Genomic DNA, 45,810 nt, shown 5'->3' with positions numbered 1-45,810 from the left:
TCGATCTGGCTCTGGATGTCAGCTTCTTTAGCTGCATCGCCCGCTTCGCGTGCTTTGTCCAGTTCACGGAACAGGCCACCCAGTTCACGTGCATCAGCCTGACGCAGGAAGGTGTACAGCTCAGCTACCAGAGAAGCTACAGAGGTTTTCTCGTGCATGGACTGATCTGGCAGAGGGCCGAAGTCAGAGCGCAGTGCAGCAACCATCCAGCCGGACAGGTACAGGTAACGACGTTCAGTAGAACCGAAGTGTTTTTTGATAGAGATCAGCTTCTGCTGACCTACAAAACCGTGCCAGCAGCCCAGAGACTGGGTGTACTTGGTTTTGTCTTTGTCGAACTCAGCCATGTCACGACGCATGATGCCAGCAGTGTACTTAGCGATGTCCAGGCCAGTTTTGAATTTATTCTGAGCACGCATGCGGGCAGCAGATTCTGGGTTGATGGCATCCCAAGGGCTACCGGCATTCGCTTTCAGAGAGGAGATGCTGTCGATATCTTTGTTTAATGTAGACATGGTTAATCCTTCATTATTAGGGGGCAGCCTATGTTGTGGCCGCTCAATTCGGGAACGAGATCAATACTAGAGTGCTCTGCGGCATAAATGAAATAAATGGCGGTTATCTTGGGTATCATTTTTGTGAATATGATATATTCGTTTAATGTTTCCAAACAGTTACGTGGCTGTGGCAGTCTGTGTGCGAGAGGGTGATTTATGAATCTGGAACGGATTGATCTTAATCTGCTGGTGTATCTGGATGTCTTATTAAGGGAGCGCAATGTCACACGATCAGCCAGTGTGCTCGGTATTACGCAGCCGGCTATGAGCAATGGACTGCGCCGATTGCGGGAGACCTTTGATGACCCGTTACTGGTACGCAGCAGCGAAGGTATGATGCCTACCGAGCGTGCACTGGAACTTCAGCCGCTCATTCGGCAGGTGTTGGCGACGATTGAGCAGGCGGTTGAGCCCAATACGGAATTTGATGCGGCGTCCAGTGATCGGGTTTTCAGGATCATGACCAGTGATTACGGGGAATCAACATTGTTACCCCGTTTATTGGAGCGTTTGCGCGATGAAGCACCGGAAGTGGTGCTGGATATCCTGACACCCAGTGACATGAGCTTTCTGGAGGTTGAGCGTGGTCAGGTCGATCTCGTTATAAACCGTTTTGACTCCATGCCGCAGTCGTTTCATCAGGTGACGTTATGGCGTGACAGTTTTTCCTGCCTGTTGAGTTCCGAAAACCCAATTGTGGATCGATTTTCGCTGGATGCTTATTTGCAGGCGAATCATGTTTGGGTGAGTAAAACAGGTATGGGGGCTGGGATGGGGCTAACGCCCAAGGATACCAAGCGTCTTGGTTGGGTGGATGAAGCGCTGCAGCGAATTGGTCGTCAGCGGCACATTACGGTCTTTACCCGGCACTATCAATCGGCCGCACTGCTGGCGCAGCAGAAATCGCTGGTGGTGACGATTCCGACAAAAGCGGCGGTCGCGCAGGAAGGGAATCCCAATCTGGTGATTAAGGAACCGCCTTTTGAAATAGCACCGTTCGAACTCAAGATGGCATGGAGCCCGCTTCTGCAGCACAACAGCGCGCATAAGTGGATACGCCGTTTAATCGTGGAGGTCGCGAAATCGGTGGAAGAGGAGGCTGCCGGAAACGCATAAGTTGCGTTCCGGCACAGGGCGGAGCCGGGTTACTCGCAGTACACTGAACCTTGATTCAGTAACTGAACCAAGAGTTTTAGTGCCTCTTCAGACCAGTCGCCCTGATTGATTACAATGTTCGGGTTCTGGCATAAAGAAGTAGCAAGTGTGCAGGTGGAGCCTTTGCACAGGAAGCTCTCGCCATCTACAAACAGCCGAACCTGGTTTTCAGGGAGCTGAAAGAAAGAGAAGCGGCTGCCTTCATTGCGGCTCAGTAACAGGTCTCCATCTGCGAGTGTTTCCTGTAACTGTTCCAGAGCGATCTCATCTTCTGGGGCTTGATCCAGATCCGGATATTTTGGATCAGTCACAAATTCTCCCAGCCATTTCGATAACTGCGCGTCATCATTCAGGTACTGGTTAAAGATGTCACGTACCTGCTGTAGCGATTCAGCTTCTATCTGCCCAGGATTATCCTGCAGCTTTAAGTCTGGATCGGTATAGCGAGATTCCGATGTGAGTTTTTCACCCACGAAATCAGTGAAGCTACGCAAAATTTCTGCGTGGGAGGGTGCTCGGAAGCCAACTGAATAAGTCATACAGTCGTCGCTTTCGCTGACGCCGTTGTGGCCAACCTGAGGTGGGATGTACAGCATGTCACCCGGTTCCAGTACCCAGGTATTTTCTGCTTCCCAGTCTGGGATGATCATCACGGGCATGTCGGGACGACGTGGAGAGTTCTGATCAAAGAACCCACCCACTTCCCAGCGACGTTTACCCTGTGTCTGAATCAGGAATACGTCGTAGTTATCGTAGTGAGGCCCGACCCCGCCTCCTTGGCTGGCGAAGCTCACCATCAGATCGTCATAACGCCAGTTGGGAATAAAGCGGAACTGTTCAACGATCTCATTGGCTTCAGGTACCCAGTGGTCAACGGCCTGAACCAGTAAGGTCCAGTTGTCTTCAGGCAATGCGGCAAAGGTGTCTTCGTTGAAGGGACCGTGTTTCAGTTCCCATTGGCCTTCTTCTGGACCTTGAATGACCAAACGTGCTTCGACGTCTTCTTCGCACGCCAGTCCAGCCAGTTCGTCTGCACCGACAGGTGCTTCCAGGTCAGGAAAGGCGTTGCGAATTAGTAGCGGTTTTTTCTGCCAGTATTCTTGCAGAAAGGTTTCGACTGAGATGTCGCCAAAAGGGGAGGGCTGCTCTGTCATTAGCCAATAAACCCAGCAAGACGTTCTACGGATTCTTCTAACTCACCCATAACCTTACGCATATCGCGCGCAGAAAGTGCTGCCATGCGGTTGTTACCTGCCAGGCGTACGCATTTCTGGATGCTGGCCATGCATTCGTTAATGCCAGCTGCATCATATTCCAGGCGGCGTGACTGATCGTGTGCGGCCTGAATGCCTCCACGCAGGGAGTCCATATGTTCGCGCAGCTGGTCGGTTTGTTCTAATAATGTGGCGAGATCTTGATGCATAGCGATTTCCAAAAAAGAATTGTGTGAGTCGGTTACGACTTCTCGTTATCAAGTGATTCCTCGACCGAGGTCAGGATACCACGCAGCATATTCAATTCCGTTTTCTCAGGGCGTGACCGGTTAAAATAACGGTGCAGCTTCTCCAGTACCTTTCCCTGATGTTGAGGAATAATGAACTTCGTGCGATTCAGGACCCGTTCGAGGTGGTCATAGAATAACCCCATCTCTTTGTGCAGAGGATATTCCTGCTGCGGATACTGCGTGTCATCGCGATTGGATTCCATCCATAATTCGTAGCACATGACCTGAACCGCCTGTGAAATATTCATCACCGGGTATTCGGGGTTGGATGGAATAAACACATGGTAGTTGCACTGTTGCAGTTCGCTGTTGTGCAGTCCCATGGTTTCGCGACCGAAAACGATGGCCACCTTGCCTTGCTGTGATTCGGTTGTGGCCTTGGCGGCGCAGGCACGAGCGTCCAGTTGTGGCAAGTTAAACGTACGATTGCGGGCGCTGGTGCCAATGACAAGCTGGCAGTCGCTGATCGCTTCTTCCAGCGAGCTAACGATCGTTGCGTTGTCGAGCAGGTCTTTGGCGCCTGCTGCGCGTGAGACTGCTTCGTCGTTCGGGTAATCGTTGGGTTCCACCAGCCAGAGGTCTGTCAGGCCCATGTTTTTCATCGCGCGCGCTGCAGCGCCCACGTTACCGGGGTGGAATGTGTTGATGAGTACAATACGGATGTTATCGAGCATAGTTAGATCAGGCTTCACTCAAGCGTGTTACAAAACGGCGCAGATCATAGACAAATCGCTCGCGATGCCAAAGCTGAGGCGAGTGATCTGAATTTTCATAGATATGCAGCTCGGAGTCATTGATCTGGGTCGCAACCCAGTTCGCTAGTGTCTGAGAATAAAACTGGCTTTCGTCGCCGTAGATCAGCAGCGCAGGCACATTGATGGCGGAGACAATGTCACGATAATCTTGTGCAGTCAGAGATTGCCAGCATGCTGTTAGCATCGGCCCCGGCAGTTTCTGCAAGTATTCACGCATCTGCTGGAAGCCACGGGAGTTGCGTTCGAAGTTTTCCCGAGAGCGCACGTTGTTGCCAAAAGCGACCAATTCTAAAACGCCTTCGGCGAAGTTTTCAGATAGACGTTGAATTAGCTGCTGGTTTTTATCAGCGGGGAAGTTGCTATAAATGCCATGCTCCCAGCTATCATCAGTGACGAGCTTAGGGGACTGGTCGACAATGCACACACCGCCCAGACGCTCGGTGCCAAACTGGCGAATATATTCCCAAGTTGTCAGCGCTCCCATTGAGTGCCCGACCAATACCACATCCTGCAGATCGTATTTATCGATGAGCAGTTGTAGGTCTTGAGCCATGGTGCTGATATGGGTGTCGCAGTCTTCTCCGTACTGGTGGTCGCCGTGGCCGCGGGCATCCCAGCAAAACACCTGAAACTCGTCAGCGAGTTCGGATGCAAAAGGGAGCCATTCGCGCGCGTTGGCCGTCCAGCCGTGCAAGAAAATCAGTGGTCGGCCGTGACCGATGCTGATGTAGCGAATTGAGGTGCCGTCCGATGCAGTCAGTTTTTCCATGTGCAGTGTCTTTTAAAAATCAGAATTAGAGTCAGAAAAAACGGGGCACCAGGCCCCGTTTTTTAGATCAGTAAAGCGCTTAGATCGCTTTTGCTTGATCGATTGCGTTGCCGATGTAGTTCTGCGGAGTCAGTGCTTTCAGGCTGTCTTTTGCTTCCTGAGGCATGTCCAGCGTATCGATAAACGCCTGAATGGTTTCTTTGTTCATTTCCTGGCCGCGGGTCAGAGCTTTCAGCTTTTCGTATGGCTCTTCGATACCGTGGCGACGCATTACCGTCTGGATTGGCTCAGCCAGAACTTCCCAGGAACCTTCCAGATCAGCATCCAGAACAACCGGGTTGATCTGCAGCTTGCTAATACCTTTCAGCGTGGACTGGTAAGCGATCATGCTGTAGCCGAAACCTACACCCATGTTACGCAGAACAGTGGAGTCAGTCAGGTCACGCTGCCAGCGAGAGATTGGCAACTTAGCCGCCAGGTGCTGCATGATTGCGTTTGCAATGCCCAGGTTGCCTTCGGAGTTTTCGAAGTCAATCGGGTTAACTTTATGCGGCATTGTAGAGGAGCCAACTTCACCTGCGATGGTTTTCTGCTTGAAGTAACCCTGGCAGATGTAACCCCATACGTCGCGATCAAAGTCGATCAGGATCGTGTTGAAGCGGCAAACCGCATCAAACAGCTCAGCGATGTAATCGTGTGGTTCGATCTGAGTTGTGTATGGGTTAAAGGTCAGGCCCAGGCTTTCAACAAATTCCTGTGCGTTTACAACCCAGTCAACGTCTGCGTATGCAGAGATGTGTGCGTTGTAGTTACCTACAGCGCCGTTGATTTTACCCAGAATTTCATTGTTCTGAAGCTGTTTGATCTGACGCTGCAAACGGTATGAAACGTTTGCCATCTCTTTACCAACAGTGGTTGGTGATGCAGTCTGACCGTGGGTGCGGGACAGCATTGGCTCAGCCGCGTGCTCACGACCCAGAGCAGCAATCTCATCGTTAACCTGTTGCATCATAGGCAGGACAACGTCCATACCTTCTTTCAGCATCAGTGCGTGAGACAGGTTGTTGATGTCTTCAGATGTGCATGCAAAGTGAACGAATTCGCTGATCGCCGCCAGTTCAGCATTGTCTGCGATACGCTCTTTGATCAGGTATTCAACCGCTTTAACGTCGTGGTTGGTTGTACGCTCGATCTCTTTAACGCGTTCAGCTTCGGTTTGACCAAAGTTGTCGACCAGAGCATTCAGCACAGCGTTAGCTTCATCGCTCAGTGCTGGCACTTCGGTGATCTGCGGGTGTGCAGCCAGTTTCTGCAGCCAGCGGACTTCAACAGTCACGCGTGCTTTGATCAGGCCAAATTCACTGAATACAGGGCGCAGGTCAGCAGTTTTGCTACCGTAGCGGCCGTCAACCGGGGATACAGCTGTAAGGGCGGAAAGCTCCATGGAATAGATCTCTTCGTTCACTAGTAAAATCAAGGGCGGCATTATACCGAAAAAACCGCTCGCGCTATAGAGAGCTGGCGAATAAGTCCCAGACTTTCTTTTAGGCCAATTGGTCAGCACGATATGCGGGAGAGTCTGGTAGCCTTAAAACGTACAGCTTTTGCTACCAGACTATTGGAAGTTTGTTCCAGCCCATCTGCGTAGGTGGGAGGAACAAGTTCGCGGGTTGTTTAAGGGTGTGGCTGGATCTTCTTCAATGAAGGCCGCATACGGGACTTAAAGAAGAACAGATGCCAGCGTTTGCCGCCGACCTGTCGCCACAACATGGCAGATCGAATGCCTGCAAGTAGCAGTCCGCGGATTTTTGCCGCGTTTTCTGCGTTTTGCAGATGGCGGGGATCGCCTCCAACCTGGATGCGGAAGCTAAAGGTGCTGATAGTTTCCTGATAGAGGCTTGCGAGGTTGGCGATGACGCTAGGATGGCAAAACGTCGATGGTGTTAGCATCGGGTCTTCATTTTCCGGGCTGAAGTAGCGCGCTTGTTCGCGAATCTGATCCAATCGGGAGCCCACGGACTGCATCATCTCTTTGTCGCTGCAAAGCTTGCGCTCCAGATGCATCATGCTTAAAGCATAACGGACAATGTCTTTGTTGTGTTCTGAACGCTTCTTTTCAACCAGATCCTGCAAGTTTCGTAGGCCTAGCTGAAGATTGAATGGCAGCTCTTGCGCGCCACCGTAAATCTCTTCTGTTGAGCTGGGGTTAGTCACGAAGGTGCTATACAGCGATGTTTCGAGGCTGTTTTGAGGGACCATTCCACGGGTCGCAATCTGCTCTACAAGTGCGGCAGCCTGAAAAAGGCCGGCCAGAGCGATAGCTTGTTCATCGTGCTTGCGCGACATCAGGCCAGTTCCTCCGAATGATTATTTTTTCCCATATTCTCTATAACACCGCCGCCGAGGCAAATATCACCATCGTAGAATACGACAGATTGTCCCGGTGTAATGGCCCGTTGAGGCTCGTCGAACGAAACATAGTATTCGCCTTTTTCGTTCAGAGACAGTGTGCAGCCCTGATCATCCTGACGATAACGGATTTTTGCTCTGAGTGTCATTGGCAGCTGAGGTACTTCGCCACTGATCCAGAAAATATCAGAGGCCGTCAGCCAGTCAGTGTAGAGCAGATCGTGCTGCTTACCTTGTACAGCGATCAGGACATTTCGAGTTAGATCCTTTTCAGCAACGAACCAAGGTGCTTCAGGGTAATTTTTTAGCCCTCCGATATGCAGGCCCTGGCGTTGACCTATCGTGTAGTACATCAGCCCGGAGTGATCGCCAATCACCTCGCCGTCAGGTGTTTCTATCTTGCCTGGCTGGGCGGGTAAGTATTGCTGCAAAAAATCCTTAAAGCGACGTTCACCGATAAAGCAGATTCCGGTGCTGTCCTTCTTATTGTGGGTGATGAGGTCATGCTCTTCCGCCAAACGGCGTACTTCAGGTTTCTCTAATTCACCAACAGGGAATAGGGTTTGTTTAAGCTCTTCGGTGCCTACCTGATGCAGGAAATAGCTCTGATCCTTGTTTGCATCAAGACCTTTTAACAGAGCTGCTTTACCGTTAACTTCACCACGGCGCGTGTAATGGCCAGTAGCAATCAGCTCTGCCCCCAGGGCTTTTGCGTATTCCAGGAATGCTTTGAACTTGATCTCACGATTGCACAAGATATCTGGGTTGGGCGTACGGCCAGCCTTATATTCTTCCAGAAAGTGCTCAAATACATTGTCCCAGTACTCTGCGGCAAAATTTGCTTTGTGCAGGTGGATGCCTAACCTATCACATACCGCCTGTGCATCGGCCAGATCATCTTTCGCCGTACAGTATTCTGTGCCGTCATCTTCATCCCAGTTTTTCATAAACAGGCCTTCGACCTGATAGCCTTGCTGCATCAATAGCAGGGCAGAGACTGAGGAATCAACGCCGCCGGACATGCCGACGATTACTTTGGTGTTTGCGGTGTCTGTCATTGAGAGAGCGTTCTGCTTGTTAATCCAGATGTTCAAATACAAAATCTAACGGGTAGTTCTTGCCCGACAGATAATCATCAATACAACGCAGTACCGTTGGGCTGCGCAGGCGGTCTTTGTTCGCTTCGAGTTCTTCGCGCGTCATCCATAGTGTGCGGATGATGCCGTCGTCCAGAGGGCTGTCCGGGTAATGCTGTACTGCGTCAGCGGCGAAGCAAAGGCGGTGATACGTGATTTTACTGTTCGGGGACTTGTAAGCATACATCCCAACCACGTACTTTAATTCTACTTTCCAGGCTGACTCTTCCATTGTCTCGCGCAGAGCTGCCTCGGCAAACAGCTCGTTTTCTTCCAGATGACCGGCGGGTTGGTTAAGAACGACTTGCCCGCTGGATACCTCTTCGATCATCAGAAAACGGCCGTCACGCTCTACAACAGTGGCAACAGTTGCGTGGGGCGTCCAACACATAGCGTTTCCTTTGGCATCTTACAAAAGCGCAAACGATAACATTAATGTTATTATTTTTCTTGTATGCGCGGTAATAAGTCCTTCAGCGTTCACGTAATTTATCAGAGGTATACGGATGTCCGGTACATATATAAAGGTTCAGACCGACGATTTTAATATTGGCCAGTTATCAGAGCAGGTACGGGCTGATGATGCGACCAGCGGTGCGATTGTGACCTTTACCGGGATAGTAAGGGAGATGGAGGTTGTTGATGACCATCTCAAGGCGCTTTATCTGGAGCATTATCCGGGAATGACAGAGAAAGCTTTGCTGTCGATTGCTGATCAGGCGCGCGAGCGCTGGGAGTTGGGCAATATTGTTATCGTTCACCGTGTGGGCGAGCTGGCGCTGAACGAGAACATTGTGTTTGTCGGTGTTGGCAGTGCTCATCGCGACAATGCATTTCTCGCATCACGTTTCATCATGGATTACCTGAAACGCGATGCGCCATTCTGGAAAAAAGAGATCACCGGTGAAGGTGAGCAATGGGTCGAGCAGAAAAAGACAGATCTGGATGCGGCGGAAGACTGGTAAACATCCGCTAATTCTTACCGTGTGGAGCGCCTGCGTGGATTGGATCTTCCGGCAGGCTTTCCAGTGCGGGGGCGTGTATTTTTTTTTGGCGCAGGTAAGTTTATTTGCTCGCTGCGATAGGTGCCCAGTTCAATTCCATTCAGCGTCCAATTGCCAATGGCGTAACGAATTAGCCTCAGTGTTGGAAATCCCACTGCAGCAGTCATGCGGCGTACCTGCCGATTGCGCCCCTCTGTAATCTTTATCTCTACCCAACTGGTTGGCTGATTTCGACGTTCCCTGATCGGTGGGTGTCGTGGCCAGATGTCAGGTTCTTTTATGCATTGGGCTTTGGCAGGGCGTGTCATCCCGTCTTTGAGTTCCACACCTAGGCGAAGCTTCAGTAGTGCATCTTCATCTATCTCACCTTCAACCTGCACCCAGTAGGTCTTTTCCATCTTGAATTTTGGATGGGCAAGTTGGTGTTGAACATTGCCGTCATCAGTCAGCAAAAGTAAGCCTTCAGAGTCGTAATCAAGACGCCCTGCAGCGTATACGCCTTTCTCTTTCACGTAGTTTGCGAGGGTGTCGCGACCTTCGCTGTCCGTGAATTGGGAAAGTACATGAAAAGGCTTGTTAAAAAGAAGAACGTTAGACATCTATGCTTCTTATATAAGGGAAAGGGTCGGGCGCCAACGGCGCGTTCTGGCTGTGCTATATATTACACGCTGCACGGGATAATTCTAAGAACGCAATTGAGTCTGCGTGAGGTGTTGCGGGCGTAGGCTACTACAGGTAATGGAGATAGTTATGGGATACCAGAATATTCAGGTTCCGGAAGGACAGAAGATCACGGTGAATGACGATTTCTCGCTTAACGTACCTAGCAATCCAATCATTCCCTACATCGAAGGTGATGGTATAGGGATGGATGTCTCACCGGTTATGATCAATGTGGTGGATGCTGCCGTTAAAAAAGCGTATGGCGGGCAGCGCGTTATATCCTGGATGGAAGTTTATGCCGGCGAGAAGGCCACGGAAGTATATGATCAGGACACTTGGTTGCCGGAGGAGACGCTGGCCGCATTTAAAGACTTCAAGGTTGGTATCAAAGGGCCGCTGACAACTCCTGTAGGTGGTGGTATTCGTTCGCTAAATGTAGCGCTACGTCAGGAGCTGGATCTCTATGTGTGTCAACGTCCGGTGCGGTGGTTTGAAGGTGTTCCCAGTCCGGTTGTGAAGCCGGGTGATGTGGATATGGTGATCTATCGCGAGAACTCCGAAGATATCTATGCCGGTGTGGAGTGGAAGGCAGGAACACCAGAAGCAGATAAGGTGATTCGCTTTCTTAAGGAAGAGATGGGCGTCACCAAGATACGCTTTGACCAGATGTGTGGCATCGGTGTGAAGCCTGTATCGGAGCAGGGTACTAAGCGCTTGGTGCGACAGGCATTGCAGTATTGTGTCGATAACGATCGGGAATCTCTGACGTTGGTACACAAAGGAAACATCATGAAATTTACTGAGGGCGCCTTCAAGGAATGGGGGTATGAGCTGGCACGAGACGAATTTGGTGCGCAGATAGTTGGTTCAGGTCCGTGGATGTCGTTTAAGAATCCAAATACAGGGCGCGACATTGTTGTAAAAGATGTTATTGCAGATGCGATGTTGCAGCAGATCTTGCTACGACCAGAAGAATACGATGTTGTCGCAACGCTTAATCTCAACGGCGATTACCTGTCCGATGCGTTGGCTGCTGAGGTGGGTGGAATTGGTATTGCGCCCGGTGCTAACTTGTCTGATGGCGTGGCCATTTTCGAGGCAACGCACGGTACTGCGCCTAAGTATGCCGGGCAGGATAAGGTGAATCCGGGGTCGGTGATTTTATCGGCAGAGATGATGCTGCGACATCTGGGTTGGCTTGAGGCCGCTGATCTTATTATTAAGGGTATGGACGGCGCGATTGCCGCAAAAACTGTGACCTATGATTTTGAGCGTTTAATGGATGATGCCACATTGCTTTCAAGCTCAGAATTTGGCGATGCAATTATCGCTAATATGTGATGCCTATGGCGCTGAGCAGGTTGCTTGCTCCAGAAACTAAAAAACCAGCCGCTGGGCTGGTTTTTCTGCTTCGATCTATTATCGCTTGAATCTAAGTTGGCTATGAATCTAATCTAAACATTGATGAATCTGCCCCGATTACACTCCACCCATCGATGAATACAGCTTTATAATAGTTATATGTGCAGCTAACACTTCTTGCCTTAGGTCGATATCGGTTTGATATTTACAGCGTGAAGACCTTTAGGGCCTGGAGCTGTGTCGAACTCGACTGTTTGACCAGCCTTGAGGCTTTTGTAGCCGTCGCTTTGAATGGCTGAGTAGTGAGCAAAGAGATCCTCGTTATGCTCCTCGGAGAGGATAAAACCATAACCTTTGGCGTTATTGAACCACTTTACTTTCCCTGTCTGCATGGAAAGACTCCTAATATCCTGATCCAGTGAAGATGAAGAATGCTAATGCAACCCTCAACTGCAGCCCTCGGTGCTGTTAGTATATAGATTAAGGGGACTGCAAATTCCTTTACGTCTTCGCAGGGACACCAGATACTCATCACTCCTGCTGCGGACAATTATAGCATGCAGAACTCGGTCGTGTGGATAGGCGTGCAATAAATGTTCAATAGTTAATTGATTTACCCTAAAAGACAGATTTTCATGGAAACTAAAAAGACACTGAAAACCATTCGTCTTGCGAATGAGCCTTCCGAAGGCGAAGACTATCCCGAACACGGGTTGGTGACAGAAGAAGCGAAGCCCGAGCTTAAGCGGCCTTCGATGTACCGTGTGGTGCTGATGAATGACGACTATACGCCGATGGACTTTGTGATCGAGGTGCTGATGGCGATCTTTAACATGAATGAAGAAAAGGCAACGCAGGTGATGTTAGCGGTGCATACACAAGGAAAAGGTGTCTGTGGCGTCTATACTCGTGATGTAGCCGAAACTAAAGCTGCGATGGTGAATCAATATGCAAGGGACAATAAACATCCTTTGCTGTGTGAAATTGAAAGTGTATAGGGGGCCGCTATGCTGAACCGAGAGCTAGAAGACACGCTCAGTGCAGCCTTTAAAGCCGCTAAAGAGAAGCGTCACGAGTTTATGACGGTCGAGCACTTGTTGCTCGCGTTACTTGATAACCATGCAGCAACGGATGTGCTGAACGCATGTGGTGCGGATCTGGATAAGCTTCGCCAAACATTGGTCGATTTTATCGACGAAACAACGCCCCTGTTACCTGACGATATTCCGAACATCGAAACGCAGCCAACGCTTGGTTTTCAGCGTGTGTTGCAACGAGCGGTGTTCCATGTGCAGTCATCCGGCAAAAGTGAAGTTACGGGTGCCAACGTGCTGGTTGCGATCTTCAGTGAGCAGGAGAGTCAGGCCGTTTTCGTTCTGCAGCAGCAGGGTGTAGAGCGTATTGATGCGGTGAACTTTATATCGCATGGTATTTCTCGTGTATCTGATCATCAGCACGATGTCGGTGAGACACCGGTTGAGGGTGAGGCCAAGGAAGATTCTGATAAAAGTCCATTGGCGAAGTACGCGGTTAATCTCAATGTAGAGGCCTCTCAAGGACGTATTGATCCGTTGGTTGGTCGTGATTCTGAAGTTGAGCGCGTCGTGCAGATTTTGTCGCGCCGCAGGAAAAATAATCCGTTGCTGGTCGGTGAGGCGGGTGTGGGTAAAACCGCTATCGCTGAAGGTTTGGCAAAACGGATTGTAGAACAGCAGGTACCGGAAATTATCGAAGATTCAGTGGTGTATTCTCTGGATCTGGGCGCATTGTTGGCCGGCACTAAATATCGTGGTGATTTTGAGAAGCGCCTGAAGGCATTGTTGAGTGAAATTCGTCGTCAGGAACATGCCATTCTGTTTATCGATGAGATTCATACCATTATTGGCGCTGGTGCTGCATCGGGCGGTTCAATGGATGCATCCAATCTCCTGAAACCGTTGCTAAGTTCCGGTGCGATCCGGTGCATTGGTTCGACGACGTTCCAGGAATTCCGTGGCATCTTCGAAAAAGATCGTGCGTTGGCGCGTCGATTCCAGAAAGTCGATATTCTTGAGCCAACGGTTGAAGATACGTATCAGATCTTGAAAGGGCTTAGTGGTCGTTTCGAAGAGCATCATGATATCGAATACGATGATGAAGCGTTGCGCGCAGCCTCTGAGCTGGCTGATCGATATATAAACGATAAGCACATGCCTGATAAAGCGATTGATGTCATTGATGAGGCTGGTGCATATCAAAGACTTCTGCCGCCCGAGCTGCGTAAAAAGCAGATCACTGTAGAAGACGTTGAGGCGGTGGTAGCCAAAATCGCACGGATTCCGCCTAAGAGTGTATCCGCGTCCGACAAAGATCTGCTGTCTAAGCTCGATTCAAACCTGAAAATGGTTGTGTTGGGGCAGAATGAGGCAATTGATACGCTGGCTTCAGCGATTAAGTTGTCCCGTGCAGGTCTGAAAGAGCCGAATAAGCCTGTTGGTAGCTTTCTGTTCTCTGGTCCTACTGGTGTTGGTAAGACCGAAGTCACTAATCAGTTGGCCCGTTTGATGGGTATTGAGCTGGTGCGTTTTGACATGTCTGAGTACATGGAGCGTCACACGGTATCCCGATTGATCGGTGCGCCTCCAGGGTATGTTGGTTATGACCAGGGTGGTTTGCTGACGGAAGCGATTACCAAGTCGCCGCATTGTGTTCTGTTGCTGGATGAGATTGAGAAGGCGCATCCGGAAGTCTTCAACTTGTTATTGCAGGTGATGGATAACGGGACGTTGACTGATAACAACGGCCGCAAAGCAGATTTCCGCAATGTTATTATGGTAATGACAACGAATGCGGGTGCTGAGCAGATGGCGCGTAACTCGATTGGTTTTGCTCATCAGGATCACTCTACCGATGGTATGGAAGCGATTCGTAAGCTGTTCACTCCAGAGTTCCGTAACCGTTTGGATGGCATTATTCAGTTCAAGGCACTGGGTACGGATATCATCAAAGGTGTGGTTGATAAGTTCTTAACTGAGCTTCAGGTGCAGCTGGATGAGAAACATGTGGTGTTGCATATGGATGATGCTGCGCGTAGCTGGTTTGCTACCAACGGATACGATGAACAGATGGGTGCGCGTCCGATGAAGCGAATGATTCAGGAAAAGCTGAAGAAACCGCTTGCTGAAATGATTCTATTCGGAGAGCTTGCCGAAGACGGCGGTGATGTTGTGATTACTGTTGATGATGAGGGCAATCTGAGAGTGGAGGTGATGGAGGCAGCCTAATGGCTGCCCCCATAAGTCCGGTCGGGCGATAAATTAACGCGCGCGGTAGACGATACGTCCTTTGCTCAGGTCGTAAGGTGTCAACTCGACCTTTACTTTATCGCCAGTCAGGATGCGGATGTAGTTTTTACGCATCTTACCGGAGATGTGCGCTGTAACAACGTGACCGTTTTCCAACTCAACACGGAACATAGTGTTGGGAAGCGTGTCGATCACGGTGCCGTCCATTTCAATGCTATCTTCTTTAGCCATTCAGTAGCTACCTCTTGAGGCCTTGCAGATCCAAACCCGATTTTTTAAGCGCAGTATTGTGCCTGAAATGTTCAGGCATATCAAAGAGATTAACGAAAAAGGGCGGGGAAAATTGTTTCAGTTAGGTGATGGACACCCAGTGTCCGTCGAGTAGTAATTCAATTGGTCGGAACATGATCTTGTAGTTCATCTTCCGGCACTCTCTTACCCAGTATCCCAGATAGACATATTGCAGGCGGCGGCGCTTTGCTTCGGCGATTTGCCAGAGTATGCAAAACGTACCAAGACTGCGTTTTTCTTCGTCCGGATCGTAGAACGTGTAGATAGGAGAGAGTCCTTGCTCTAGCTCGTCACAAACGGCAATAGCCAATAGCTTGTTATCGCTGTCACGAAACTCGAAAAAGATTGTTCCCTGTGCGCCATCAACCAGAAATGAAGTGAACTGGTCGATGCTTGGGGGGTACATGTCGCCATCTTTGTGGCGCAGATTGATATAGCGGGCGTACAGGTCGTAGTATTCTTGTGTGAATTGTGGGTCTAGTGCGCGAAAGGTCAGGTCTTTGTTCTTAGCCAATACGCGTTTTTGGCTTTTGCTGGCGGCAAACATGTCGGTGGGTATGCGTACAGATATGCAAGCCTGGCATTCTTTGCAGTGGGGGCGGTAGATATGCCCTCCGCTCCGCCTGAATCCTAGATCGGATAATTGACTGTAGGTATCTTTGGTGATGACCGCATGCGGGTCCACAAACAGGGTTTTTGCCTGTCGGTCTTTCAGATAACTACAATCATGTTCAGGCGTTGCGTAAAAATGCAAAGTCTTCAGGTTTGTCATCTGGGAGTCTCCCCGAAACTCAGTCTCTCAGGATTGAACACCCAGTCATGACCGGATGTCTGATCCAGATACTTGTTCAGGTAGCGTTTAAACTCTGCTCTTGGAATCTCTTTTGCTCCAAGACTTTTCAGGTGATTGTTGCTTACCTGACAGTCGATTAAAGCATAGCCCCAGTTTTGCAGTTGTTCGACCATGAGAACGAATGCAATTTTAGATGCGTCCGTCTCGCGGCTAAACATTGACTCTCCGAAGAACATTTTGCCCATCGCCAGACCATACAGTCCACCGACGAGACGCCCATCTATCCGCAGTTCTACTGAGTGGGCAATGCCTTGCCTATGAAGGTCGCAATATGCACCCTTCATCGCACGGGTAATCCAAGTACCATCACCATTAGCGCGAGGCTCGGCGCAAGCGTCGACGACAGCTTCGAAGTCGGTGTCAAAGCTGACATCGTAATCCTGCTTGCGTATCCGTTTGCGTAAGCTGCGAGATACGTGCAGCTGTTCAGGGAATAGGACGCAGCGAGGATCTGGACTCCACCACAGGATAGGCTCACCTTGGTTGTACCAAGGGAAAATGCCCTGACGGTATGCTTCCTTGAGTCGTGCCGGGCTAAGGTCTCCCCCAGCAGCGAGTAGGCCGTTGGGTTCCTTTAGTGCGGTATGTATAGCAGGAAAGCTATTGGATTCGTTGTCTAACCAAGCGATCATAAGACAGCGGAAAAGCGGGCGCGAGCGCCCGCATTTCCTTATTTCTCCAGATCGTCCAGGAAGCGTTCAGCATCCAGAGCAGCCATGCAGCCAAATCCTGCGGAGGTAATTGCCTGACGATAGATGTGGTCGCATACATCGCCAGCCGCGAATACGCCTTTTACAGATGTCTGAGTTGCGTTGCCTTCAGTGCCGCTGTGGATTTTGATGTAGCCGTCTTTCATATCCAGCTGGCCTTCGAAGATGTCGGTATTCGGTTTGTGGCCGATAGCGACAAACACGCCAGACAGCTCCAGATCCTGAGTAGCATCGCCGTTGCTTTCTTTGATGCGCATGCCGGTTACGCCCATCTCGTCACCCAGAACTTCGTCAAGCTGGTGGTTCCAGATGATGTTGATGTTGCCGTTTTCTGCACGTTCGAACAGTTTGTCCTGCAGAATTTTTTCACAGCGCAAAGAATCGCGGCGGTGAATCAGTGTGACTTCAGCTGCGATGTTAGACAGGTAAAGCGCTTCTTCAACCGCGGTGTTACCGCCGCCAATAACCGCAACTTTCTGGCCGCGGTAGAAGAAACCATCACAGGTCGCACACGCGGATACGCCTTTGCCTTTGAATGCTTCTTCAGAATCCAGACCCAGATATTGTGCAGACGCGCCAGTAGAAATGATCAGGGAGTCGCATGTGTACTCACCCATATCGCCTTTCAGGCGGAAAGGGCGGTTGCTCAGATCAGTTTCGTTGATGTGGTCGAACAGAACCTGTGTGTTGAAACGTTCAGCGTGAGCCTGCATGCGTTGCATGAGTTCAGGGCCTTGTACGCCATCAACGTCTCCAGGCCAGTTATCAACGTCAGTTGTGGTAGTCAACTGGCCGCCGGCCTGCATGCCGGTGATAACAATAGGGTTCAGGTTGGCACGGGCAGCGTATACCGCAGCAGTGTAACCGGCTGGACCGGAGCCCAGAATAATCAGACGGTGATGTTGTACTTCGCTCATGGTCATCCAAAATTCATACAGGTAGGGGTATGGCGAAAGGATAGGGGCGAAAAGTAAATTTTCAAGGTTAAGTGCCAAATTTATTTTGCAGTTGCTGCATTGGAGAGAATAGACGCATTGGGTTTGTGTAAATAAATTGATCAGTCCAGGTGATGAATCTGGTTGTTGAATCAATGTGGGTATCCTGAGCTCCGCGTGACATAAGTGGTTCGGAATCTGAGAGCATTGGATGGTTTGTTACGTGAGGTGATCTGACAAAACGTTATGCGTGTTTCATCGTTCGAAAGGGAGTAGTCATGCATCCATGAGCATAAGGCGTCTTATGGCGCTCATCTTCTAGGGTATTGGTCGGTCGGGGTTGGCAAATTATTTGGGGGGAGGCAGTGTGTTACGGGGTGACTGATAAAGCTTTTTGCTGGTTCGTGATCAGCACTGTGTTAATGCGATGACATCCTATCTTGTGTTTATGTACGGGCCGTTTGTGGTTGTTTGGCCGGGTGTTTTCTATCATTGATAGAATTTAGTGGCCGCGGGTTGTCGTATCATGTCGTCTAAGTGAAATTTGGAATTAACGAGTGGGGCAACAATTGGCGAATCGTTACAGGCGGTTTGATGAGTGACATGATTCCCGTAACTCACCCACTTTATGATATGGTTCCGATTGTTTTTGAAAGGTGTTGTAAGAGCTTGAAAGTGGAGAATTTCTGTTGAATTTAACCGACAAGGATCAGCTGCTTGAATTCCCGTCATTGCTGGCGCGCGTATTTAAAGAATCAGGGCTGATCATCATCATCGGTGTGAACCTGTTTTTGTTTCTGGCATTGCTGGGATATGACCCTCGTGATCCTGGTTGGTCCCACTTAGGCTACCAACCAGACGTGCGAAACTATACCGGGCAGGTTGGGGCATGGCTGGCTGACTTTACGTTATCTGGTGTGGGGATCGCTGCATATCTGATTCCGTTACTGATTGTCTTGCCCGCTGTCCGCTTTTTGTTGCGTCGAGACGTTGGGCTGATGGATTCCGTCCCCTATTTTATTCTGCGCTCTATTGGCGGCTTGCTTGTGCTGGCGGGAGCCGCAGCGCTGGCGTCGACCCATTTTGATAACCAAACGATGCAGCTACCGTTTTCAGCAGGAGGCTTGCTGGGAGAGGCCTTGTCTGATCAGTTTGTCAGCTTGTTTAGTGTCGTGGGCAGCTCTGTATTGTTGTTCACCTTGCTGTTGTTTGGAAGCACCCTGTTTATCGAGGCATCCTGGGGAAGTTTGCTGGAACTCATTGGCAAAGGTGTTGTAACCGGTGTAGAAAAGATTAAAGAACGCTCTGCTGCTGCGCTGCCACAACGTCATGACGACTCGGAATACGAGGAGGACCAGCACAGGGACGATGTGTCCGATGAATCTTTGCGTTCAGTCGCAACCTTAAGGCCCGAACCGACAATTGATACGGATACATTGCGCAGCACTCAACACGCTGATAGCCATGATAATCCTAGTCATAGTGGGGCGGCGTTATATCCAGAACACAATGAATTCAACGACCCCTTATTAGGCCAGTCCCGATCACCGAGTTTGGTACCTGATTCTGTTGCTGAACCCGCCGTATTACGTCCGGAACCTCAGCGTGAGCCTGCGACAGATGTACGTCAGGAGCCGCAATTCAATGAACCAATGACGAAAACATACAGTACTGACGACGAGGTTCCATTTGAACCCTCTCCAGCGCCAGGTGCCGAGTTTGTTGAAGCATCTAAACATTGCGATCACGAACCGACATCCTCCGACTATGAAGAGGCCCCGGAGGCGAGTTATAACAGCGTGCCGGAGAATAGTTCAGATTCTGGTCTGTTAAATCCTGTGTCGCCTGATGAGCCTAAAGGGCTGCGTATCGTACCTCTGTCAGAAACGCATAAGCCGATGCAGGACAAAGACCTTGGACTTGAGCCTGAGCAGGGGAGTAAACGTCCGACTCGACCTAAAATGCGAATTCCGTCGCTGGATAATCTGGATCCCCCTGTACTAAATCAGTCAGCGGGTTACTCACCCGAACAGCTGGAGATGATGTCCCGTTTGCTTGAGTCCAAGCTGAAAGACTTCAACGTTATCGCTGAAGTGGTTGAAGTGAACCCTGGTCCCGTGATCACCCGCTTTGAAATCCAGCCTGCACCCGGTGTGAAAGCCAGCAAGATTACAAACTTGGCAAAAGACCTTGCGCGCTCGATGGCCGTCAGCAGTGTACGTGTTGTAGAAGTTATTGCTGGTAAATCAGTCATTGGTGTTGAGATACCGAACGAAGAGCGTCAGACAGTGAGTCTGAGTGAGGTGTTGAACTCCAAGCCATACCTTGAGGCCCCGTCGAAACTGACACTGGGTCTGGGTAACGACATCGGTGGTAATCCTGTTGTCGCGAACTTGGCGAAAATGCCTCACCTGCTGGTGGCAGGTACAACCGGTTCAGGTAAGTCCGTGGGCGTGAACGCAATGCTATTGAGCCTGCTGTATAAAGCGACACCGGACGAAGTTCGTTTGATGCTGGTTGACCCGAAAATGCTGGAGTTGTCGATCTACGACGGCATTCCGCATCTGCTGACACCGGTTATTACCGATATGAAGGACGCTGCTGCGGGTCTGCGCTGGTGTGTAGGTGAGATGGAAGAACGTTACCGTCTTATGGCTAAGATGGGCGTGCGTAATATTGCTGGTTTTAACGACAAGATCGAGAAAGCGCGTAAAGAGGGGAATCCTCTGAAAGATCCGCTCTGGAATCCGGAAGAGTATGGTATGCCAGCAGACTCTCCGCCACCGGAATTGAAAACATTGCCTTACATCGTTGTCGTGATTGATGAATTCGCCGACATGATGATGATCGTTGGCAAGAAGGTAGAAGAGTTGATCGCCCGTATTGCACAGAAGGCGCGTGCGGCGGGTATTCATTTGATTTTGGCTACTCAGCGACCATCGGTGGATGTGATCACTGGTCTGATTAAGGCCAACATTCCGACTCGAATTGCCTTTCAGGTATCGTCAAAAATTGATTCCCGAACCATTCTGGACCAAGGCGGCGCAGAGAACCTGTTAGGGTGGGGTGACATGCTGTACCTACCCGCGGGCACCAGTATTCCAAACCGCGTACACGGTGCATTTGTCTCGGATGATGAAGTGCATCGAGCAGTTGAAGCCTGGAAGAAAATTGGTTCACCCGTATTTGTTGAGGAAATTCTGAACGCAGAGAGTACTGATTCAGTCATAACCGGTTCAGGTGGTTTGTTCGATGATGAGCAGGATCCACTTTATGATGAAGCGGTGGCGTTTGTGACCCAAACACGCAAAGCCTCGATCTCAAGTGTGCAGCGTAAGCTGAAGATCGGTTATAACCGTTCTGCACGTATGGTCGAAGCAATGGAAGCGGCTGGTGTTGTGAGTACAGCAGGCAGCAACGGACAGCGTGAAGTACTGGCGCCACCTCCGGTGAAGGATTAATGATGATTAAGTATCTAAAGAAGTTCTGTGTTGCGGCAACGGTGTTGAGTGTTGCTGCGTTTGCTCATGCTGGGCCGTCCGACGAAAAGCTCAAAGGTTTGTTGGACGGATATAACACCTTCAGTGCTGATTTCTCGCAGATCGCTTCTGCAGATCAGGGTGGGCGTGTTCAGGAAAACAGCGGTAGTCTTACAGTTGCTAAACCTAATAAGTTTCGCTGGATCAGTAATGAGCCTTATCCGCAAGAGATCGTGGGTGACGGTACTTATATTTGGGTCTTCGATCCCGATCTGGAGCAGGTGACGCGTAAACCGTCCCAAAACGGTACCAGTAGCGCGCCAGCATTAATCCTGAATGGGCAGATCGATGAGCTGCGCGAACAGTTCAGTATCAGTGGCGGTGGCGCAGCAGACGGTAGCGATCAGCTGTTCGAACTGTTGCCATTATCGGATCAAAATACCTTTAAACGTATCCGCCTATTCTTTGCCGGTGATGTGATCTCTGAGCTGATGCTGGAGGATACGTTGGGTCAGCGCACAACGATTGTATTCGCGAATCAGCAAATCAATCCTGAGATGGATCCTGAGGAGTTTGAGTTTGAACTGCCAGAGGGTGCTGATCTTATTCTGGAAAGCGAACTCTGATGGATGATCTGTTTGGTGCCCCGCAAAAGGTGTACGAGCCTCTGGCCGCGCGAATGCGGCCTGTTCGGTTGCAGGACTATGCAGGGCAATCCCATCTGTTGGCAGAGGGAAAGCCGTTAAGAACCGCGTTGGAGCAAGGAGCAGCTCACTCTATGCTGTTCTGGGGGCCTCCGGGTGTGGGGAAAACGACGCTGGCAAAATTGATTGCACATCATGTCGATGCACACTTTCTGACATTGTCCGCAGTCTTATCCGGGGTGAAGGATATTCGTACTGCTGTGGAGCAGGCGAAACAGATCCAGATGCAGTCTGGCCGTAAAACGATCCTGTTTGTCGATGAAGTACACCGTTTCAACAAGTCTCAACAGGATGCGTTCCTGCCCTACATCGAGGATGGCACCATTATCTTCGTGGGCGCCACCACCGAAAATCCATCATTCGAACTGAATAATGCCTTGCTGTCGCGTGCACGTGTATATCTGCTGCGTAGTTTAGAAATAGCAGAGATTAGAGGATTGATAGACCGGGCGCTGAATGATGAAGAGCACGGTCTGGGTGCACGCAAGCTGATAATCGATGATGATCTGCTGGATAAGTTGGCGATAGCAGCGGACGGTGACGCGCGTCGTGCGCTGAATCTGCTGGAAATCGCATCAGATCTTGCAACAGAATCCGATCACGGTGAAGTTGTAGATGATACCGTGATGGAGGAGGTGTTGCGCTCTACCGGTCGTCGCTATGATAAACAGGGTGATCTGTATTACGACATGATCTCTGCGTTCCACAAGTCCGTGCGTGGGTCATCACCTGATGGTGCGTTGTATTGGTGCTGCCGGATGTTGGATGGAGGCTGTGATCCGCTGTATATCGCACGCCGTCTGGTGGCGATTGCCTCAGAAGATATTGGTAATGCCGACCCACGTGCAATGCAGGTAGTGCTTTCAGCGTGGGACGCGTTTGAGCGGGTGGGCCCTGCTGAAGGTGAGCGTGCTATTGCTCAGGCTGCGGTCTATTGTGCATGTGCGCCAAAGAGCAACGCGCTTTATATGGCCTATAACCAGTGTCGTGCTGATGTAGCATCGCAACCCGGCTATGACGTACCAGAACATCTGCGTAACGCCCCGACCTCGCTGATGAAGGATCTGGGGTACGGTGCCGAGTATCGCTACGCCCATAACGAGCCAGGTGGTTATGCAGCAGGTGAAAACTACTTGCCGCCTGAGTTGGCAGATCAAAACTGGTACATCCCCGAAGACCGGGGTTTGGAAAAGAAAATCGCAGACAAACTGAAGTATTTGCGGACGCTGGATGAGCAAAGTCCGCTGCAAAGATATAAGGATTAGCTCAATGCAGAACATTATCGCGATTGCGGTTGGCGGCGCTTTTGGTGCTTTGGCTCGTTATGGCATGAGTAGTGTGCTGAATAACGCTGAGCACAAAATTCCTTATGGAACGCTCGCCTGCAACGTGATCGGCTCCTTTTTGATGGGAGTTTGTTTTGTGTTGATTATGGAAAAAGCCCGCTTGAACCCCGAGTTCAGACCCCTGTTGATGGTGGGTTTTATGGGAGCCTTCACAACTTTTTCCACCTTTTCGCTGGAAACCGTCGCAATGCTTCACGAAGGGCATGTCATGTATGCGGCGATTTATATATTATTAAGCGTCCTGTTATGTATCGCCGCACTGTCTGGCGGTTTGTGGTTTACACGCTTGTTTTAATAAGGTGCATTAGAGTCCCATGCTTGATCCAAAATACGTACGTTCCAATCCGGAAGAAGTAGCAGAGCTACTGAAGAAAAAGGGATATGAGTTCCCGGTAGACCAGTTTGTTGCGTTGGAAAATCAGCGTAAAGAACTCCAGGTTCAGACCGAGGACCTGCAAAGTGAACGTAACACCCGATCGAAAAGCATCGGTAAAGCAAAAGCTGCCGGTGAAGATATTCAGCCGTTGTTGGCAGAAGTAGCGGATCTGGGAAGTAAACTGGATGCTGCGAAAGCAGAGCTGGCTACTCTGCAGACGAAACTCGAAGATTTGTTGGCAGGCGTACCGAACATCCCTGATGCGTCTGTACCAGAAGGTGCTGATGAAGATGATAACGTTGAAGTCCGCACTTGGGGCACACCACGCGCGTTCGACTTCGAGCCTGTTGATCACGTAGCACTGGGCGAGAAAGCTGGGCAACTGGACTTTGAAACTGCAGCAAAGATTACGGGTTCTCGCTTTTCTCTGCTGAAAGGCAAGTTAGCGCGTCTGCATCGTGCGTTGATCCAGATGATGCTGGATACCCAGACCGAAGAGCACGGCTACAACGAAGTGTACGTGCCTTACATGGTGAACAGCGATTCTTTGCGTGGTACGGGTCAGCTACCTAAATTTGAAGAAGATCTGTTCAAACTGCCGTTTGGTGATCGTCATTACTATCTGATCCCTACAGCAGAAGTCCCTGTGACCAATATGGTCCGTGATGAGATTATTGATGCATCCCAGCTGCCACTGAAGTTTACCAGCCATACGCCGTGTTTCCGCTCTGAAGCGGGCGCCTCTGGTCGTGATACGCGTGGTTTGATTCGTCAGCACCAGTTTGAAAAGGTTGAGATGGTGCAGATGGTTGAGCCGTCTAAATCCTGGGATGCACTGGAAGAGATGACCGGTCATGCAGAAGCGATTTTGCAGAAGCTGAATCTGCCATACCGTGTTGTAGCGTTGTGTGGCGGCGATCTGGGCTTCAGTGCCGTAAAAACTTACGATCTGGAAGTCTGGGTGCCGGGTCAGCAGAAGTATCGTGAGATCTCTTCTGTGTCCAATATGGGCGATTTCCAGGCACGTCGTATGCAGGCTCGCTGGCGTAACCCTGAAACCAATAAGCCAGAACTGTTGCACACACTGAACGGCTCTGGTCTGGCGGTAGGTCGTACCTTGTTGGCGGTCATGGAAAACTACCAGACGGCAGACGGTAAAATTCAGGTTCCTGAAGCATTACAGCCATATATGGGTGGTGTGACCGAGATCTGATCGTATCCGACGATTGATTGAGAAAGGGGCTGTCGATAAATCGATGGCCCCTTTTTTGTGGGTCGTTAGTGACCGTCTTGAAGTACACGGTCATTTGGTGATGACTAAGTTTCAAAAAACTCCTGTCTTTGTTTCTTCTGTTTAATCTCAGTGTCGCAACGTTTGCCTATTTCTGCGCTATTACCATTTTCCGCTTTGTGTTTTTGCCCGTAGCTGCGAACCACCAGTTGCCTTGCCGCCAGGCCTTCATAGCAGTCGATCAGATCGTCGATAGAGAGGTCGGCGACGGCGTTTGCTAGGGCTTCATGACTATCGAAATCCAATGATTGATCATCAATATCTTTCCAGAATCTGTTAGAGCGGGCCGTCAGGTTTTTATCCTGCTTTAAAACTTTTGCGATGACACTTTGTTTAAGGCGGTCCAGCTGCATCGGATTCAAGTTTTTTAGTGTGGTTTCCAGATCTGATACGAAGTTCTTGATGTGAGTTTCAAGAAGCTGGGGTTCCGCGACAGGACTTTGTACGACAAGGGCAAGTCCCGGTGTCTTGACCATCATGACGGGGGTTCCGAATACAATATAGCCTAGCTGTTTTTCGGTGCGTAACTGAGTATAGAAGTCAGAAGAGACCAACTCACTCAGCAAGCTAAACTTGGCGTGAGTTTTGATCTGTGTGTCTTCGCCTTGGTAGTACACGCTGATGGCAGAGTCGTTGTGCCGGATATCGAGAGTTTGCACTAGTGGCTTACCGTCACTCAATCTAACCACGGGTGATTCAACTTCTGGGGTTGCTTGTTGAGCGGGGACGAACTGGTCTTCAACAATGCGGGCTAAGGCGATTGAATCATCGGTGGTGAGGTTGCCGTGGGTCATCATCTGAATATTGCTTTCCCGGAAGAGATTAGGCACAAAGTTCTCTATATCCTCAAGGGAAATGCTATCCAGTGCGGCAACTTTTTCTTCAGCACTCCACTGAGGTAGCAGCAGGCGAAATAGCTCACGCATGGTCTGGTTAAACGGACGATCCTTATTCGTATTCAGCAATTCGTCGCGGTACGCGTCTTTCAGCATGGTGAATCGTTGTGGGTCAAACTCGGTGTCCTTGAGTGAGGATGTGACGGTTTTGAGAAGTACGCTTTGTTTGTCGCTATAGCCGGACACTCTGACACTAAAGCCACGCATATGACTGTAGATCCGTGTGCTTAGGCCAGCCAACTCGGCGTCGTAGAGCGACTCGTTGAGGCGGTCAGATACCATCTGGGTATATAGCGCCGTCATGATGGCGTGTTCTACGCTGCTATTCGCATTGGGTGTGGCGACCGAGAAGTAGGTATCCGCTTTTGGTGTATTAAATTCGGTGTCCTGCAGGTGCCACAGGCGCATACCGTTTCGTTCAAATACGACCTCGGGACGGCTGACTTCCGCGTCATCCGTATTCGCTTTTACGACCATTTCATCGGCCATAAAAGGATTGCGGCTCCGGACATTTAGATCAGCAATGGCGGCAGGTTTTTGCCAGTTTTTCAGCTGATCGGCGTTTAGCGTATCAACCCGATAGCCGGTGTTGTACCACGGGTCTATTCGATCAGTTTTAAGGTCGGGTGATTGGGTTGTAACCAGCATGTTATTTGGCGAAATCTGATCAAGATAGGATTTGATCTGTTTGGCGTCGAAACGCTCCATAACATAAGGGGCGTCGAACACGTGTTCGACGGGGAACCGTTGCATCATGGCTGCAAGGTGGCTGACTTCCTTCATGGGTGTTGTGCCTTGATGAAACCGGAACTCCGCATCTTTCAGTCGCCTTTGTTCCTGATAGAGCGCCAGTTGTATACCGTCGCGACGAATCAGCTCCATATACGAAAAGAATGCTTCAATCACTTTTTGTTGCTGTTCAAGCCCAGCGTCTGTTAATTCAATTTTCACCTTAAACGCGGCCTGATCTTTCAGATCGATGCCGGTCGAGCTTGATAGGCTGTTGGCATACCCTTGATCTTTTAGATAGGCCAATAGACTGCCATGGCCTTCATAGCCAACAAGGTCAGAGATATAGAGCAGTGGTTTTTCCTGCCAGGAGTCCCGCACGCTTTCAACCGGGAAGGTGAGTGCCAGCGTATTGTTGTCCTTAAGCGACTTAATACTCAGGTGGGCGGGCAGTGTGCCGGTTTCAAACAATGGCGCGTCGACGTTGATGGGTTCAGCTTCTTTGTTGGGAATAGCACTGAATAGCTTTTCAACCATCTGCTTCAGTTCAGGGATGGACTCTTTGCCCTCAACCACCAGTGTCATCAGGTTGGATGAATAATACTGGTCATAAAACTCTACGAGGTCTGTGCGTACATCTCCCCCCAATGTTTTTATCGTACCTACGTCAAAGTGACTAAAGCTGTGGGAAGGATTCATCACCTGTTTGGTCACGGCGTACGAACGACGTCGGTCATCACGTATTTTGGACTTGTACTCGGAATGCACGGCATGACGTTCCCGATCAACGTATTTTTCGTCCAGCAGAGGGGCGATAAAGAATTGGGCGAATCGATCTAATGCGGGTTCAAGGTTGTCTGAGGCGATATCAAAATAGTAATTGGTATTTTCGTGTGCCGTGTAGGCGTTCATATGCCCGCCATGCGACTGTATGTAGGCTTTATAGGCGCCAGCGTCCGGATACTTTTGTGTACCCAGGAACAGCATGTGCTCAAGGAAGTGTGCGAGTCCGGGACGGGTTTTGGGATCAGCATTGGAGCCTACCGCAATATTCATTGCCGCAGCAGCCTTGTCAGTCTTGGGATCAGATATAAGCAGTACAGACAGTTCATTTGTGAGCTTGAATGTCTGCAACTCTCGATGGTCGTTGGGGCTTTTATGGATACCGGCATACGCGGCTTTACCCATAAAAACTAATGCGGTCATGCCCAATGCGTGCAGTATCGAACTAGCCAGCTTTTTCCGGGTCAGGCCTTTCTTAATCATGATAGTTCCCCACGAGTTATGGGTTAACCGAGACCCGGATAGAGTTGATCGGGTCCCTGAGCGTGAAACTATCTTGGGTAAGTCGGTAGATTCTGAAAACGTAAATCATCACTAATTTTATGCAAGCTTTTCTGTTCTGTCTAATATTTGATCAGGGGTTGTCTTTTGGTCGGTGGGATTTGGTGTTGATCTCTCACGAGCAGCGGGTGACCGTATTGGGTATACTTGCGAGAATTTTTTGTAATGGACGATGGCGGAAAACCATGAACAAACGGTATGACGTTCTGATTGTGGGTGGCGGTATGGTAGGTGCAACCATTGCCTGCGCACTGGGTGGAAGTAAACTGTCGGTAGGTGTATTGGAATATCAGTACCCCAAGGGATTTGATCCCGATCAGCCTCACGATCTGCGCGTTTCCGCAATCAGCGTAGCATCGCAGAATGTCATTGATATGGTGGGGGCGTGGGAAGGTATTCTTTCTCGTCGTCACTGCCCATATCGTCGTATGAAGGTGTGGGAATCTGATGAAGTACGTGCGTCTACCGAGTTTGTGTCCGACGATATTGCTCAGCCCTATCTGGGACATATTGTAGAAAATAGAATTATTCAGTTAGCACTGCTTGAACGTATGTCAGCTTTTGACAATGTTGATCTTATCTGTCCGGCCAAGACTGAGTCGATCGATTATTCTCCAGGTGCAAGCGTGGTACGCCTTGAAGATGGTACCGAAGTGATCGGGCGTTTATTGATCGCCGCCGACGGTGGTGAATCGCGTGTGCGTCAGGCAGCAGGCATTGGTGTCCATAAATGGGACTATGAACAGTGTGCTCTGGTTGCATCCGTGACAACTGACTACCCCCAGCAAGATATTACATGGCAACAGTTTACATCGACGGGGCCGTTGGCATTCCTGCCTTTACCTGGTCAGCATGCCTCGTTGGTGTGGTACAACACGCCGGCCAACGTGAAGCGTTTGATGTCACTGGGTGAAGATCAGTTTATGGCAGAGCTGACAGACACGTTCCCAGAAAGTCTTGGCAAGATCGATAAGTTATTGGAGCGTGGTTTTTTCCCTCTTCGTCGTCAGCATGCACAGGAATATGTAAAGGAAGGTGTTGCGCTGGCAGGTGATGCTGCGCATATGATCCATCCATTAGCGGGGCAAGGCGTCAATATCGGTTTACTGGATGCTGCCGCATTGGCTGAAACGATTTTGATCGCGCAGCGCAATGGTGAAGACTTCACCTCACTTGCAGTACTGAAAGCGTATGAAAAACAGCGCCGCAATCACAACTTGATGATGATGCAGGCGATGGATATGTTCTACCGGGTTTTCAGCAACGACAATGTGCCGTTAAAGATCGTTCGCAATATAGGGCTTGGTCTGGCAGAGCGAGTGACACCTGCGAAAAATAAGGTCATGCGGTTTGCGATGGGGTTAGACGGCCCGTTGCCAGCGTTGGCAAGGTTGGAAGATATTAACTGATCTATAGAACCATTGATTGCTTAGGCGGGAATATAAAAAATCCGGCCATGCAGGCCGGAAAAAAGGGATAAAGGCTGTAATAGCCAGAGTGGAACAAGTAGGGGGCTGATCGGCCCCCTATAGAGCGCATTCGGTATTACTCTGCAGCAGCTGCAGTGGTCTTGCGAGATGTTTTAGCCGGTGCTTTTTTCGGTGTAGCGGCTTTCGCAGCTTTTGCCGGAGCAGGTGCAGCAGCAGGTGCTACAACGGGCGCTTCAGCGACAGCTTCTGCTGCTTCATTCATGTACTTGCTAACTGTCTCGCTAGCGTCGTTCATGTATTTGGTCATCTCGGTTACGTAATCGTTATCACGCAGGTCCGTCAGGCTTTTTTCAACAACTTCGGTGATCTGATCTTTCGCTTCGTTTAGAGCGTCGTACTCTTTCTCTGCGATATCTGCCAGCTTAGTTTCCAGCGATTTGAAGTAAGTCATCTGCAGCTCTACCGCCTGAGATGGCTCTTTAACTTCGGTCAGCGCTTTCATCTGAGATACGCAAGAGTTTACGAAATCGGTAACGTACTCGGACTGCAGAGCGAACAGTTTTTCTGCAGCTTTCTTATTAATTTCAGCCACGTCTACTGCTGGCTGCATTTTTTCCTTTACGTCTTTCATCAGGTCGTACATGGTTATCACCTTGAGTATAAGCTGGTTTGATTCTTTTGTGCGTTGCAGCAATTAGAGTCAAATATAGTGGCTAAAAAATAACCTGTCAACTTCTATTTGTGCGCTGCACAAAAGTTTTATTTTGGAACTTTTGTTCTTTAAAAACACTTATAAAACAGAATAGTGGGCATATCTCTTTCACTGCTTCCAAAAATTTCGTCGCAACTATTCACTACATGTTGCGCTGCGGAAGAGTGTTTTTTGGAGACAAAACCGAAATTCAGCTTCTAGACTAGAACTTAATTGCAACAGTTTTTTGAAACCTGCGGGCTTCTCTATACAATCGACGATATATTGGCAGTGAAAAGCCAGATTCACCCTCCGGCTTTAATTCGGAAAGGGTGTGCAGGAATTATCGATATCTACATCTATATAAGGCTTCAGTTTCTATGCAAGTACAGGATTGTTACGCCAGCTTCATTTTTGATCGCGCGGAAACCATTGCTTCTCTTGGTGTTGAGGTGGCGGAGTACACCCACGTTAAGACCGGTGCCAAGCACTACCATATAGCGGCAGATAATGAAGAGAACGTTTTTCTGGTGGCGTTTCGCACCGTGCCGATGGATTCAACTGGTGTTGCTCATATTCTCGAGCACACCGCGTTATGCGGCAGTGAAAACTATCCGGTGCGTGATCCATTTTTCATGATGACGCGCCGTTCTTTGAATACCTTTATGAATGCGTTTACCAGCAGTGACTGGACGGCGTACCCATTTGCCAGCCAGAACACGAAGGACTTCAATAATCTGCTGGATGTGTATCTTGACGCAGCATTTTTCTCGCGTCTTGATCCACTTGATTTTGCGCAGGAAGGCCACCGCATGGAGTTTGCCGAAGCCGGTGATAAGACCTCGCCACTGGTATACAAAGGTGTTGTGCTGAACGAGATGAAGGGTGCCATGAGCTCTCCGATCTCCACCTTATGGCAGACTCTGAGCAAATACCTGTTTCCAACGACCACATACCATTACAACAGCGGCGGTGATCCAGAGTCTATTACGGACCTGAGTTACGACGAGCTGCTTGAGTTCTACCGAACTCACTATCATCCGAGCAATGCGGTATTCATGACGTTCGGAAATATGTCAGTAAGTGACTTGCAGCAACGTTTCGAAGAGCGTGCGCTGAATAAGTTCGACAAACTGGATGTTGAGATCGGTGTGGAAGAGGAAAAGCCTTATCACGCACCAGTGTGTATTGAAGAAGCTTACGCACTTGATCAGGACGATATCAGCGCTAAAACCCACCATGTGTTGGGTTGGCTCATGGGCCACTCGACCAATCTTGAAGAGCAGTTAAAGGCGCATTTGTTGTCACGGGTTTTGCTGGATAACAGCGCGTCCCCGCTGCGTCACGCGTTGGAAACGACTGATCTGGGCACGGCGCCTTCACCGATGTGCGGTCTTGAAGACTCTAATCGTCAGATGAGCTTTATGTGTGGCATTGAAGGCAGTGAAGCTGACTGTGCGAGTCAATTCGAGGCGCTGGTGCTTGAAACGCTGGAAAAAGTGGCGGAAGAGGGCGTACCCCAGGAGATGCTGGAAGCCCAACTGCACCAGCTGGAGTTAATTCAGCGCGAGATCAGTGGTGATGGGCACCCTTATGGCCTGAATTTGATTCTGGCGGCGATGCCTTCCGCGATTCATCGTGGTGATGCGATTGCATTGCTGAACCTAGATCCGGTGTTGGAATCTTTGCATGAACAGATCAAGGAACCTGACTTTGTGCAGCGCTTGGTCAAAGAATGGTTGCTGGATAACACCCATCGCGTACGTCTGACGTTACGACCGGATGCGGATCTGGCTAAACGTCGTGATCAGGTGGAAGCGGACAATCTCGAAGCGGTTCGCCAGCAGCTAAGTGATACCGAAGCCCAGGCGTTGATCGATCAGGCTGCGGCGTTAGAAGAGCGTCAGATGCAGGAGGATGATGAAAGCATCCTGCCAAAAGTGACGATCAACGATGTGCCGGATGAAATGAGTATTCCGGAAGCGACGGGTAAAGATCCTAAGTTGCCGCTGACCCAATATGAGCAAGGTACGAATGGTTTAGTGTATCAGCAGATCATTATGGACCTGCCTGCACTCAGCGACGATGAGCAACGCCTGTTGCCGCTCTATAGTCACTTGCTGACAGAGATGGGCTGTGGTGATCGCAACTATATGGAAAACCAGCAGTATCAGGCGCAGGTGACAGGCAGCGTACACGCTTATTCATCTATTCGTGGTGCCATTGATAGTGAGCAGGACGTGAAAGGTTACTTCACGTTAGCGGGTAAGGCGTTGGTGTCGAAGCAGGAAGAGATGACTGCATTGCTGCATGAAACGTTACACCATGCGCGCTTTGATGAAAAAGCACGTATCCGTGAAATTGTTGCCCAGCAGCGAACCCGTAAAGAGCAGAGTATTACAGGGCACGGACACAGTTTGGCCATTATGGCGGCGTTGGCACAAATGAGCCCAGCGGCACGCCTGGCACATGACACCCGTGGTCTGGAAGGGATTCGCGCTACCAAGCAGTTGGATGATCGACTCAACGATGAAGCGGAACTTCAGTCACTCTCCGACCAGTTATGTGCGTTGCATGAGAAGATAAAGACAGCGCCACGTCAGTTTCTGGTGGTGGCGGAAGCCGAGCAGCAGGATCAGTTGGCTAAATCATTGGCTGATACCTGGGCCGGTTCTACCTCCGCATCCACTGATAGTGGATTTGAGTTGGAGTCAGTGCGGGGTCAGGTTAAACAGCTCTGGACTACAAGTACGCAGGTAAACTTCTGTGCCAAGGCTTATGAGACTGTGACGGTTGAGCATGAAGACTCCGCGGCGCTGACGGTGTTGGGTGACTTCTTGCGCAACGGCTACCTGCATCGCGCTATTCGTGAGCAGGGTGGTGCCTATGGTTCCGGTGCAGGACAGGACTCTGCTGATGCGGCGTTCCGTTTCTTTTCCTATCGCGACCCTCGCTTGAGTGAAACGCTGGACGACTTTGATAAATCTGTAGCATGGTTGTTGGAAGAGGAACACGATCCTCAAAAGCTAGAAGAAGCCATTTTGGGTGTGGTTAGCTCCATCGACCGTCCGGGATCGCCTGCTGGAGAAGCAAAGCAGGCTTTCCATAGTGAGTTGTTTGGGCGTACTCCGGAGCAGCGTAAGCGTTTTCGTACGCGTATTCTGAAAGTGACAATTGATGACCTGAAACGTGTTGCGAAGACCTATCTTGATCCGGCGAAGGCCAGCCTTGCCGTGGTCACTAGCGAAGCAGCCGCGAAGGAGATGGTCGGTGACTTCGAGATTATCGCCATCTAATTAACACTGACTGCTCGTCGCTGAACCAGCCAGATGTCCCCTAAAGGGGCGTCTGGCTTTCTTCGTTTTGAAGGGAAGCAAAGTACTTATGGATTATTCTCCCGTGTATCGGGGTGCGTTACTGATTGTGTTGTCCGAATTTTTTCTGGTGTGCTCAGGGATGGTTATTAAACAGCTATCGGGTGAGCTGCCAACGGAAGTGATTGTCTTTGCACGTAACTTGTTTGGTTTGTGTTTGCTGTTGCCGTGGATCTTGCGCAAAGGCACCCGCGCAATTAAAACCGAAAGACTGCATCTGCATTTTCTGCGTGCGGCAGTGGGTGTCACCGCGATGACCTGTCTCTTTTATTCATGGGGACATCTGCCGTTGGCTCAAGCGGCTTTGTTGAAGCAAACCGGTCCGTTTTTTATGCCGATCATTGCATTATGGTGGTTGGGCGAGCGGGTGTCCGGGATCGTTAAATGGTCGATTACCGTTGGGTTTGTCGGCGTAGTACTCATTCTCAATCCCGGTGAGGGCACGTTGAACGTCGCGGTGTTTATTGCTTTGTTTGGTGCCATGTTGGGGGCATTTGCCCGGATTGTTATCCGGCGTATGTCTAGCACCGAACCCGCGAAGCGCATTGTGTTCTATTTCTCGTTTTTTGCGGCGATTTTGTCTTTTGTGCCTGCGATGCTGGTATGGACTACCCCGGATACAGAACAGCTTTTATGGCTGGTATTGATGGCGGGCACCTCCACGGCAGCGCAGCTCCTGTTAAGTAAAGGCTATGGGTTGGCACCTGCAGGGCAGTTGGGGCCCTTTACATACTCGTCAGTTGCTCTGGCGGCGCTGTTTGGGTGGATGTTATGGGATGAAAGCTTGTCGATGGTGAGTTGGGCAGGTATTGCTATTGTGACGGCTGCCGGCTTAATGGCGATGAAGGGTAAGAAGGTCGTATCGAAATAGAGGTAAGAAGGATTCGGTGGTAGGCAGGCTGCGGTAGAGGGATGATTGAGAAAGCATCGCTCTACCGTAGTTAATTGATGTGAGTTGTCTCAGAGGCGTCTTCCATCAATACTGCCTGTAACGCTTAAGAAAACGGTGGATTATTGGCATGTCTGATCATGAAAAAATTAATTACGTTGAGTTTCCCGCAAGAGATCTAAGCGCGACAAAAGTATTCTTCCAAGAGGCGTTTGGATGGGAGTTTGTAGACTACGGACCAGAGTACACAGCGTTTTCTAATCAGGGGTTGGATGGCGGTTTCTATCAAGCAGATATGCCGTCTCAGGTATCGCACGGCGCGGCGTTGATTGTGCTTTACAGCGAGTCACTGGAAGCGACTCAGGCCAAGGTAGAGGGAGCCGGTGGCATTATCAGTACACCTATATTTGATTTCCCGGGTGGAAGACGTTTTCACTTTACCGAGCCGAGCGGCAATGAGCTGGCTGTTTGGTCGGACAGGCAACCCTAAACTGGGTGGTCATGGGCTTAGTATCGCCAGCATTTTACTTTGGCGCTGTGCAGGTCTAGATTATCTGAATTAGATTTTATTTCTGACTACGCGAGTCACATTAGCCGTAGGTCATGCGTGTAGGCTAAAAGGGATTTTTAGGGACAGCGCCGATGCAAATTATTACGAACAGTGCACTAAACTCCGATCCATATGCTGCGGTAGATGAACTCTTAACCGCGCTTCCTTCCGATACATATCCCAGTCTGGCGATTTTGTCAGGTAATTGCAGAATGTTCTCTGAGGACGCCCTCGAACTGCTCTCTCAGCGTTGCCCAACGTTAGTGGCAGGCAGTTCTTGCCAGGGGATTATGACCGAAACAGGTGTTACACCCTCTGATAGTGCAGGGCTTGGTTTGTTTGCGCTGTACGACGAGGAGGGTGCTTATGGTGTAGGTGCTGCTGCTTTGGAGAATGATCCCAAAAAGGCGGGCTATGATGCGCTAGAGCGTGCGTTAGACGATGCGGAGCGTTCTTGGGAAACCCCGGATCTCATCTGGTGCATTCTGCCCCCCGGAAGAGAGGAGGAGGTGATTGAGGGCATGGTCGAGCTAATAGGCGGTTCTGTACCGATCATTGGCGGCAGTGTGGCAGATAATCAGATCGCAGGCGACTGGTGTCAATATGTAGCAGGGGAGTTGCATCGTGATCGGATCGTCGTTGCGGTGATGTTTCCGTCAGGAAGTATTGGGTATAGCTTTTCAAGTGGTTATACCCCTGAAAATATCAGCGCGGTTGTGACCCATGCGGAGGGGCGGCACTTACTGGCATTGGACGGAAAACCGGCTGCGGATGTTTATAACGAATGGACTCACGGGCTGCTGAATGATGTGCCTGAAGGTGGTAGCGTTTTGATGCAGAGTACGGTGAATCCTCTGGGACGTTTAGTCAACGAAACTGAAGGCTGTTCTGAGTATTTGCTGAGCCATCCTGCCGAGCTAAGCCCTCAACGTGGATTACAGCTATTTACCGAAGTCTGTGAGGGTGAACGTCTCCATCTTATGCGCGGAAGTCTCGATAGCCTGATCAGCCGTGCAGGGCGAGTGGTGGAGACCGCCAAGCAACTGTTGCCGGATAGGCACGCACCTCAGGGTGCCCTGATCGTGTATTGCGCGGGCTGCATGTTAACGGTGGCTGATCGTATGCCAGAGGTCGTTACCAGCATTGGTGCCGAATTCCCGCAACCGTTCTTGGGGACGTTTACCTTTGGAGAGCAGGGATGTTTTCTGGATAGCACAAATCGTCATGGCAACCTTATGATCTCAGCCGTTGTGTTTGGAGCGAAAGAATAAATGGAAACAATTGAACAGCTGCGTGAATCGCTACTCGAAACGACACGTCTGAAAGCTCAGGCTGAGCGTCATCATCAGGAGAGTGAGTTGCTGCTTGGTGGAATGCAGGCAGTACTGAAATCGGACGCTCCCGGTGAGATGTTTGCGCAGATGTTCGATGTTTTTCGCCAACTGCTGCCATGTAACTATTGTTTTGTCCTTGAGCCGTCAAAGCCTGGATGGATGTGTTGTACAGCTTGTTCTGACGGGGTTTTCCTCTCCAGCGAATGGCGGATCGATGCGTTATTTAGTCGGATTCTTCAAGGCAGTACGCTGGCTACATTCCGTATTGATAAGCTTCCTGAATGGCAATCTCAGCCTGAATCGCTGAAAAACGAGGTAGGATCAGCACTTTATAGTCCGGTGGAATTGCAGGATTCTACCGCAGTGCTCGTGCTGACCAGTCGTGAGATTGGGGGGTTTAGCAACAGCGATAAGAGTCTGGTCGAAAGGTTTTCCGCGCTGGTGGCTCAAACGATGACAAGCGTTAGGGCAAAGCTACTGCAACTGGAGAACCAACAGTTACGTCAGGCGAAAGAAAAGGCCGAATCGGAACTGGTTCACGCCGAAAAAATGGCGTCTATTGGCCAGTTAGCTGCAGGTGTGGCCCATGAAATCAATAACCCCATGGGGTTTATCTTCAGTAACTCGTCGACGTTACGTCAGTATGTTGATGATATTAGTCAACTGCTCTCTATGATGGAGCGATGGGTCGATAGTACGGAAGAGCCAACCGGAGACCAGCTCAAGCAATGTCTCTCAGGTTTTCGTGACTTATGGCGAGATCTGGACATCGGGTTTCTACGGGAAGATATGGCCAGCTTGTTAGACGATAATGACGCAGGCTTAGAGCGCATTCGGGATATTGTGGCTGCGTTACGTTCTTTTTCACGTCAGGATAAAGGAATTCGTGAAGCGGCCGATATCAACTCAGGACTTGAGTTAACCTTGAAGATGGTCATGAACGAACTAAAGTATAAAGCCGAGATCGTCACGGATCTTCAGCCGCTTCCTTTAGTTAACTGTCAGGCAGGAAGGCTCAATCAGGTCTGGATGAATATGCTGGTCAATGCCAGTCAGGCAATCGATAATTTTGGGACAATAACGCTCAAAACTGAGCCTGTTGAAGATGGCATTCTTGTATCTATTTCAGATACCGGATGTGGAATCCCGAAAGCGAGTCTGGCGCGTATATTTGATCCATTCTATACCACCAAGGATGTGGGTGAAGGTACCGGTTTAGGTCTGTCCATTTCGTATAGCATCATTGAACAGCATGGTGGTCGCATCGATGTGGAAAGTGAGATTAATTGTGGAACCTGTTTTCGTATCTACCTTCCGACAGCAATGCCCGTGGGGTTAGAAGAGGGTGTTGTAGGGGGCGAAGCAGATGTCGAGTAACAAAGAGCAGAAGACGGTAATAAGCAATACAGCCTGATCGTATTGCTGGCTTGAAATGTCGGTATTCGCTGTGGGTCAGCGATAGAAAGTTTAAACATACTAAATAAAAATAAGATAACACATTGGCTCTGGCGCAGGACGCGAAGTCGCGACGGGTAGTAGCTAAAGATCCTCTCCGTATGTGAAATTTGTTACGTAAGTAACAACTAAGGGACGCAGTACCAATAAGAACTCATTGGATATCCCTATGCTGATAAGCAATCTTTCAATTCGTGCAAAACTTCTGATGACCTCTATTCTGCCTGTTCTTGGGCTAATCGCACTGGTGTTCACTGCGTTAGTTCAGTTGAAGGCGGCTAATGAAGGGGTTGACCGTATATACAACCAACGCGTTGTGCCTCTCGAAAACTTAAAAACTATCGCAGATGATTATGCCGTTCTCGTGGTGGATGCGGTTAATAAGGCGAACTCCGGTTTGATCACCTCTACTGAAGCGGTAAAGGGGATACAGAAAGCGCGGATAGAGATCGATGAAAAATGGCAGGCGTATCGTTCACTGAATCTCCAAGGCGAAGAGCTGAAGTTGGCAGATGAAGCCGAATCGCTATTCCTGAAAGCCAACCAGGCTATTGATCGCGTCGAGAATAAGCTCAATTTGCTTAGCAAAATCAGCAATAAAGTCACTTCCCGTCTTAGTGATTACGATGGCCCTCTATACAAAGACATAGACCCGATCAGCGATAAGATAACCGCATTAGTTAACTTGCAGTTGCGTATGGTCGAAAAAGAACAGCGCGAACTTGCAGATGCTTATGAGAATGCATTGATCCTGCTGGTTGGTTTGGCATTGGCGGTGATTGTGGTGCTCAGTTTCCTGAGTTTTGCTGTATATAACTCGGTACGAAAGCCACTCGATAACTTGCGCAGCACGATGGAGCATATCGTCAAAGATGCCGACCTTACCACGGAAGTGGCAGTGGAGCGTGAAGATGAAATTGGCAGCATGGCGAAGAGTTTCAACATCACTATTCAGTCTATGCGTCATCTGATTGGTCAGATCAGTGGTGCAACCACAACGATGGCGGCCGCCGCGGATCAACTTACCTCTATCAGCGGTCAAACAACTCAAAGCATCAGTGCTCAGCGCCTGGAGATTGAGCAGGTTGCGAGTGCGATGAATGAGATGGTGTCTTCTGCACAGGAAGTTGCGACTCAGGCCGAAAGCGCAAACCGCGAAGCACAGAAAACGACGGAGCAAGCTGTGAGCGGAAATGAGGTTGTCGATGACGCAATGGATACGACCAATACGTTGGTTGGCGAAGTTCGGCAGGTATCTGAACGCATCAGTGCATTGGATAGCGACAGTGAAAATATCGGATCGGTCGTTGACGTTATTACCGATATTGCAGAACAGACCAACCTGCTGGCACTGAATGCTGCGATAGAGGCCGCGAGAGCGGGTGAGCAGGGTCGTGGGTTCGCGGTTGTTGCTGACGAAGTTCGGACACTTGCGCAGCGTACGCGTACCTCTACAGAAGAGATTCGAGGCGCCATTGAACACTTGCAGAGCGGCTCACGCCATGCGATGAGCGCTATGGAAACCAGTACCTCTCAGGCAGAAAGTGCAGGACAGAAAGCGTCAGAAGCGGGTGGCGTATTGCATGAAATCGCTGCAGCAGTAGAACGAATCACCAACATGAATATTCAGATAGCGTCGGCTTCTGAGGAGCAAACGAGTGTTGCTGAGGAGATTAACCGTTCGCTGGTGGCAATCAATGAAGTCTCCCAAGAAACAGATGATGGAGCGCAGCAGATAGCTCAATCCAGTCGGGAGCTGTCTGTGCTTTCAAATGATCTTCAGGCTTTACTGAGTAAATATAAAGTCTGATCAGAGTATTTCGCTTGTTAAGAAGGCCTCTTTAAGGGGCCTTTTTTGTGCCTTGTCGGTTTGTTTTACCTTCTATTGGTTACATAAACGCAACGATTAATTACAACTAAAGTTTATGTTTGTACTGGTCTCATGAGGTATTCTCAAGGCAGAACAAAGCGACTAACGTGGTGAAGTTACCTATCTGGTCGCTTGCGAATATAGCCTCAAGGGGAGTCAGGCCAGCGCTTTACGGAGTGTTGGCCTGAAACTACTTTGAGGAATGTGTAATGAAAACCATCGTAATTGTAGGAGGCGGCGCCGGCGGGCTGGAACTGGCAACAAGACTGGGCCACAGGTACGGCAAAAAGAACAAAGCGAAGATCATACTGGTTGATCGCAACCGAAACCACATATGGAAACCTCTGTTGCACGAAGTCGCGACGGGTTCACTCGATATCAACACCGACGGTGTGGTTTATCGTGCGCATTCCAGTATTCACGGTTATCAATTTCAGCTGGGTACAATGACCGGTATCGACCGTACCTGTAAGGTCATCAGTTTGGATGCGTTGCATGACGAGCAGGGCAAAGAGGTATTGCCAGCGCGTGAACTTGCGTACGATCAGCTCGTGATGGCTGTTGGTAGTGTGAGTAACGACTTTGGTACGCCGGGTGTTGCAGATCACAGTTTCTTTCTGGATTCTCACCTGCAGGCTGAGCGTTTTCACCGAGCATTGCTGAACCAGTTCTTGCGACTCAATCAGCAGTCTACGGATGGCACACTTAAGCTTGCAATCGTTGGGGGTGGTGCAACAGGCGTCGAGCTCGCAGCCGAGCTATATCATGTTGCTGATTTGATGAAGATGTATGGTATGCCCGATATGTCGGCTAAACGTCTGAAAATCACCCTGATTGAAGCCGGTCCGCGGATATTACCTGCGTTACCTGTGCGTATTGCGTTGTCGGCTAAGCGTGAGCTGGCGAAACTCGGCGTGACAATACTGGAAGATACGCGTGTTATTCGCGCTGACGAGCAGGGTTTTATCGCCAATGAAGAGCAGCGTATTGACGCCGATTTGATGGTGTGGGCCGCAGGCGTTAAGGCTCCTGATTTCGTACAGAAAATGGATGCGTTTGAAACCGGTCGCGGTGGTCAGATTATTGTTAAACCGACGCTGCAAAGTGCGGTTGACGATGATGTGTACGTGATTGGTGATTGCTGCGCGTGTGAACAGCCTGATGGTACTTGGGTGCCACCCCGCGCGCAATCTGCACATCAGATGGCTTCGTTGGTGTACCGAAATATTCAGTTGGCAGAGCAAGGTAAACCGCTAAAAAGCTATATCTATAAAGATCACGGCTCATTGGTGAACCTGAGTAAATACAGTACGGTCGGTAGCTTGATGGGTAATCTCACCAAGGGTTCAATGTTCATCGAAGGCCGTATCGCCCGGATCGTATATATATCGTTGTACCGGATGCATCAAATCGCCATTCATGGCTGGATCAGAGCCTCAGCGGTGATGTTGGCACAGAAGATCAGTAATGCGGTTAAGCCAAAAATGAAGTTGCATTAAGCGTCACTATTTCCTTTCAAAAGTTCTCCTGTTTGCCGGGGTGTGATCTGCATCCCGGCTTTTCTTTTTCCGACCGTCTATGCTTGTTGAATAAACTTTAAGCAACTCGGATACTTTTTCCACCGTTCTATGATTCCGCTTAGCGGGATATACGTGAGGAGAAGACAGATGGGAACCTGGGTCATGCTCGGGCTGCAGTTCATGTCAGCCCTGTTTATCTTTGCGCTCGGATTAGGGGTGTTGTTTATTGTCTACCTCTACATCAGAGATGTAACGCAGACCAAGCAGGCTATTCGCCGCAACTATCCAGTAATCGGTCGATTTCGTTACCTGTTTGAAAAGCAGGGTGAATTCTTTCGCCAATACTTTTTCGCAATGGACAGGGAGGAGATGCCATTTAACCGTGCGGAACGCAGCTGGGTGTATAGGGCGGCTAAGAATGTCGAGCGTATGATCGCGTTTGGTTCGACCCGCAATCTGGAGCCTCCGGGTTCGATTCTTTTTATGAACTGCGCGTTTCCGACCCTGGAAGAAGATGCGGTGCCGATCAGTGATGTGACAATTGGGCCTTACTGTAAACACCCGTACACCACCCATTCCCTGTTCAATATTTCCGGCATGAGTTATGGCGCAATTTCTAAACCTGCTGTTCAGGCTCTTGCAATGGGAGCTTCACGGGCTGGGTGCTGGATGAATACCGGGGAGGGAGGTCTCAGTCCTTATCATCTGGAGGGAGGTTGTGACCTGGTCTTTCAAATTGGTACGGCAAAATATGGCGTTCGAGATGAGGAAGGGCTGCTTAGCAATGAAAAGCTCAGAGAGGTTGCTGCCCACCCGCAAGTAAAGATGTTTGAGATCAAGATGAGTCAGGGGGCAAAGCCCGGAAAAGGCGGGATTCTTCCCGGAGGCAAAGTCACAGCCGAGATCGCCGCTATCAGGGGGATTCCTCAAGGAGAGGCCTCGGTCAGTCCTAATGGCCATCCTGATATAAGGTCGCCGGAGGATTTATTGTCGATGATCCAGCGGGTACGGGATGTTACGGGTAAGCCAGTTGGCTTTAAGGCGGTATTAGGTGATGTGAAATGGCTGGAGCGTTTCTTTGATCTGATTTTGGATAAGGGAGAGGCTGTTGCGCCGGACTTTATCACTGTTGATAGTGCTGATGGCGGTACCGGGGCAGCACCTCAGCCTTTGATGGATTATGTGGGACTGACTCTGAAGGAAAGTTTGCCGTTGCTGGTTGATATGTTGGTTGAGCGTGGGCTTAAAAAACGGATCAAGATCATCGCATCGGGTAAGTTGATTGTCCCATCCAAGGTTGCTTGGGCGCTGGCGACCGGTGCTGACTTTGTTACCTCGGCACGAGGCTTTATGTTTTCGCTGGGCTGTATTCAGGCGATGCAATGTAACAAAGATACTTGTCCTACCGGCATTACCACCCATAATCCGCGCTTACAGCAAGGGCTTGATCCTGCGGATAAAGCGAACCGTGTAGCGCATTACCATAAGTACATCAGTTATGGCGTTGGCCTGATTGCGCATTCGTGTGGGGTAAAAGAGCCGCGGCTGTTACGTAGGCATCATGTGAAAATTGTATCGGATCATGGATTGTCAGTGGCAATGGATAAGCTGCATCCTATGCCGGAAGAGCGCTCTTATGTGCGGGCGGAAGATATTATTGCGACATCTGAATCGGATTTAAGCCAGGCTGTCGGCCAGAGCAAACTCGATTAACAAAAAGCCCGGAGTAGTTTCCTACTCCGGGCTTTTATCGTCTTCAGTAGACGTTTAGTGATTGCCTAGCAGTGCTTACTTGTTAGCAGCAGCCAGTGCAGCGTTCAGTGTTTCACTTGGACGCATCACTTTCTTAACGGTTTCGCGCTTAGCGTGGTAGTAACCGTCCAGTGCAGCAGGTGTGCCCTGTGCAGCAGCCAGTTCAGCAACGATCTGTTCTTCGTTGTCTGCCAGTGCTTTTGCCAGCGGAGCAAACTGTGCAGCCAGTTCAGCATCTTCAGTTTGAGCCGATACTTCCTGTGCCCAGTACAGACCTAGGTAGAAGTGGCTACCACGGTTATCCAGCTCACCGGTTTTACGGGAAGGAGATTTGTTCTCTTCCAGCAGTTTACCTGTTGCTGCATCCAGGGTTTTAGCCAGAATAGCTGCGCGTGGGTTGTCGTTCTTGATGCCCATATCTTCCAGAGATACGGCCAGAGCCAGGAATTCACCCAGAGAGTCCCAACGCAGGTGGTTTTCTTCTTCAACCTGCTGTACGTGTTTAGGCGCTGAACCACCAGCACCTGTTTCGTACATACCGCCGCCTTTCAGCATTGGAACGATAGACAGCATTTTCGCAGATGTGCCCAGTTCGATGATTGGGAACAGGTCAGTCAGGTAGTCACGCAGTACGTTACCAGTTACAGAGATAGTATCGTTGCCGCGGAACATGCGGTCCATGCTGTAACGGATCGCCTGGTTGTAGGTCTTGATGTAAATTTCCAGACCATCGGTGTTGTGATCTTTCAGGTATTCGTTAACCTTCTTGATCAGTTCAGCATCGTGTGCACGTTTGTAATCCAGCCAGAATACAGCTGGAGTATCAGACTGACGGGCACGAGTCACAGCCAGTTTAACCCAGTCACGTACAGGCTCGTCTTTGGTCTGACATGCGCGCCAGATATCGCCTTTTTCAACGTCGTGCTGCATCAGAACAGTACCGTCTGCTGCAACAACGCGCATCACGCCAGGCTCAGTTTCGTAAGTCTTGTCGTGAGAACCGTATTCTTCAGCTTTCTTAGCCATCAGACCAACGTTAGGTACAGTACCGATCGTAGTCGGATCAAACGCACCGTTAGTCTTGCAGTAGTTGATCATTTCCTGATAGATACGTGCGTATGTGGACTCAGGCATTACCGCTTTAGTATCTTTTGGCTTGCCATCAGGACCCCACATCTTACCGCCGTTACGGATCATTGCAGGCATAGATGCATCAACGATTACGTCGGAAGGAACGTGCAGGTTGGTGATACCTTTAACGGAATCAACCATTGCCATTTCTGGACGGTGCTCGTGGCATGCGTGGATCGCTTCTTCGATCTCTTCACGCTGTGAGCGAGGCAGGCTAGCAATCTTGTCGTATACGCTGCCGATACCGTTGTTCGGGTTTACACCCAGCTTGTCAAACAGTTCACCGTACTGCTCGAACAGTTCTTTGTAGAAGACAGTTACTGCGTGGCCGAATACAATCGGGTGGGAAACCTTCATCATGGTCGCTTTAACGTGCAGGGACCACATGACGCCGGTTTCTTTAGCGTCGTTCATGCTCTCTTCGAAGAACTCGCGCAGTGCTTTAGCACTCATGCGCATGCTGTCCAGAATCTCACCTTTTTCCAGGCTCAGTTCTTTCTTAACTTCAACGTTGCCTGCAGCATCAATGAATTCAATGCGCACATCGCCAGCTTCTTCCATTGTGATGGACTGTTCGCTGGAGAAGAAATCACCGCCGCGCATGTAGTCAGCGTGAGTACGGGAAGCTTTGCTCCATTTGCCCATGGAGTGTGGGAACTTACGTGCGAAGGCTTTTACTGCGCCCGGTGCACGACGGTCAGAGTTACCTTCACGCAGTACAGGGTTTACAGCAGAACCCAGAATTTTAGAGTAGCGTGCTTTGATCTCTTCTTCAGCAGCAGTTTCAGGCGCTTCTGGGAAATCAGGGACGTTGTAGCCCTGAGCCTGAAGTTCAGCAACACATGCTTTCAGCTGAGGGATAGAAGCACTGATGTTTGGCAGCTTAACGATGTTAGCTTTAGGGTCCTGAGTCAGGTTGCCCAAGAAGGCCAGACCATCCTGTACCTGCTGATCGTCAGCCAGGTTTTCAGGAAATGCGGACAAGATACGGCCTGCCAGGGAGATGTCAGTAATTTTAACGTCGATACCCGCTGCAGATGTAAAAGTGCGGACGATTGGCAGCAGAGAAGCAGTTGCCAGCGCTGGAGCTTCGTCAGTCAGCGTGTAGTAAATGGTTTGCTCTGGTGTAGTCATTCTAATCCCCAAGTGTATATAGCTCTGGAATGGCCATAGGCTTCGTGTAAGGTGACTTGTGGTCGCCTTTGTCCCTTATCCGAACTTCGTCGGATTTAAACTCGTTGGTTATAATTTTTCGCGATGTAGTATACAGAAAAAATCATGACATTTGTATGTTGAATTGTTGCACCAAAGGATAATAAATCGACCTCTATGCCGCACTGCAGCAGGGAATAGGGCCTATATCTAAAGTCGGAGATCAGTGTAGATTTTTTACAACACCTCGTAGTACGGGCGTTTCAGCAGGGCTTTCCCAAGCGAATACACAACGAAAATGAGCACTATTTGACCGCTTGTTTCGCTCTCGCAGAAAAGTGATGATGGCGTGAGGCAGTGCGCTCGTTCAAACTGATATTTCAGTTGAACAATATGCGTGATTACGGGTCTGCTGCTATAGCTACTGTCAGGGAATAAAGGAATGTCCGGAGGACTGATGCGGCGTTTGTACATAAGCCTGATTGCGCTTGCAATCATTCCATTACTGTTACTTATGACGGCGTACGCCGCTACGCCATATATGGTGCAGTGGGGTGCAGCGCAATGGTTAACGGCACAGGGTTTTACAGGTATTACGCTGGATATTGAGCGCCCGGAATGGAATGAGTTGCGTGTACGCCAATTCACGGCTTCCAAAGCAACGGACAGTGCAGACCTGTTACTGGAAACCGGTGCCATTCTAATCCGGTTTTCTCCGCTAAAAGTGTGGGCGACACAAAAAGTTGACCTGATCGAGCTGCCCGCATCTCATCTAAGTGTGCGTCTAAAAGATCATGTGGCTGCACAACAGCCGAATAAACCGGATGTGTATCTGGATCTGGCGTCGTTTCTTCCGGCCGTTTGGTTTGCTGCGATACCGGCCGATCAGGTTCGTGTGGGCGAGTTGGACGTGGATCTGGATTATCCCGCCGGACAGCCGGACTGGTCGTTGAAAGGTGCATTGTTGGTTGAATCCGAGCAGTTGTACAGTCGCCTGCGGTTCTACCGTGAAGGGCTGGATCTTGGATGGGGGGATCTCGAGCTCAGGGCGGATAATCATTTTAACCTGCGGTTATTACAGCAGGATACGCCCTTTATCGTAATAGATGG

At 49.9% G+C, this 45,810-nt stretch carries 37 protein-coding genes and 1 pseudogene (1 of these 38 cut by a window edge); 20 read left to right on the top strand and 18 right to left on the bottom strand.

The genetic code is table 11. The annotated features are described in order from the left end of the window. Positions 1–515 (bottom strand): annotated as a pseudogene (locus IOQ59_RS16350) (isocitrate lyase); the annotation flags it as partial. Between the two features lie 198 nt (positions 516–713). Here IOQ59_RS16350 and IOQ59_RS16345 point away from each other — a divergent pair. After that, a complete protein-coding gene (locus IOQ59_RS16345) occupies positions 714–1,673 on the top strand; it encodes a LysR family transcriptional regulator (protein WP_193954527.1) in 960 nt (319 codons plus the stop codon). A 29-nt stretch (positions 1,674–1,702) separates the two neighbouring features. Here IOQ59_RS16345 and IOQ59_RS16340 read toward each other — a convergent pair whose 3' ends face one another. The 8 genes from IOQ59_RS16340 to IOQ59_RS16305 all read right to left on the bottom strand — a co-directional run bounded on the left by IOQ59_RS16340 (position 1,703) and on the right by IOQ59_RS16305 (position 8,676). Then, positions 1,703–2,866, bottom strand: coding sequence for a ribosomal protein uL16 3-hydroxylase (locus IOQ59_RS16340; protein WP_193954526.1), 1,164 nt, complete (start codon positions 2,864–2,866; stop codon positions 1,703–1,705). After that, a complete protein-coding gene (locus IOQ59_RS16335; protein ID WP_193954525.1) occupies positions 2,866–3,135 on the bottom strand; it encodes a hypothetical protein in 270 nt (89 codons plus the stop codon). The genes IOQ59_RS16340 and IOQ59_RS16335 overlap by 1 nt, the downstream gene beginning before the upstream one ends. A gap of 32 nt (positions 3,136–3,167) precedes the next feature. Further along, the gene (trmJ, locus tag IOQ59_RS16330) at positions 3,168–3,890 is read right to left on the bottom strand and encodes a tRNA (cytosine(32)/uridine(32)-2'-O)-methyltransferase TrmJ (protein WP_193954524.1); all 723 of its coding nucleotides are present in this window, start codon (positions 3,888–3,890) and stop codon (positions 3,168–3,170) included. 7 nt (positions 3,891–3,897) lie between these two features. Beyond that, positions 3,898–4,740 carry an alpha/beta fold hydrolase gene (locus IOQ59_RS16325; protein ID WP_193954523.1) on the bottom strand — a complete coding sequence of 281 codons (843 nt, stop codon included), beginning with the start codon at positions 4,738–4,740 and terminating at the stop codon, positions 3,898–3,900. Positions 4,741–4,819: 79 nt separating this feature from the next. Then, the gene (gene purB, locus IOQ59_RS16320; RefSeq protein ID WP_193954531.1) at positions 4,820–6,184 is read right to left on the bottom strand and encodes an adenylosuccinate lyase; all 1,365 of its coding nucleotides are present in this window, start codon (positions 6,182–6,184) and stop codon (positions 4,820–4,822) included. Between the two features lie 230 nt (positions 6,185–6,414). Continuing rightward, positions 6,415–7,086, bottom strand: coding sequence for a high frequency lysogenization protein HflD (gene hflD / locus IOQ59_RS16315; RefSeq protein WP_193954522.1), 672 nt, complete (start codon positions 7,084–7,086; stop codon positions 6,415–6,417). Continuing rightward, entirely contained in the window at positions 7,086–8,207 is a 1,122-nt protein-coding gene (mnmA, locus tag IOQ59_RS16310; protein WP_193954521.1) for a tRNA 2-thiouridine(34) synthase MnmA, read from the bottom strand. Before mnmA ends, hflD begins: the two co-directional genes overlap by 1 nt. A gap of 19 nt (positions 8,208–8,226) precedes the next feature. Continuing rightward, positions 8,227–8,676, bottom strand: coding sequence for an NUDIX hydrolase (locus IOQ59_RS16305; protein WP_193954520.1), 450 nt, complete (start codon positions 8,674–8,676; stop codon positions 8,227–8,229). Positions 8,677–8,791: 115 nt separating this feature from the next. Between IOQ59_RS16305 and moaE the strand changes: the two genes are divergently transcribed. After that, the gene (moaE, locus tag IOQ59_RS16300) at positions 8,792–9,250 is read left to right on the top strand and encodes a molybdopterin synthase catalytic subunit MoaE (RefSeq protein WP_193954519.1); all 459 of its coding nucleotides are present in this window, start codon (positions 8,792–8,794) and stop codon (positions 9,248–9,250) included. Positions 9,251–9,264: 14 nt separating this feature from the next. Here moaE and IOQ59_RS16295 read toward each other — a convergent pair whose 3' ends face one another. Next, the gene (locus tag IOQ59_RS16295) at positions 9,265–9,888 is read right to left on the bottom strand and encodes a pseudouridine synthase (RefSeq protein ID WP_193954518.1); all 624 of its coding nucleotides are present in this window, start codon (positions 9,886–9,888) and stop codon (positions 9,265–9,267) included. A gap of 151 nt (positions 9,889–10,039) precedes the next feature. Here IOQ59_RS16295 and icd point away from each other — a divergent pair, with 151 nt between their 5' ends. Further along, positions 10,040–11,293, top strand: a complete 1,254-nt coding sequence (gene icd, locus IOQ59_RS16290) for an NADP-dependent isocitrate dehydrogenase (protein WP_193954517.1) — start codon at positions 10,040–10,042, stop codon at positions 11,291–11,293. A gap of 203 nt (positions 11,294–11,496) precedes the next feature. Here icd and cspD read toward each other — a convergent pair whose 3' ends face one another. Further along, on the bottom strand, positions 11,497–11,706 hold the full coding sequence (gene cspD, locus IOQ59_RS16285) for a cold shock domain-containing protein CspD (RefSeq protein WP_193954516.1): 210 nt from the start codon (positions 11,704–11,706) through the stop codon (positions 11,497–11,499). A 243-nt stretch (positions 11,707–11,949) separates the two neighbouring features. Here cspD and clpS point away from each other — a divergent pair, with 243 nt between their 5' ends. Both clpS and clpA read left to right on the top strand, forming a co-directional pair. Further along, on the top strand, positions 11,950–12,312 hold the full coding sequence (gene clpS / locus IOQ59_RS16280; protein ID WP_193954515.1) for an ATP-dependent Clp protease adapter ClpS: 363 nt from the start codon (positions 11,950–11,952) through the stop codon (positions 12,310–12,312). A gap of 9 nt (positions 12,313–12,321) precedes the next feature. Beyond that, positions 12,322–14,577: an ATP-dependent Clp protease ATP-binding subunit ClpA gene (gene clpA / locus IOQ59_RS16275; RefSeq protein ID WP_193954514.1), complete on the top strand. Its 2,256-nt coding sequence runs from the start codon at positions 12,322–12,324 to the stop codon at positions 14,575–14,577. 33 nt (positions 14,578–14,610) lie between these two features. Here the strand turns inward: clpA and infA are convergent, their stop codons facing one another. The 4 genes from infA to trxB all read right to left on the bottom strand — a co-directional run bounded on the left by infA (position 14,611) and on the right by trxB (position 17,369). Then, a complete protein-coding gene (infA, locus tag IOQ59_RS16270) occupies positions 14,611–14,829 on the bottom strand; it encodes a translation initiation factor IF-1 (protein WP_193954513.1) in 219 nt (72 codons plus the stop codon). 121 nt (positions 14,830–14,950) lie between these two features. Further along, entirely contained in the window at positions 14,951–15,661 is a 711-nt protein-coding gene (locus tag IOQ59_RS16265; protein WP_193954512.1) for an arginyltransferase, read from the bottom strand. Then, positions 15,658–16,374, bottom strand: a complete 717-nt coding sequence (gene aat / locus IOQ59_RS16260) for a leucyl/phenylalanyl-tRNA--protein transferase (RefSeq protein WP_193954511.1) — start codon at positions 16,372–16,374, stop codon at positions 15,658–15,660. Before aat ends, IOQ59_RS16265 begins: the two co-directional genes overlap by 4 nt. Positions 16,375–16,412: 38 nt before the next feature. Continuing rightward, positions 16,413–17,369, bottom strand: a complete 957-nt coding sequence (gene trxB, locus IOQ59_RS16255) for a thioredoxin-disulfide reductase (RefSeq protein WP_193954510.1) — start codon at positions 17,367–17,369, stop codon at positions 16,413–16,415. Between the two features lie 707 nt (positions 17,370–18,076). Here trxB and IOQ59_RS16250 point away from each other — a divergent pair. The 5 genes from IOQ59_RS16250 to serS are packed head-to-tail and all read left to right on the top strand — an operon-like array spanning position 18,077 to position 24,505. Beyond that, positions 18,077–20,848, top strand: coding sequence for a DNA translocase FtsK (locus IOQ59_RS16250; protein WP_193954509.1), 2,772 nt, complete (start codon positions 18,077–18,079; stop codon positions 20,846–20,848). Between the two features lie 2 nt (positions 20,849–20,850). Then, complete coding sequence (gene lolA, locus IOQ59_RS16245; RefSeq protein WP_228050961.1) at positions 20,851–21,492, top strand: outer membrane lipoprotein periplasmic chaperone LolA; 642 nt, start codon at positions 20,851–20,853, stop codon at positions 21,490–21,492. Then, positions 21,492–22,835: a replication-associated recombination protein A gene (locus tag IOQ59_RS16240; RefSeq protein WP_193954507.1), complete on the top strand. Its 1,344-nt coding sequence runs from the start codon at positions 21,492–21,494 to the stop codon at positions 22,833–22,835. Before lolA ends, IOQ59_RS16240 begins: the two co-directional genes overlap by 1 nt. 4 nt (positions 22,836–22,839) lie before the next feature. Beyond that, the gene (gene crcB / locus IOQ59_RS16235) at positions 22,840–23,211 is read left to right on the top strand and encodes a fluoride efflux transporter CrcB (RefSeq protein WP_193954506.1); all 372 of its coding nucleotides are present in this window, start codon (positions 22,840–22,842) and stop codon (positions 23,209–23,211) included. A gap of 19 nt (positions 23,212–23,230) precedes the next feature. Further along, positions 23,231–24,505 carry a serine--tRNA ligase gene (serS, locus tag IOQ59_RS16230; RefSeq protein ID WP_193954505.1) on the top strand — a complete coding sequence of 425 codons (1,275 nt, stop codon included), beginning with the start codon at positions 23,231–23,233 and terminating at the stop codon, positions 24,503–24,505. A gap of 104 nt (positions 24,506–24,609) precedes the next feature. On the opposite strand, the gene IOQ59_RS16225 is transcribed toward serS, so the two are convergent. Next, positions 24,610–27,474, bottom strand: a complete 2,865-nt coding sequence (locus IOQ59_RS16225; RefSeq protein ID WP_193954504.1) for an insulinase family protein — start codon at positions 27,472–27,474, stop codon at positions 24,610–24,612. Positions 27,475–27,737: 263 nt separating this feature from the next. Between IOQ59_RS16225 and IOQ59_RS16220 the strand changes: the two genes are divergently transcribed. Next, positions 27,738–28,961, top strand: a complete 1,224-nt coding sequence (locus IOQ59_RS16220) for a UbiH/UbiF/VisC/COQ6 family ubiquinone biosynthesis hydroxylase (RefSeq protein ID WP_193954503.1) — start codon at positions 27,738–27,740, stop codon at positions 28,959–28,961. Positions 28,962–29,097: 136 nt separating this feature from the next. Here IOQ59_RS16220 and IOQ59_RS16215 read toward each other — a convergent pair whose 3' ends face one another. Then, positions 29,098–29,625 (bottom strand): phasin family protein, encoded by a 528-nt coding sequence (locus IOQ59_RS16215; protein ID WP_193954502.1) that lies wholly within the window; start codon positions 29,623–29,625, stop codon positions 29,098–29,100. A gap of 428 nt (positions 29,626–30,053) precedes the next feature. Here IOQ59_RS16215 and IOQ59_RS16210 point away from each other — a divergent pair, with 428 nt between their 5' ends. The 8 genes from IOQ59_RS16210 (at position 30,054) to IOQ59_RS16175 (ending at position 42,378) form a co-directional block, all read left to right on the top strand. Beyond that, positions 30,054–32,969, top strand: coding sequence for an insulinase family protein (locus tag IOQ59_RS16210; RefSeq protein WP_193954501.1), 2,916 nt, complete (start codon positions 30,054–30,056; stop codon positions 32,967–32,969). An 88-nt stretch (positions 32,970–33,057) separates the two neighbouring features. Beyond that, entirely contained in the window at positions 33,058–33,918 is an 861-nt protein-coding gene (locus IOQ59_RS16205) for a DMT family transporter (RefSeq protein WP_193954500.1), read from the top strand. A gap of 148 nt (positions 33,919–34,066) precedes the next feature. After that, on the top strand, positions 34,067–34,426 hold the full coding sequence (locus IOQ59_RS16200) for a VOC family protein (RefSeq protein WP_193954499.1): 360 nt from the start codon (positions 34,067–34,069) through the stop codon (positions 34,424–34,426). 152 nt (positions 34,427–34,578) lie between these two features. Next, positions 34,579–35,757, top strand: a complete 1,179-nt coding sequence (locus tag IOQ59_RS16195; protein ID WP_193954498.1) for an FIST signal transduction protein — start codon at positions 34,579–34,581, stop codon at positions 35,755–35,757. Beyond that, positions 35,758–37,197, top strand: a complete 1,440-nt coding sequence (locus tag IOQ59_RS21480; RefSeq protein WP_193954497.1) for a sensor histidine kinase — start codon at positions 35,758–35,760, stop codon at positions 37,195–37,197. A gap of 247 nt (positions 37,198–37,444) precedes the next feature. Further along, positions 37,445–39,085 (top strand): methyl-accepting chemotaxis protein, encoded by a 1,641-nt coding sequence (locus tag IOQ59_RS16185; RefSeq protein WP_193954496.1) that lies wholly within the window; start codon positions 37,445–37,447, stop codon positions 39,083–39,085. Positions 39,086–39,354: 269 nt separating this feature from the next. Then, positions 39,355–40,644, top strand: coding sequence for an NAD(P)/FAD-dependent oxidoreductase (locus IOQ59_RS16180; RefSeq protein WP_193954495.1), 1,290 nt, complete (start codon positions 39,355–39,357; stop codon positions 40,642–40,644). A 168-nt stretch (positions 40,645–40,812) separates the two neighbouring features. Further along, the gene (locus IOQ59_RS16175) at positions 40,813–42,378 is read left to right on the top strand and encodes an FMN-binding glutamate synthase family protein (RefSeq protein WP_193954494.1); all 1,566 of its coding nucleotides are present in this window, start codon (positions 40,813–40,815) and stop codon (positions 42,376–42,378) included. Positions 42,379–42,453: 75 nt separating this feature from the next. On the opposite strand, the gene IOQ59_RS16170 is transcribed toward IOQ59_RS16175, so the two are convergent. After that, positions 42,454–44,682 (bottom strand): NADP-dependent isocitrate dehydrogenase, encoded by a 2,229-nt coding sequence (locus IOQ59_RS16170; protein WP_193954493.1) that lies wholly within the window; start codon positions 44,680–44,682, stop codon positions 42,454–42,456. A gap of 460 nt (positions 44,683–45,142) precedes the next feature. Between IOQ59_RS16170 and IOQ59_RS16165 the strand changes: the two genes are divergently transcribed. Then, positions 45,143–45,810, top strand: partial view of an intermembrane phospholipid transport YdbH family protein gene (locus IOQ59_RS16165; protein WP_193954492.1) — the beginning only. It continues 1,666 nt past the right edge of the window; 668 of the gene's 2,334 nt are visible here — the first part of the coding sequence; its start codon is at positions 45,143–45,145; its stop codon lies beyond the right edge, outside the window.

The organism is Pontibacterium sinense (assembly GCF_015209595.1).
Classification (GTDB): Bacteria; Pseudomonadota; Gammaproteobacteria; order Pseudomonadales; family Balneatricaceae; genus Pontibacterium; species Pontibacterium sinense.
Note: the sequence above shows the minus strand (reverse complement) of the source record. Positions and strands in the feature narration are given on the sequence as shown.

What these genes read in the sequence shown, in the direction of transcription:
- IOQ59_RS16305 (WP_193954520.1), bottom strand. Translation starts at nt 8,676, where the DNA reads ATGTGTTGGACGCCCCACGCAACTGTTGCCACTGTTGTAGAGCGTGAC.
- aat (WP_193954511.1), bottom strand. Translation starts at nt 16,374, where the DNA reads ATGATCGCTTGGTTAGACAACGAATCCAATAGCTTTCCTGCTATACAT.
- clpS (WP_193954515.1), top strand. Translation starts at nt 11,950, where the DNA reads ATGGAAACTAAAAAGACACTGAAAACCATTCGTCTTGCGAATGAGCCT.
- IOQ59_RS16335 (WP_193954525.1), bottom strand. Translation starts at nt 3,135, where the DNA reads ATGCATCAAGATCTCGCCACATTATTAGAACAAACCGACCAGCTGCGC.
- IOQ59_RS16225 (WP_193954504.1), bottom strand. Translation starts at nt 27,474, where the DNA reads ATGATTAAGAAAGGCCTGACCCGGAAAAAGCTGGCTAGTTCGATACTG.
- hflD (WP_193954522.1), bottom strand. Translation starts at nt 7,086, where the DNA reads ATGTCGCGCAAGCACGATGAACAAGCTATCGCTCTGGCCGGCCTTTTT.
- IOQ59_RS16170 (WP_193954493.1), bottom strand. Translation starts at nt 44,682, where the DNA reads ATGACTACACCAGAGCAAACCATTTACTACACGCTGACTGACGAAGCT.
- infA (WP_193954513.1), bottom strand. Translation starts at nt 14,829, where the DNA reads ATGGCTAAAGAAGATAGCATTGAAATGGACGGCACCGTGATCGACACG.
- IOQ59_RS21480 (WP_193954497.1), top strand. Translation starts at nt 35,758, where the DNA reads ATGGAAACAATTGAACAGCTGCGTGAATCGCTACTCGAAACGACACGT.
- serS (WP_193954505.1), top strand. Translation starts at nt 23,231, where the DNA reads ATGCTTGATCCAAAATACGTACGTTCCAATCCGGAAGAAGTAGCAGAG.
- trxB (WP_193954510.1), bottom strand. Translation starts at nt 17,369, where the DNA reads ATGAGCGAAGTACAACATCACCGTCTGATTATTCTGGGCTCCGGTCCA.
- trmJ (WP_193954524.1), bottom strand. Translation starts at nt 3,890, where the DNA reads ATGCTCGATAACATCCGTATTGTACTCATCAACACATTCCACCCCGGT.
- purB (WP_193954531.1), bottom strand. Translation starts at nt 6,184, where the DNA reads ATGGAGCTTTCCGCCCTTACAGCTGTATCCCCGGTTGACGGCCGCTAC.
- IOQ59_RS16210 (WP_193954501.1), top strand. Translation starts at nt 30,054, where the DNA reads ATGCAAGTACAGGATTGTTACGCCAGCTTCATTTTTGATCGCGCGGAA.
- moaE (WP_193954519.1), top strand. Translation starts at nt 8,792, where the DNA reads ATGTCCGGTACATATATAAAGGTTCAGACCGACGATTTTAATATTGGC.
- IOQ59_RS16195 (WP_193954498.1), top strand. Translation starts at nt 34,579, where the DNA reads ATGCAAATTATTACGAACAGTGCACTAAACTCCGATCCATATGCTGCG.
- lolA (WP_228050961.1), top strand. Translation starts at nt 20,851, where the DNA reads ATGATTAAGTATCTAAAGAAGTTCTGTGTTGCGGCAACGGTGTTGAGT.
- icd (WP_193954517.1), top strand. Translation starts at nt 10,040, where the DNA reads ATGGGATACCAGAATATTCAGGTTCCGGAAGGACAGAAGATCACGGTG.
- crcB (WP_193954506.1), top strand. Translation starts at nt 22,840, where the DNA reads ATGCAGAACATTATCGCGATTGCGGTTGGCGGCGCTTTTGGTGCTTTG.
- IOQ59_RS16240 (WP_193954507.1), top strand. Translation starts at nt 21,492, where the DNA reads ATGGATGATCTGTTTGGTGCCCCGCAAAAGGTGTACGAGCCTCTGGCC.
- IOQ59_RS16295 (WP_193954518.1), bottom strand. Translation starts at nt 9,888, where the DNA reads ATGTCTAACGTTCTTCTTTTTAACAAGCCTTTTCATGTACTTTCCCAA.
- cspD (WP_193954516.1), bottom strand. Translation starts at nt 11,706, where the DNA reads ATGCAGACAGGGAAAGTAAAGTGGTTCAATAACGCCAAAGGTTATGGT.
- IOQ59_RS16220 (WP_193954503.1), top strand. Translation starts at nt 27,738, where the DNA reads ATGAACAAACGGTATGACGTTCTGATTGTGGGTGGCGGTATGGTAGGT.
- IOQ59_RS16180 (WP_193954495.1), top strand. Translation starts at nt 39,355, where the DNA reads ATGAAAACCATCGTAATTGTAGGAGGCGGCGCCGGCGGGCTGGAACTG.
- IOQ59_RS16340 (WP_193954526.1), bottom strand. Translation starts at nt 2,866, where the DNA reads ATGACAGAGCAGCCCTCCCCTTTTGGCGACATCTCAGTCGAAACCTTT.
- IOQ59_RS16200 (WP_193954499.1), top strand. Translation starts at nt 34,067, where the DNA reads ATGTCTGATCATGAAAAAATTAATTACGTTGAGTTTCCCGCAAGAGAT.
- IOQ59_RS16345 (WP_193954527.1), top strand. Translation starts at nt 714, where the DNA reads ATGAATCTGGAACGGATTGATCTTAATCTGCTGGTGTATCTGGATGTC.
- clpA (WP_193954514.1), top strand. Translation starts at nt 12,322, where the DNA reads ATGCTGAACCGAGAGCTAGAAGACACGCTCAGTGCAGCCTTTAAAGCC.
- IOQ59_RS16325 (WP_193954523.1), bottom strand. Translation starts at nt 4,740, where the DNA reads ATGGAAAAACTGACTGCATCGGACGGCACCTCAATTCGCTACATCAGC.
- IOQ59_RS16215 (WP_193954502.1), bottom strand. Translation starts at nt 29,625, where the DNA reads ATGTACGACCTGATGAAAGACGTAAAGGAAAAAATGCAGCCAGCAGTA.
- mnmA (WP_193954521.1), bottom strand. Translation starts at nt 8,207, where the DNA reads ATGACAGACACCGCAAACACCAAAGTAATCGTCGGCATGTCCGGCGGC.
- IOQ59_RS16205 (WP_193954500.1), top strand. Translation starts at nt 33,058, where the DNA reads ATGGATTATTCTCCCGTGTATCGGGGTGCGTTACTGATTGTGTTGTCC.
- IOQ59_RS16265 (WP_193954512.1), bottom strand. Translation starts at nt 15,661, where the DNA reads ATGACAAACCTGAAGACTTTGCATTTTTACGCAACGCCTGAACATGAT.
- IOQ59_RS16185 (WP_193954496.1), top strand. Translation starts at nt 37,445, where the DNA reads ATGCTGATAAGCAATCTTTCAATTCGTGCAAAACTTCTGATGACCTCT.
- IOQ59_RS16175 (WP_193954494.1), top strand. Translation starts at nt 40,813, where the DNA reads ATGGGAACCTGGGTCATGCTCGGGCTGCAGTTCATGTCAGCCCTGTTT.